The 57,671-nt window shown below is 42.1% G+C and carries 49 protein-coding genes and 3 tRNA genes (2 of these 52 cut by a window edge); 25 read left to right on the top strand and 27 right to left on the bottom strand.

Annotated elements, in window-relative coordinates; genetic code table 11:
* Both DC487_RS15725 and DC487_RS15720 read left to right on the top strand, forming a co-directional pair.
* Positions 1 to 224, top strand: the final stretch of a protein-coding gene (locus tag DC487_RS15725; protein WP_116776927.1) for a thioredoxin family protein. It extends 328 nt beyond the left edge of the window; the window shows 224 of its 552 coding nt (coding positions 329-552); its start codon lies beyond the left edge, outside the window; it ends in the stop codon at positions 222 to 224.
* 47 nt (positions 225 to 271) lie between these two features.
* Positions 272 to 637, top strand: a complete 366-nt coding sequence (locus tag DC487_RS15720) for an MmcQ/YjbR family DNA-binding protein (RefSeq protein ID WP_116776926.1) — start codon at positions 272 to 274, stop codon at positions 635 to 637.
* A 47-nt stretch (positions 638 to 684) separates the two neighbouring features.
* Here the strand turns inward: DC487_RS15720 and DC487_RS15715 are convergent, their stop codons facing one another.
* On the bottom strand, positions 685 to 1,647 hold the full coding sequence (locus DC487_RS15715; RefSeq protein ID WP_116776925.1) for an isopenicillin N synthase family dioxygenase: 963 nt from the start codon (positions 1,645 to 1,647) through the stop codon (positions 685 to 687).
* 149 nt (positions 1,648 to 1,796) lie between these two features.
* Between DC487_RS15715 and DC487_RS15710 the strand changes: the two genes are divergently transcribed.
* The 9 genes from DC487_RS15710 (at position 1,797) to DC487_RS15670 (ending at position 12,938) form a co-directional block, all read left to right on the top strand.
* A complete protein-coding gene (locus DC487_RS15710) occupies positions 1,797 to 2,252 on the top strand; it encodes a MarR family winged helix-turn-helix transcriptional regulator (RefSeq protein ID WP_116776924.1) in 456 nt (151 codons plus the stop codon).
* Positions 2,253 to 2,306: 54 nt separating this feature from the next.
* Positions 2,307 to 4,733: a 3-hydroxyacyl-CoA dehydrogenase/enoyl-CoA hydratase family protein gene (locus DC487_RS15705; protein ID WP_116776923.1), complete on the top strand. Its 2,427-nt coding sequence runs from the start codon at positions 2,307 to 2,309 to the stop codon at positions 4,731 to 4,733.
* Positions 4,734 to 4,860: 127 nt separating this feature from the next.
* On the top strand, positions 4,861 to 5,220 hold the full coding sequence (locus DC487_RS15700) for a four helix bundle protein (RefSeq protein WP_116776922.1): 360 nt from the start codon (positions 4,861 to 4,863) through the stop codon (positions 5,218 to 5,220).
* Between the two features lie 230 nt (positions 5,221 to 5,450).
* Positions 5,451 to 6,623: an acetyl-CoA C-acyltransferase gene (locus tag DC487_RS15695; protein ID WP_116776921.1), complete on the top strand. Its 1,173-nt coding sequence runs from the start codon at positions 5,451 to 5,453 to the stop codon at positions 6,621 to 6,623.
* Positions 6,624 to 6,653: 30 nt separating this feature from the next.
* Positions 6,654 to 8,435, top strand: a complete 1,782-nt coding sequence (locus tag DC487_RS15690) for an acyl-CoA dehydrogenase family protein (protein WP_116776920.1) — start codon at positions 6,654 to 6,656, stop codon at positions 8,433 to 8,435.
* A gap of 203 nt (positions 8,436 to 8,638) precedes the next feature.
* A complete protein-coding gene (locus DC487_RS15685) occupies positions 8,639 to 9,259 on the top strand; it encodes a hypothetical protein (protein ID WP_116776919.1) in 621 nt (206 codons plus the stop codon).
* Positions 9,256 to 9,555 (top strand): winged helix-turn-helix domain-containing protein, encoded by a 300-nt coding sequence (locus DC487_RS15680; RefSeq protein WP_116776918.1) that lies wholly within the window; start codon positions 9,256 to 9,258, stop codon positions 9,553 to 9,555. The genes DC487_RS15685 and DC487_RS15680 overlap by 4 nt, the downstream gene beginning before the upstream one ends.
* A 51-nt stretch (positions 9,556 to 9,606) precedes the next feature.
* A complete protein-coding gene (creD, locus tag DC487_RS15675) occupies positions 9,607 to 11,124 on the top strand; it encodes a cell envelope integrity protein CreD (RefSeq protein ID WP_116776917.1) in 1,518 nt (505 codons plus the stop codon).
* Positions 11,125 to 11,345: 221 nt separating this feature from the next.
* Positions 11,346 to 12,938: an ABC-F family ATP-binding cassette domain-containing protein gene (locus DC487_RS15670; RefSeq protein ID WP_116776916.1), complete on the top strand. Its 1,593-nt coding sequence runs from the start codon at positions 11,346 to 11,348 to the stop codon at positions 12,936 to 12,938.
* 12 nt (positions 12,939 to 12,950) lie between these two features.
* Here the strand turns inward: DC487_RS15670 and DC487_RS15665 are convergent, their stop codons facing one another.
* Together DC487_RS15665 and prfB are read right to left on the bottom strand one after the other, a co-directional pair.
* Positions 12,951 to 13,628: a TIGR02117 family protein gene (locus DC487_RS15665; protein WP_116776915.1), complete on the bottom strand. Its 678-nt coding sequence runs from the start codon at positions 13,626 to 13,628 to the stop codon at positions 12,951 to 12,953.
* A gap of 138 nt (positions 13,629 to 13,766) precedes the next feature.
* Positions 13,767 to 14,850 (bottom strand): peptide chain release factor 2 gene (gene prfB, locus DC487_RS15660; protein ID WP_116776914.1). Its coding sequence is split into 2 segments (ribosomal slippage): positions 13,767 to 14,789 and positions 14,791 to 14,850, totalling 1,083 coding nucleotides; the frame shifts between segments, so codons are not numbered across the junction.
* Between the two features lie 147 nt (positions 14,851 to 14,997).
* Between prfB and pgi the strand changes: the two genes are divergently transcribed.
* The 3 genes from pgi to DC487_RS15645 all read left to right on the top strand — a co-directional run bounded on the left by pgi (position 14,998) and on the right by DC487_RS15645 (position 20,777).
* Positions 14,998 to 16,644 carry a glucose-6-phosphate isomerase gene (gene pgi / locus DC487_RS15655; RefSeq protein ID WP_116776913.1) on the top strand — a complete coding sequence of 549 codons (1,647 nt, stop codon included), beginning with the start codon at positions 14,998 to 15,000 and terminating at the stop codon, positions 16,642 to 16,644.
* 122 nt (positions 16,645 to 16,766) lie between these two features.
* On the top strand, positions 16,767 to 18,374 hold the full coding sequence (locus DC487_RS15650; protein ID WP_116776912.1) for a M20/M25/M40 family metallo-hydrolase: 1,608 nt from the start codon (positions 16,767 to 16,769) through the stop codon (positions 18,372 to 18,374).
* A 282-nt stretch (positions 18,375 to 18,656) separates the two neighbouring features.
* A complete protein-coding gene (locus DC487_RS15645; RefSeq protein WP_116776911.1) occupies positions 18,657 to 20,777 on the top strand; it encodes a carboxy terminal-processing peptidase in 2,121 nt (706 codons plus the stop codon).
* Between the two features lie 302 nt (positions 20,778 to 21,079).
* On the opposite strand, the gene DC487_RS15640 is transcribed toward DC487_RS15645, so the two are convergent.
* Positions 21,080 to 22,168 carry a tetratricopeptide repeat protein gene (locus DC487_RS15640; RefSeq protein WP_116776910.1) on the bottom strand — a complete coding sequence of 363 codons (1,089 nt, stop codon included), beginning with the start codon at positions 22,166 to 22,168 and terminating at the stop codon, positions 21,080 to 21,082.
* A gap of 121 nt (positions 22,169 to 22,289) precedes the next feature.
* On the opposite strand from DC487_RS15640, the gene DC487_RS15635 reads away from it, so the two are divergent.
* A complete protein-coding gene (locus DC487_RS15635) occupies positions 22,290 to 23,570 on the top strand; it encodes a replication-associated recombination protein A (RefSeq protein WP_116776909.1) in 1,281 nt (426 codons plus the stop codon).
* A gap of 5 nt (positions 23,571 to 23,575) precedes the next feature.
* Here DC487_RS15635 and DC487_RS15630 read toward each other — a convergent pair whose 3' ends face one another.
* Entirely contained in the window at positions 23,576 to 24,490 is a 915-nt protein-coding gene (locus tag DC487_RS15630; protein ID WP_116776908.1) for a nucleotidyltransferase family protein, read from the bottom strand.
* A gap of 239 nt (positions 24,491 to 24,729) precedes the next feature.
* On the opposite strand from DC487_RS15630, the gene DC487_RS15625 reads away from it, so the two are divergent.
* Entirely contained in the window at positions 24,730 to 25,377 is a 648-nt protein-coding gene (locus DC487_RS15625) for a carbonic anhydrase (RefSeq protein WP_116776907.1), read from the top strand.
* A 57-nt stretch (positions 25,378 to 25,434) separates the two neighbouring features.
* On the opposite strand, the gene DC487_RS15620 is transcribed toward DC487_RS15625, so the two are convergent.
* From DC487_RS15620 to DC487_RS15605, 4 genes are all read right to left on the bottom strand, one after another.
* Positions 25,435 to 28,086 carry a carboxypeptidase-like regulatory domain-containing protein gene (locus DC487_RS15620; RefSeq protein WP_116776906.1) on the bottom strand — a complete coding sequence of 884 codons (2,652 nt, stop codon included), beginning with the start codon at positions 28,084 to 28,086 and terminating at the stop codon, positions 25,435 to 25,437.
* A gap of 8 nt (positions 28,087 to 28,094) precedes the next feature.
* Positions 28,095 to 28,823, bottom strand: coding sequence for a GLPGLI family protein (locus DC487_RS15615; RefSeq protein ID WP_116776905.1), 729 nt, complete (start codon positions 28,821 to 28,823; stop codon positions 28,095 to 28,097).
* A gap of 169 nt (positions 28,824 to 28,992) precedes the next feature.
* Positions 28,993 to 29,274 carry a hypothetical protein gene (locus tag DC487_RS15610; protein ID WP_116776904.1) on the bottom strand — a complete coding sequence of 94 codons (282 nt, stop codon included), beginning with the start codon at positions 29,272 to 29,274 and terminating at the stop codon, positions 28,993 to 28,995.
* Positions 29,275 to 29,579: 305 nt separating this feature from the next.
* A complete protein-coding gene (locus DC487_RS15605) occupies positions 29,580 to 30,836 on the bottom strand; it encodes a hypothetical protein (RefSeq protein ID WP_116776903.1) in 1,257 nt (418 codons plus the stop codon).
* 141 nt (positions 30,837 to 30,977) lie between these two features.
* Here DC487_RS15605 and DC487_RS15600 point away from each other — a divergent pair, with 141 nt between their 5' ends.
* Positions 30,978 to 32,648 carry a glutamine--tRNA ligase/YqeY domain fusion protein gene (locus DC487_RS15600; RefSeq protein WP_116776902.1) on the top strand — a complete coding sequence of 557 codons (1,671 nt, stop codon included), beginning with the start codon at positions 30,978 to 30,980 and terminating at the stop codon, positions 32,646 to 32,648.
* Positions 32,649 to 32,687: 39 nt separating this feature from the next.
* Here DC487_RS15600 and DC487_RS15595 read toward each other — a convergent pair whose 3' ends face one another.
* Positions 32,688 to 35,696 carry a glycosyltransferase family 117 protein gene (locus DC487_RS15595; protein ID WP_116776901.1) on the bottom strand — a complete coding sequence of 1,003 codons (3,009 nt, stop codon included), beginning with the start codon at positions 35,694 to 35,696 and terminating at the stop codon, positions 32,688 to 32,690.
* 113 nt (positions 35,697 to 35,809) lie between these two features.
* Here DC487_RS15595 and proB point away from each other — a divergent pair, with 113 nt between their 5' ends.
* Together proB and DC487_RS15585 are read left to right on the top strand one after the other, a co-directional pair.
* Positions 35,810 to 36,844 (top strand): glutamate 5-kinase, encoded by a 1,035-nt coding sequence (proB, locus tag DC487_RS15590; RefSeq protein ID WP_116776900.1) that lies wholly within the window; start codon positions 35,810 to 35,812, stop codon positions 36,842 to 36,844.
* A 169-nt stretch (positions 36,845 to 37,013) separates the two neighbouring features.
* A complete protein-coding gene (locus DC487_RS15585; RefSeq protein ID WP_116776899.1) occupies positions 37,014 to 37,415 on the top strand; it encodes a hypothetical protein in 402 nt (133 codons plus the stop codon).
* Between the two features lie 45 nt (positions 37,416 to 37,460).
* Here the strand turns inward: DC487_RS15585 and DC487_RS15580 are convergent, their stop codons facing one another.
* The gene (locus DC487_RS15580; protein WP_116776898.1) at positions 37,461 to 38,597 is read right to left on the bottom strand and encodes an acyl-CoA dehydrogenase; all 1,137 of its coding nucleotides are present in this window, start codon (positions 38,595 to 38,597) and stop codon (positions 37,461 to 37,463) included.
* 139 nt (positions 38,598 to 38,736) lie between these two features.
* Here DC487_RS15580 and DC487_RS15575 point away from each other — a divergent pair, with 139 nt between their 5' ends.
* From DC487_RS15575 to DC487_RS15565, 3 genes are all read left to right on the top strand, one after another.
* A complete protein-coding gene (locus tag DC487_RS15575; protein WP_116776897.1) occupies positions 38,737 to 39,285 on the top strand; it encodes a PH domain-containing protein in 549 nt (182 codons plus the stop codon).
* The gene (locus DC487_RS15570; protein ID WP_165799112.1) at positions 39,278 to 40,771 is read left to right on the top strand and encodes a PH domain-containing protein; all 1,494 of its coding nucleotides are present in this window, start codon (positions 39,278 to 39,280) and stop codon (positions 40,769 to 40,771) included. Before DC487_RS15575 ends, DC487_RS15570 begins: the two co-directional genes overlap by 8 nt.
* A 97-nt stretch (positions 40,772 to 40,868) precedes the next feature.
* Entirely contained in the window at positions 40,869 to 41,504 is a 636-nt protein-coding gene (locus DC487_RS15565) for a peroxiredoxin (protein ID WP_116776895.1), read from the top strand.
* 80 nt (positions 41,505 to 41,584) lie between these two features.
* On the opposite strand, the gene DC487_RS15560 is transcribed toward DC487_RS15565, so the two are convergent.
* The 7 genes from DC487_RS15560 to DC487_RS15530 form a co-directional block, all read right to left on the bottom strand.
* A complete protein-coding gene (locus DC487_RS15560; protein WP_116776894.1) occupies positions 41,585 to 42,664 on the bottom strand; it encodes a S1C family serine protease in 1,080 nt (359 codons plus the stop codon).
* A gap of 72 nt (positions 42,665 to 42,736) precedes the next feature.
* Positions 42,737 to 43,330 (bottom strand): RNA polymerase sigma factor, encoded by a 594-nt coding sequence (locus DC487_RS15555; RefSeq protein WP_239016404.1) that lies wholly within the window; start codon positions 43,328 to 43,330, stop codon positions 42,737 to 42,739.
* Between the two features lie 384 nt (positions 43,331 to 43,714).
* Positions 43,715 to 43,791 (bottom strand) — tRNA-Asp (locus tag DC487_RS15550).
* Positions 43,792 to 43,816: 25 nt separating this feature from the next.
* Positions 43,817 to 43,893 (bottom strand) — tRNA-Asp (locus DC487_RS15545).
* 65 nt (positions 43,894 to 43,958) lie between these two features.
* Positions 43,959 to 44,032 (bottom strand) — tRNA-Asp (locus DC487_RS15540).
* A 73-nt stretch (positions 44,033 to 44,105) separates the two neighbouring features.
* Positions 44,106 to 45,179: a peptide chain release factor 1 gene (gene prfA, locus DC487_RS15535; RefSeq protein ID WP_116776893.1), complete on the bottom strand. Its 1,074-nt coding sequence runs from the start codon at positions 45,177 to 45,179 to the stop codon at positions 44,106 to 44,108.
* Positions 45,180 to 45,344: 165 nt separating this feature from the next.
* Positions 45,345 to 46,097, bottom strand: a complete 753-nt coding sequence (locus DC487_RS15530; protein WP_116776892.1) for a UDP-2,3-diacylglucosamine diphosphatase — start codon at positions 46,095 to 46,097, stop codon at positions 45,345 to 45,347.
* Positions 46,098 to 46,164: 67 nt separating this feature from the next.
* On the opposite strand from DC487_RS15530, the gene DC487_RS15525 reads away from it, so the two are divergent.
* On the top strand, positions 46,165 to 48,318 hold the full coding sequence (locus DC487_RS15525) for a prolyl oligopeptidase family serine peptidase (RefSeq protein ID WP_116776891.1): 2,154 nt from the start codon (positions 46,165 to 46,167) through the stop codon (positions 48,316 to 48,318).
* Between the two features lie 61 nt (positions 48,319 to 48,379).
* Here DC487_RS15525 and DC487_RS15520 read toward each other — a convergent pair whose 3' ends face one another.
* Positions 48,380 to 48,706 carry a winged helix-turn-helix transcriptional regulator gene (locus DC487_RS15520; RefSeq protein WP_116776890.1) on the bottom strand — a complete coding sequence of 109 codons (327 nt, stop codon included), beginning with the start codon at positions 48,704 to 48,706 and terminating at the stop codon, positions 48,380 to 48,382.
* A 148-nt stretch (positions 48,707 to 48,854) separates the two neighbouring features.
* Here DC487_RS15520 and DC487_RS15515 point away from each other — a divergent pair, with 148 nt between their 5' ends.
* Both DC487_RS15515 and DC487_RS15510 read left to right on the top strand, forming a co-directional pair.
* The gene (locus tag DC487_RS15515; RefSeq protein ID WP_133228664.1) at positions 48,855 to 49,097 is read left to right on the top strand and encodes a hypothetical protein; all 243 of its coding nucleotides are present in this window, start codon (positions 48,855 to 48,857) and stop codon (positions 49,095 to 49,097) included.
* 32 nt (positions 49,098 to 49,129) lie between these two features.
* Positions 49,130 to 49,822: a CPBP family intramembrane glutamic endopeptidase gene (locus tag DC487_RS15510; protein WP_116776888.1), complete on the top strand. Its 693-nt coding sequence runs from the start codon at positions 49,130 to 49,132 to the stop codon at positions 49,820 to 49,822.
* Between the two features lie 23 nt (positions 49,823 to 49,845).
* On the opposite strand, the gene DC487_RS15505 is transcribed toward DC487_RS15510, so the two are convergent.
* The 8 genes from DC487_RS15505 to DC487_RS15470 form a co-directional block, all read right to left on the bottom strand.
* Positions 49,846 to 50,751, bottom strand: a complete 906-nt coding sequence (locus DC487_RS15505; protein ID WP_133228660.1) for a hypothetical protein — start codon at positions 50,749 to 50,751, stop codon at positions 49,846 to 49,848.
* A gap of 249 nt (positions 50,752 to 51,000) precedes the next feature.
* The gene (locus DC487_RS15500; RefSeq protein ID WP_116776886.1) at positions 51,001 to 52,185 is read right to left on the bottom strand and encodes a C1 family peptidase; all 1,185 of its coding nucleotides are present in this window, start codon (positions 52,183 to 52,185) and stop codon (positions 51,001 to 51,003) included.
* Positions 52,186 to 52,248: 63 nt separating this feature from the next.
* Entirely contained in the window at positions 52,249 to 53,313 is a 1,065-nt protein-coding gene (locus DC487_RS15495; protein ID WP_116776885.1) for a TerC/Alx family metal homeostasis membrane protein, read from the bottom strand.
* Positions 53,314 to 53,315: 2 nt separating this feature from the next.
* On the bottom strand, positions 53,316 to 54,287 hold the full coding sequence (locus tag DC487_RS15490) for a polyprenyl synthetase family protein (protein WP_116776884.1): 972 nt from the start codon (positions 54,285 to 54,287) through the stop codon (positions 53,316 to 53,318).
* Between the two features lie 66 nt (positions 54,288 to 54,353).
* The gene (locus DC487_RS15485; protein ID WP_116776883.1) at positions 54,354 to 54,920 is read right to left on the bottom strand and encodes a DUF3109 family protein; all 567 of its coding nucleotides are present in this window, start codon (positions 54,918 to 54,920) and stop codon (positions 54,354 to 54,356) included.
* A gap of 7 nt (positions 54,921 to 54,927) precedes the next feature.
* Positions 54,928 to 55,716, bottom strand: coding sequence for a DUF3108 domain-containing protein (locus tag DC487_RS15480; RefSeq protein WP_116776882.1), 789 nt, complete (start codon positions 55,714 to 55,716; stop codon positions 54,928 to 54,930).
* 30 nt (positions 55,717 to 55,746) lie between these two features.
* The gene (locus DC487_RS15475; protein ID WP_116776881.1) at positions 55,747 to 56,262 is read right to left on the bottom strand and encodes a DUF2480 family protein; all 516 of its coding nucleotides are present in this window, start codon (positions 56,260 to 56,262) and stop codon (positions 55,747 to 55,749) included.
* A gap of 67 nt (positions 56,263 to 56,329) precedes the next feature.
* Positions 56,330 to 57,671, bottom strand: the 3' portion of a protein-coding gene (locus DC487_RS15470; protein WP_239016403.1) for a peptidylprolyl isomerase. The gene runs 752 nt beyond the window's last position; only the last 1,342 of its 2,094 coding nucleotides appear in the window; its start codon lies off the right edge, out of view; the stop codon is at positions 56,330 to 56,332.

The following is a 57,671-nucleotide window of genomic DNA, read 5'->3' as shown; positions in this document are numbered from 1 at the left end:
ATCTGACTAATGGGGGTAAATCTATTCCCAAATTAATTATCCGCAATGATGTTGGTCATGATAAAGCCGTTTGGGGCCCGCGTCCAGAACCTTTGCAAGCAATCTTTGATGCTATGAAGGCGGATAATAAACCATTTGAAGAAATAAAAGAAGTGCTTCAAAAATGGTACAACGAAGATAAAGGTGTGGCTATTCAAAATGAATTATTGGCTATGCTTGCCTAATATAAATCTACATATTCAATCACTCAACCTAGAGATCTCCTCATCTTATGGATATAGAAAGCTTACGTCTGTACTGCCTGCAAAAGCAAGGTGTGTCTGAAGAGTTACCTTTCGGGCCAGATACGTTGGTATTTAAGGTAGGGCCGAAGATTTTCTTGCTCATTGGTTTAGATCAGATAGATGTCTTAAGTTTTAATGTGAAGTGTGATCCTGAGCTAGCGGTAGAATTGCGAGAATCCTATCCGCAAACGGTGTTTCCGGGTTTTCATATGAATAAGAAGCATTGGAATACGGTATTTACGAATAGAGAAGCCAATGATCATTTATTGCAAGAGTGGATCGATCATTCGTATGAATTGGTCTTTCGCGGACTGTCTAAGAATCAACAAGACGAAATAAAAGAAATGGAGTAGGTGTTAGACTACTCCATTTCTTTTATAATACAGTCTATATATACAGCTTACATTTTTAAGCCAATTTCGCGAAGGCGCTCATCCAAATATTGTCCTGCGGTATAATCTTCATACAATTTCGGATATTCTTCCGAAATGGTAGCATCTAAACTCGCCAAACTCATGCTCGATTTAGGATGTAAGAAAAATGGCACGGAATAGCGGGAAGTTTTCATTAACTCTCGCGGTGGATTTACGACACGGTGGGTTGTCGATTTCAATTTATTATTAGTCAACCGTTGCAACATATCTCCGACATTGACCACGATATCTTCACCCTTTGCTTTGATGGGAAACCACTCATTGTCTTTTGTGAGTACTTCCAAGCCATCAGCGCTAGCGCCAATTAATAAGGTGATCAGATTGATATCTTCATGCGCTCCTGCACGAACCGCATCTGGAGAAATAGCATCTGGATTCTCAATCGGGAAGTAATGAATGGCACGTAGAATGGAATTCCCATTAATCACAAAAGACTCAAAGTAATCTTCATCCAGATTAAGGTACACAGCAATAGCTTGTAGGATATTCCGGCCGGCATCTTCTAATCGTTTGTACACTTCTGCCGTGACCTCGTTGAAGCGTGGCAATTCCGATACGATAATATTATCTGGAAAGTCGGCCTTAGAATATTCCTCACCGACAATAGTTTGTCCGCGTTGCCAGAATTCCTTTAGATCCGGCGTGTTCGCGTCTTTGGCCTTTTCTTTGCCTTTGGAAGTGTAACCGCGCTGTCCGGCCAATTCTGGAAATTGATAGGCATTTTTGACCTCTTCGGGTAAGTCAAAAAAATCTTTGACGACTTTATAAAGCTCATCGATCAATGACTGACTCAGCCCATGATTCGCGATGGTCACGAATCCGGTTTCGTTAAATGCTTTACCAATATCTTGTGAAAACTGTTTGCGCTGCTCGTCATTCCCTTCGGTATACTGCAACAAATCTAGTCTAGGTATGTTTATATCTGCCATGCGACATGTTTTTGTGATAAACAAAGTTAAATCTTATTACCGAAATTGCGTAATGCGATTTTTTACAAATTAAGGAGATAAAAATTTTGGAATGTGATAAACATCCGTTAAATTTGATATGCTGGCATAGCAATTGTAAATAACTAATTATGAGTCAAGATAACACGATAGATTATTTTTTAAAAGCTTGTTGGCAAAATTTGGCAAATAAATACAACCAAATTGCTGCTCAAGATGGCTTTACTCAAGCTGCTGGTTATATTTTGATCAATATCCATCGAGATGGCACACCTGTATCGCATATTGCCAACTCGACTGGCGTAAAGACGACAAGTTTGTCACGTGTGCTAAACAATTTGGAGAATCTTGGCTTCATATATAGAGAAGCTAGCACGACCGATAAACGATCCGTTAAGGTATATCTTACTGAGTTGGGTATAGAGAAAAGAAACATTGCTAAGCATGTGGTTCGAGATTTTAATAACTTTCTGGATGAAGAGCTAACTGCCAAAGAGCGGACTCAGCTCATCAAAACGTTGTTAAAGATCAATGAACTGGTTTCTAAATATGATCCCAAAAGAGAAAATTCAACAGTGAAACTCTAACGCATGCCAGCACCTGCTGGTAGCACGTACATAATAAATCTAAAATAAGATGATATGAAAAAAAATATCAAAAAGGTAGCCGTGTTAGGTTCGGGCGTAATGGGCTCGCGAATCGCATGTCACTTTGCAAATATTGGCGTTGAAGTTCTTCTGCTGGATATTGTTCCCAAGGAGCTTCTTCCTCAAGAAGAGGCAAAAGGACTGAGTCTAGAAAGCAAAGCAGTGCGAAATCGAATAGTCAATACGTCTCTCGATACGGCACTCAAAACAAATCCCTCCCCCATATACAGTAAGCGCTTCGCTAACCGCATCACCACTGGAAACTTCGAAGATAATATGAAAGATATCGCTCATGCTGATTGGGTGATCGAAGTAGTCGTGGAGCGTTTAGACATCAAGAAATCAGTATTTGATCAAGTAGAAAAATACCGCAAAGAAGGCACGTTGGTAACCTCTAATACATCAGGTATCCCAATTCATCTGATGGCAGAAGGTCACAGTGAGGATTTTAAAAAGAATTTCTGTGGTACGCACTTCTTTAATCCGCCGCGGTATTTAGAGCTCTTTGAAATTATCCCAACAGAGCATACTGATCCTTCTGTGATCGATTTTCTAACTTATTTTGGTGACAAGCTGCTGGGGAAAACCGTCGTTTTGTGTAAAGATACGCCGGCCTTTATTGGTAACCGTATTGGTGTGTATTCCATGTTAGCACTTACGCATCTGATCGAACCGCTAGGACTTACGGTAGAAGAAGTAGATAAATATACTGGGCCTGCGATGGGTCACCCCAAATCTGCAACCTTCCGTACCGCAGATGTAGTCGGTTTGGATACGTTAGTCAACGTAGCCAACGGATTGACAGAAAATGCACCAAACGATGAAGCCAAAGGCGTGTTTCAGCTACCTTCTTACATCAGCCAGATGGCGGAAAAGAAATGGTTGGGCGAAAAAACAAAACAAGGTTTTTATAAAAAGGTAAAAGACGATAAAGGAAATTCTAACATCCTGTCACTAAACCTCAAAACTTTAGAGTACGGCGAGCAACAAAAGGTGAAATCGAGCACGCTGGAAGCCACGAAACCGGTAGAAGATATTCGTAAACGCATGAAGGTGTACGAACAGGGTACAGATAAAGCCGCCGAATTATTCCGCGCGATGCATTATCCTTTGTTCGAATATGTATCTAATCGCGTACCAGAGATTACAGACGATTTCTACCGCATCGACGATGCCATGCGTGCAGGCTTTGGCTGGGAATTAGGCCCGTTCGAGGTTTGGGATGCTTTAGGCGTACGCGAAACCATTGAAAAGATTAAGAGCGAAGAGAAACGTCTGCCGGGACAGTCTGGTCAAGTAGCTGCATGGGTGCACGACATGCTGGAAGCTGGTCATGAACATTTTTATAAAGTGGTTGACGGCGTCAAAAACTATTACGACATCCAGTCGAAATCCTACAAAGCAATTCCAGGGGCGGAAGATCTAATCGTATTAGATAATATTCGCGAAAAACATACCATTTGGAAAAACTCTGGTGTAACGATTACCGACTTAGGTGATGGTATTATAAACTGTGAGTTCCATACCAAGATGAATACGATTGGTGGCGATGTTATTCAAGGTGTCAACAAAGCGATTGATCTTGCAGAGCAAGAGTACCGTGGTTTGGTGATTACCAACGACGGTAAAAACTTCTCCGCTGGCGCGAATATCGGTATGATCTTCATGATGGCGGTCGAGCAAGACTATGATGAGTTGAATATGGCGATTCGTATGTTCCAAAACACGGCCATGCGTTTGCGGTATTCGTCTATCCCCGTGGTGGTTGCGCCATTTCAGCTTGCGTTAGGCGGCGGCTGTGAGTTTTCGATGCACGCTGATTTTGTGCAATTGCATGCTGAGACGTATATGGGCTTGGTAGAATTTGGAGTAGGCGTCATTCCAGGTGGTGGTGGTTCCAAAGAATTTGCTTTGCGCGCTTCGGATGAATTCAAAGAAGATCAAATCACGCAAAATACATTGAAAGAACGCTTCTTGACCGTTGGGCAAGCAAAAGTATCAACGTCAGCAGTAGAAGCATACGAACTCGGTTACTTGCAAAAAGGAAAGTTCGCCATTACCATGAATAGAAAGCGCCTTTTAGCAGACGCCAAGGCGAAAGCATTAGAGTTAGCTAATGAAGGCTATTTGCAGCCAGCGCAACGCAAGGATATTAAGGTACTCGGAAAGCAAGGTCTCGGAATAGTTTATGCCGGATCGGCGTCAATGCATGCCGGCAATTATATTTCCGAGCACGATAAGAAGATATCTGAAAAATTAGGTTGGGTGATGTGCGGCGGCGATCTGTCGGCGCCGACCGAAGTTTCTGAGCAATACTTATTAGATATCGAACGGAAAGCCTTTTTGGAACTATGTGCCGAGCGCAAAACTTTAGAACGCATTCAGCATATGTTGACGAAAGGTAAGCCGTTGAGGAATTAAGTTGAAGTAGTGAGATTGGAGTAGTGCGATCAGCGTAATGAGATATGAGATTTAGGTAGTGCGATCACCGTAACGAGATTCAGGAAGGTGGAATTCAATAACCTTATTTTATTAAAAGTAAAGAGAGATGCATAAAATACAAGACTTGAAAATATGGCAAAAGGCTTTGGATCTATGTGTTTCGATTTACGAAATATCGGCGCACTTTCCGGCGGATGAGCGATTTGGTTTGACGTCCCAAGTTCGTCGATCATGCGTCTCCATATCATCCAATATTGCCGAGGGGGCAGGACGAAATACAAAAGGAGAATTCATCCATTTTTTGGGCATCGCGAATGGTTCGGCTTATGAGTTGCAAACGCAACTTATCATCGCGAAAAGCCTTAATCTATATCCTTTAGAGGTAGAGGGAATACTAGACAAAATTGATGAGATCCAAAAAATGTGTTACAAACTTCAACAGACACTTAAAGCTAAAAACGGATAAATAAAAAATAGGTGTGCGTATTGATTCAGCGACTATACATCTCACTACTCTCTACGCACATCTCAAATCTAAAACAACAGGTGTGCGTATTGATTCAGCGACTATACATCTCACTACTCTCTACGCACATCGCAAATCTAAAAAAACAGGTGTAGCAATTGATTCAGCGAACTATACATCGCACTACTCAATACGCACTACTCAATACTCATAATGCAAATCTAAAAATCATGGAAGCATATATTATAGCAGGTTATCGTACAGCAGTGGGGAAAGCGCCTAGAGGCGTATTTCGTTTCATGCGCGCAGACGAGTTGGCTAGTGAAGTGATCCAACACATGGTGTCTACCATTCCAAATTTGAATGTAGAACAGATAGACGATGTGATCGTGGGTAATGCCACGCCTGAAGCTGAGCAAGGGCTCAACATTGCCAGAATGATTTCCCTAATGGGATTGAATACAGACAAAGTACCCGGCGTAACAGTCAACAGATACTGTGCTTCAGGACTTGACACAATCGCAACAGCAGTCGCAAAAATAAAATCAGGAATGGCTGATTGTATTATTGCTGGTGGTGTCGAAGTTATGTCAGGAATGCCCATGGGCGGCTGGAAGTTAGCACCGAATCCCAAAGTCGCCAAAGAAAATCCAGATTGGTACTGGGGTATGGGATTGACCGCAGAAGCTGTGGCCAAAGAATATAAAGTGTCACGGGAAGACCAAGATATCTTCGCGCTAGAGTCGCATAAAAAGGCCGTAGAAGCGATCAAGAATGGGAATTTGAAAGACGGTGTGGTGCCGATCAAAGTAACCGAGAACTACATCAAAGATGATAAAATCGCATCGCGAGATTACGTAGTAGATACCGATGAAGGCCCACGTGCTGATACTTCTTTAGAAGTGTTGAACAAACTAAGACCAGTATTTGCAGCAGATGGCGTAGTTACTGCCGGAAACTCTTCGCAAACCTCCGATGGCGCTGCATTCGTGTTAGTGGTTTCTGAAGCGAAATTAAAGGAGTTAAATGTAGAACCAATCGCTCGATTAGTGAGCTATGGTGTGGCAGGTGTACCACCGCGTATTATGGGTATTGGACCGATCGAAGCCATTCCAAAGGCATTGAAAATGGCCGGACTGAAAAAAGAAGATATTGATTTGACCGAGCTCAACGAAGCTTTCGCTTCGCAATCGTTGGCAGTCATTCGTGAGCTAGATCTTGATGCAAGCAAGATCAATGTCAATGGTGGTGCTATCGCTTTAGGACATCCACTGGGTTGTACAGGTGCAAAATTAACGGTGCAAGTACTGCATGAATTAAAACGCCGTCAAGGAAAATACGGTATGGTTACGATGTGTGTGGGTTCAGGACAGGGAGCTGCAGGAATTTTCGAGCTGCTGTAAGATTAATTTTCAAAAGTAAATAGTAGAGATATGAGCAATAAAGCAATAAAAGGCGGAGAATTCGTGATCCGCGAAACATCTTATCAAGATGTCTTCATCCCAGAAGAGTTTGATGAAGAAGCGAAAATGATACGTCAGACCTGCCTTGACTTTTTGGATTCGGAGGTTTTGAATAACCTAGATCGTATCGATAAACAAGAAGAAGGCATCATGCAGGGATTGCTAGACAAAGCCGGAGAATTAGGTTTGCTTGGTGTATCTATCCCAGAACAATATGGCGGTTTTGGCAAAAACTTTAACACGTCCATGCTGGTAACAGATGCCGTAGGTGGTGGCCACAGCTTTGCTGTCGCACTTTCTGCGCACACCGGTATTGGTACATTGCCAATTTTGTATTATGGAAATGATGCACAAAAGGATAAATATATTCCTAAGTTGACGACTGGCGAATGGAAAGCAGCTTATTGTCTTACCGAGCCCAACTCTGGTTCGGATGCCAACTCAGGCCGCACCTCCGCCAAATTAAATCCAGAAGGTACGCACTATATCCTGAACGGACAGAAAATGTGGATCACCAACGGTGGTTTTGCCGATATCTTCATCGTTTTCGCCAAGATTGACGATGATAAGAACTTGACGGCATTTATTGTAGAGCGTGAATTTGGAGGCATTACCATGAATCCAGAGGAACACAAACTAGGAATCAAAGGATCTTCCACGCGTCAAGTATTTTTCAATGATTGTGCCGTGCCAGTAGAGAATTTGCTTTCGGAACGCGAAAATGGATTCAAGATCGCGGTAAATATTCTGAATATCGGTCGTATCAAATTAGGAGCAGCGACCATCGGATCATCCCGTTCCGTGTTCAATGCAGCTGTTCGCTACGCGAATGAACGAGTTCAGTTCAATTTGCCTATCTCAAAATTTGGTGCGATTCGGTACAAGTTGGCGGAAATGGCTACCCGTCTATATGCCAATGAAAGCGCCGCTTATCGCGCCGGACAAAATATTGATGATGCGTATGATGCATTAATTGCAGAGGGTGTAGACGAAGCCAAAGCAAAATTAAAATCCGTAGAGCAATTCGCTATTGAATGTGCCATCATCAAAGTCTGGTGCTCGGAAATGCTGGATTACGTGGTAGACGAAGGGGTGCAAATTTACGGCGGTATGGGCTATTCGGCAGATGCGCCAATGGAAAGAGCCTATCGTGATGCACGTATCAATCGTATTTTTGAAGGAACCAACGAAGTCAATCGCCTTTTGGTTGTGGATATGCTATTAAAGCGTGCCATGAAAGGCGAAATCGATTTGATGGGTCCAGCTACGGCGGTAGCCAATGAATTGATGGCGATTCCAGATTTTGGAGCAGAAGACGATGCGCCATTCGCAACAGAAAAGAAAATTATTGCTAACTTGAAAAAAGCCGGTCTCCTAGTGGCAGGTGCCGCAGTACAAAAGTTGATGATGTCCTTGTCGAAAGAACAAGAAATTCTGATGAACATCGCCGACATTATTGGATATGTGTATGTTGCTGAATCGGTGTTGCTTCGTGTCGAAAAAGTATACCATACCCAAGGTGAAGAAGCAGCTGCATTACCAACGGATATGGCGCGTGTATATCTTCACTCGGTGCTAGACAAAGTACAAGTTGCCGGTAAAGAAGCGTTAAATTCATTCGGAGAAGGCGATGAATTGCGGATGATGTTAGTCGGATTGAAGCGTTTTACCAAAGCCGAACCGTTTAATGTCAAAGAAGCACGTCAACGTATCGCGCGCAAACTAATCGACGACAATAAATACAGCTTTTAGCTTTATACCATATTAAACAGCACACACTAATAATTAGAATACCCAATGGTGAGCTCCCTGTTTCAGGGAGCTTTTTATTTTTTAAATTTACTTGATGAAGTCTAAACACCGCACTAAATAAGTATTCAGGTAAGCACAGAAAAACGAACAAAAATTTTAAAATACAAAATCTTTTATTTTACTTTGAATATCAAAGTACTTTTATGAAAGACAATCATTTGATAGAAGAACTCGGAAATATCCGAAAGCTGATGGAGAAATCATCCAAGTTCGTCTCCATTAGCGGGCTTTCTGGGGTATTGGTCGGGATCTATGCGCTAATAGGAGCCGCGTATGGCTATATCACAGTTTATGGTTTTAAAAGCCAATTCGGATACCGCGATTTTTACGTCACAGATGAAGCGGTTATTGTCAAATTAGTGATTGCCGCTATCGTTGTCCTGTTTGCAGCACTGCTTACGGGCTATGTGATGGCTCAACGCAAAGCTAAAATCAATAAACAGTCGATTTGGAATATTACAAGTAAGAATCTGTTGTTTGCTGTTGCTGTGCCATTATTAGCGGGCGGCATTGTTTCTATTGTATTGATCAACAGAGGGGCTTATAGCATGATCGCATCCATGTTATTGATTTTTTATGGTCTTGCGCTCACTTCTGGTAGTGTATACACATTCAAAGAAGTGCGTTATCTGGGAATACTGGAAGTCATCTTAGGTATATTTGCGCTAGCGATTCCTGGTTATGGAGTTTGGTTTTGGACGATAGGATTTGGAGTATTGCATATCATTTATGGCTTGATCGTTCACTATAAATACGAGAAGTGAGTTTAGATTTATCATTATATGACAAGATTTTTGAGAACCGTGTTCGCCTGCAAATCATGAGTGTGCTTATGGCTAATGAGGAATACGATTTCAGTTCGCTCAAAGATTTACTGGACGTGACGGATGGCAATCTGGCGTCCAATCTGAAAGCATTGGAGAAGGAGCAATACATTGAAGTCTACAAATCTTTTGTAGATCGCAAGCCCAATACCCGTTACAAAAAAACAATGAAGGGCAAATCTGCTTTTGAAAAGCACTTATCTGCCTTGGAAAAATTGATTAATCACGTAAAATAATTTTTTTTATACATCAACTTTGAAAAACAAAGTACTTTTAAATAATTTAAAATGGAAACAAATCATCAACAACCGATTCAGGCAAACACGCCTTCCTTTTTTAAACAATTCATTAATTCCATGGTATTCAAGATGTTCACGATCTTGGTGTTGGTTTTATTTTTATTAATCCCGTTGAATTGGATAGACGATTTGATTCGCGAACGCAAATATCGGGAGAATGCAGTTACCGAAGATATCGTCGCCAAATGGGGGAATGAACAAGTGGTCTCTGGGCCAATCATCGCTATACCGCTAGATTATCGGGCGGAAAGTACTGTTTTTGATAAGGATAATAAACCTTTAAAAACATTCTCGACAGAAAGAGAGTGGATATTTCTACTCCCAAATCGGGTGCATATCGATGGTTCGGTACAACCCGAAGAGCTAAAACGAGGCATTTACAAATCCGTGGTATACAATACGACATTGAACATGAAAGGAGACTTCGACTCCCTCAATATGGAGGAAGTTGATGCGAAAGGTGGCGTTATCCAATGGGACGAAGCCAAATTAGTAGTCGGGATAACCGATTTTAAAGGACTGCTGTCCTATCCGGCGTTGTCTTGGAATGGGGTCAAATCTCCAATGGCCAATTCCGATAACTCCTTTAACCTGTTTGCCGGAAATCTGGTTGCTGATCTTGGATTAACTTCAGGAGAAGATACGAAGCAAAATTTTGATATTGAACTGCAATTGCGAGGGGCGAAGTCGTTGAACTTTTTTCCATTGGCTAATCAGACCGATATCCAAGTTTCGGGTGATTGGGCAGATCCAAGCTTTAACGGCGGCTTTTTGCCAGAAGATCGCGAGGTGACGGATAATGGATTTAAAGCCAGTTGGCGCATTCCCAACTTTAGTAGGAAGTTTCCACAGCAATGGCAAGGTGCTAATGGAAATCGAATGTATATCTATTCTGGGATGAATAACAACGGCGATGAGTATTACGATACCGCTACGAATGTGGAATATGCCGCTTCTGCGACATCCAATCAAGGCACGAACATAGAGCCGGCAACCGACAATGACTTGGTTCAGATTCAGTTTTTACGCAAAGTCAACGAGTATCAGAAGATTACACGCGTGGCCAAGTATGGCGCCTTGGTGATTTTCTTGACATTTGCCGCGTTGGTGCTTACAGAGATTATTAAAAAGCAGCGCATTCATATCATTCAGTACGTCTTAATTGGTGTTGCAGTAGTTTTATTCTACTCCCTGTTGTTGGCTGTTAGTGAGCATTTGGGATTCAATTTGGCTTACCTAGTTGCCGCGGTAGCTACGGTGTTACTGATAGCATCGTTTGTACATCTACTGACCAAAAGATGGGGAATAGCGCTTGGGTTTGGTGCAATATTATCCAGCTTCTATGCATTTATCTATTTCTTGATGCAGTTGCAGGATCATTCATTGATCGTCGGTACCATCGGAGTGTTCCTGATTTTGGCGGTGTTGATGCGGTTTTCGGCGCGTATCAACTGGTATAGTTTGGACAATACGAATGCCGAGAACAATTCGAATTCTGACAAATAGTTTTGCAATATTACCATCAGTCGTTTGCAAAAAGGCTGATGGTAATTTGCTTAGGCAGACGCCATTTTTCTGGTGAAATTTGGTTCATTCAAAATATTTTTGCTACTCTTGTACTTTAACCACAAAATAGGGGCTCTATGTAATTCATAATTTCTGCGAAAACTGATGTATTAAAAGGCGCGATTTATCGTCGCATTGGCTTATCCAGTAAACAAGAAATTATGCTAGAGTTACAGAATATCACTTATATCCTGCCGAATGGCAGTATGCTGCTTTCCGCAGCGAATCTTACCTTACCTTCTCGACAAAAAATAGGCATTGTTGGCAAAAACGGAGTCGGCAAGTCCACACTATTTCGATTAATTGCCGGAGAAATCACGCCACAGGAAGGGCAGATTATCCGCACGGCTACTAGGGTGTACGTCGTTCCTCAACATTTTGTACAATTCGATCAACTAACGGTAGCTCAGGCATTAGGCGTAGATGGCAAGATCAGCGCATTGCACGCCATACTCGCTGGTGATTCGGATGAGAAACATTATGAGGTCTTGCAAGATGACTGGACAATTGAAGAACAATGCGCACAAGCATTAGCACGATGGAAATTAACGTCGGAAATCCTGAATGTCCATATGCATCGGTTGAGTGGTGGTGAGAAAACCAAAATCTTTCTAGCAGGAATAGCGATTTCGGAACCTGATTTGGTATTGCTGGATGAGCCCACCAATCACCTCGATCAATGGGCCCGCGAACAGTTGTATGCCGAAGTGCAACGCTCCAACAGCTGCTGGGCAATTATTAGTCATGATCGCGTATTACTAGACAAAATGGAGCGCATTGTTGAACTGGAAGCTGGCACATTAACCAATTATACGGGTAACTATACGCATTATCGAGCGCAGCGTGATGCGCAAGCGGAAATACTGCAGCAGAACATCGAGCAACAGCAAAAGGAATTGCGTAAAGCAAAGCTGGTGCAACGGAAAACGCTTGAACGGCAACAGCGAAGCGATGCCCGCGGACAGCAAAAGCAGGAGCGAGCAGGGGTAGCCCGCATCATGATGAATACGCTTAGAAACAAAGCGGAACAGAGCACTTCGAAAACGAAAGAAGTACATGCTGATAAGATCGATCGCTTGCAGGGTTCACTACGCGAATTACGTGCTGATCGGGTGGATAATTCAGCCATCAAAGTAGCGTTTGACCCCGCAAATATGCATACGGGTAAGTTACTTTTCGAAGGAAAGCAGCTGCAAGTGCGGTACAATAATATGCCGCTGTGGGCTGAGCAAGGCATCGACCTTCGTATCGTAAGTGGCGATCGACTGCATATTCATGGTATGAATGGATCGGGAAAATCGACTTTGTTGAAGCTGTTTTTAGGCAAATTGGAGCCCGATAGCGGACAGGTTTTTCGAGCGGAAAGTCGTATCCTGTACTTGGATCAAGATTATAGTGCAATTAATCCAACAGAGAGCGTATTAGAACAGGCGCAATCTTGCAATGTGCATGGTTTAGAAGAACATGAGGTGAAGACCTTATTGGCACGACACTTATTTCATACGGATGATTGGGCGAAGCCCGGAAGTGTTTTAAGCGGTGGTGAGTGCATGCGGCTGTTGCTTTGCCAGATGGCCATTCGACAAGAAGCTCCCGATATGCTCGTTCTGGATGAGCCCACGAACAACCTCGATCTATTTAGTTTAGAAATTCTGACCAACGCCATCCGCGATTATCAAGGGACGTTGGTTGTCGTGTCACACGATGCATCCTTCGTCGACGAATTGGGAATAACGCAGACGCTAGCACTTTAAGCGTATTAAATGCTACTTAGAGTAATGGTAAAAAATTCCCCTGTCAAATGGCGTCCATAAACTGGCTCGTTGATCACAAACTTTTAAGGCATTGTTTGTCCAAGTATTGCAGGTGTAGAATAGATTGTAGCGGCCTTTCGCTTCGTAGAATGCATCATTGCTGCCGTACTGTGCATCGGTGTCGATCCGTACGAAATTGCCCTGCTGGTCTTGTTGAAAACTCGCTTGGATATAGTCGACCAGCTTTTTGTATTCCGTTTTGCTGATCTGTATTCTTTTGCAACTTTCGCTTTCGGTGAGTGGATGCAGAAAGGTCACATGCATGGCGGATGATCCGCGTGCAAATGCGGCATTGAAAGCAACGCTAAATTTAAGATCCGACCAGTTGGGTGTTGCCAAGTAAAAACCCTTGTCGCCCCAGCCAAAACCCACCAATTGTGCCGTGGTATCGTTGCCCTTGGTGTCTTCATATTTTACGTGTTTGCTCCAATCCATTTCTTCGGATTTCACCGGAACGACAATGTCGGTATGCACCCCGTTGGATAGAATATAAATGGTGACTTCCTCTTTTGAGACTGCTTTTTTGTTGACCGCGATGATTGAAAGACAAAAAGCGACTAAAAGGTATAGAAGCACTATTCCAATCAATATGGCTAAGATAAGACCGATTATTTTGATGATGCGTGTCATTGTTGGTAATCCAGAAGTTTAAACCATGCTGGTTTGCACAAGATAAGTCAAAGTGATGAATCCTTCATGGTTGACATAAAATAAATGCCCGAGCAAATCGCTCGGGCATTTATTAATCATTGTCATTGCGTGAGCAATCTATCCGCCAAACTCCATCAAGTAAGCTTTCAGGAAGGCATCCAAGTCACCATCTAATACGGCTTGCGTATTAGAAGTTTCTACGCTGGTGCGCAGATCTTTGATCAATTTATAAGGATGCAATACATAATTGCGGATCTGCGAACCCCATTCGATTTTCTTCTTCGATCCTTCGATTGCTGCGGTGGCTTCTTCGCGTTTACGCATTTCGATCTCGTACAATTGCGATTTCAATAAACGAAGCGCATTTTCTTTATTCTGTAACTGCGAGCGTGTTTCTTGGTTTTTGATAATGATACCCGTCGGTTTGTGGTGCAAACGGACCGCCGTCTCGACTTTGTTCACATTCTGTCCACCAGCACCACCAGCGCGAAATGTATCCCATTCGATTTCGGAATCTTTCACGTCGATCTCAATATTATCATCCACCAAAGGATATACATAGACAGACGCGAAGGAAGTATGTCGTTTGGCATTGGAGTCAAATGGCGATATACGCACTAAGCGATGCACGCCATTTTCGCCTTTTAAATAACCGTACGAGAAATTACCGGAAAACTGTAACGTGACCGATTTAATGCCTGCTACGTCACCTGCTTGATAATCTTGCTCGGTGACTTTGCAACCATGTTTTTCGCCCCACATGATGTACATGCGCATCAGCATCGCTGCCCAGTCGCAACTTTCCGTACCGCCAGCTCCGGCGGTAATCTGCAAAATCGCATCCAGCTGATCTTCCTCAGCGCTTAGCATGTTTTTGAATTCCAGTTCTTCTACGCTTTCCAGCGCCATTTGGTATTGCTCATCCAGCTCTTGGTCGCTGGCATCGCCGCTTTGAAAAAAGTCGTACATCACAGCCGTATCATCTACAGCTGCTGTCATTTCATCAAATTGATCCGTCCACACTTTGGTGTTTTTGATCGACAAAAGCACCTTTTCGGCCGCTTTGCTATCGTCCCAGAAGTCGGGACGCAAGGTAATTTCGGTTTCTTCTTCTACTGATTTTTTTCGGACATCAATGTCAAAGATGCCTCCTCAGGGACGTCACACGATCCCTCAAGTCTTGAATTTGTTCTTTCGTCATGCTAATGCGTTTCTTTACAAGTTACAAAGATGTTCATTTTACGAGCTAAAATCAAAAGATGCTGATTTTCTCGAGTTGAACTATCCCTAAATCCTCCCATAATTGCCCATTTTTATGTAAGTTTGAATAACATAAATATTATCATATATGCTACCCAAAATTGATTTTACCACAACCAATGCGTATAAATATCTAGTAGATCACTATATCGATCTCAACAAACATTCTCTTAAAGATCTTTTTGCTCAAGATGCTGATCGCTTCGAGAAATTCTCGGTTCAATTCGCAGATATCTTGGTGGATTATTCTAAAAACCGAATCAATGACGAAACGAAAGCTTTGCTAATCCAGTTGGCGCGCGAGTGCCAATTGGACGAAGCTATCAAAGCGATGTTTTCCGGCGACGCGATCAACGAGACCGAAGGTCGTCCGGTATTGCATACCGCATTGCGGAATCGTCGCAATAAACCTGTGTTAGTCGATGGTCAGGATGTGATGCCACAGATCAATGAAGTTTTGGCTCAGATGAAAGCTTTCTGTGAACAAATCCATTCGGGCAGTTGGAAAGGATTTACAGGCAAGGCCATCACCGACGTTGTCAACATCGGTATTGGCGGTTCAGATCTGGGACCTGTTATGGTGACCGAAGCATTGAAGCCTTATAAAACACATTTGAATTCGCACTTCGTATCTAATGTGGATGGAACGCATATCGCGGAAGTGCTGAAAAAAGTAGATCCTGAAACGACCTTGTTTCTGATTGCTTCCAAGACTTTCACTACGCAAGAAACAATGGCTAATGCCAATTCTGCGAAAGACTGGTTCTTAGCCGCTGGCGCAACGCAAGCCGATGTGGCTAAACATTTTGCTGCGTTGAGCACCAACGCGAGCTCCGTAGCAGAATTCGGTATCGATACCAATAATATGTTTGCCTTTTGGGACTGGGTTGGCGGTCGCTATTCCCTATGGTCTGCTATCGGCTTATCCATCGCGTTAAGTATCGGTTTTGATCATTTCGAAGAATTATTAGCTGGTGCACACGAAACGGATGTGCATTTCCAAGAAACAGATTTTGAGGAAAATATCCCTGTTATCCTAGCTTTGCTCGGCGTGTGGTACAATAACTTTTTCCAGTCAGAAAGCCACGCTATTCTACCTTACGACCAGTATCTGCATCGCTTCGCCGCTTATTTTCAGCAAGGCGATATGGAGAGCAACGGGAAATATGTGGATCGCAATGGTAACCGTGTGGATTATGAAACCGGTCCGATTATTTGGGGTGAGCCAGGTACGAACGGTCAACACGCTTTTTATCAGCTCATTCATCAGGGTACAAAATTAATTCCTTGTGATTTTATTGCGCCAGCGGTATCGCATAATCCGATCGGAAATCATCATACATTGCTCTTGTCTAACTTTTTTGCACAAACAGAAGCGTTGATGAATGGTAAAGAAGAAGACGTGGTGGTAGCAGAATTGCAGAAAGCTGGAAAATCAGAAGCGGAGATTGAGAAGTTGAAAGCCTTCAAAGTCTTTGAAGGAAATCGTCCAAGCAACTCATTCCTGATTAAGAAAATCACACCACATACCTTGGGCGCGTTGATCGCGTTGTACGAGCACAAGATTTTCGTACAAGGTGTGATCTGGAATATATTCTCCTTCGATCAATGGGGTGTGGAACTGGGTAAACAGTTAGCAAATCAAATTTTGCCCGAGTTAAATACAGAGGAAAACGTCACTTCGCACGATAGCTCTACCAATGGATTGATTAATCAGTATAAAAACTGGCGCTAAGCATAGAAATATTGTAATAATTAGGACACAATGATCTAATTGTGGCTAGTATTTCCGATTTTTAGAACGAACTCATGATAAAAACATGAGTTCGTTGCTTTTTAACCTTTAACATCACTATTATGAAGATCCTTTTGAGGTCAAAATTTAGAAAAAACACCAACTATCTATTTCTTGGTGCGATATGTCTTGCCAGTATTCCTGCAAGTTATGCTCAGCGTGGTCGCGTACAAGCAGAATCGCCCATTGCGGATCCCATTATCCAGCAAATAGTTGATGAGGCTAACAATAATTCCCAGTTAGAAGATTTAGCTTTCGAGCTATTGGATGTGGTGGGGCCACGGTTGGTCGGTACACCACAAATGGCGAAGGCAAATGACTGGACGGTCGAAAAATTTCAAAGCTGGGGAATCAAAGCGGAGAAACAACAATTTGGTGAGTGGCATGGTTGGGAGCGCGGCATTTCGCATATCGATATGGTGCATCCCCGCGTCAAAACCTTAGCTGGAACGCAATTAGCGTGGAGTCCTAGCACGAATGGTAAAGCGGTAGAAGCAGAGGTGATTACGTTGCCACAATGGAAAGATTCATTAGATTTTCGGAAATGGTTGCCTGCGGTGAAAGGCAAATATGTGATGATTTCGCAGCCACAATTAACCGGTCGTCCAGATCATAACTGGAAGGAATATGGCACCCCAGAATCCATTGCACGGATGAATGAGCAGCGTACAGGCTTAATCAAAGCATGGGAAGCAAACATTGCTAAAACAGGTTTTTCTGCCAATTCACTGCCGGCTATTTTGGAAGAAGCCGGTGCGGTGGGTATTCTGACTAGTTTTTGGTCTTGGGAATTTGGTGCGAATAAGATCTTTGGCTCACGTTCCAAAATAGTGCCTTCTGTAGATATTTCATTAGAAGATTACGGAATTCTGCACCGCCTGGCAGAGCGCGGACACAAACCAAGAATTCAGATCGAGACGTCGTCTAAATCGTTAGGTGTAGTTCCTTCTTTCAATACCATTGCAGAAATCAAGGGCACCGAGTTTCCAGATGAATATGTCATCCTTTCTGCGCATTTGGATTCTTGGGAAGGAGGTTCTGGCGCCACAGATAATGGTACAGGTACGGTGACGATGATGGAAGTGGCGCGCGTGCTCAAAAAGATTTTGCCCAATCCAAAACGTACAATTTTGATCGGATTGTGGGGTAGCGAAGAACAAGGGTTGAATGGATCTCGTGCATTTGTGATTGATAATCCAGAGATTGTTGAAAAAACGCAAGCGGTATTTAATTTAGACAATGGTACCGGACGCGTGGTGAATATCGATGGATCTGGCTTTGTGCATTCGTACGACTACCTTGGTCGTTGGCTGTCGGCTGTGCCGAATAATATTACCAAAGAGATAAAAACTACTTTTCCGGGTAATCCTGGTGGCGGTGGTTCAGATCATGCTTCCTTTGTGGCAGCGGGAATTCCGGCTTTCATGCTGAGTTCGCTTTCTTGGGGTTATTTTAGTATTACGTGGCATACGAATTTGGATACCTATGATAAGTTGGTATTTGATGATTTGCGGAGCAATGTCATTCTGACGGCAACGATGGCCTATAAAGCGTCGGAAGAACCAGAATTGGTGAACCGCGAACAGCGTGTAATGCCTGAAGGACGTAATGGACAATCAAATCCGTGGCCGGCCATTCGCCAACCGAGACGTACAGGAGTAGGTTATTAATGTAGCAAGCAACAGCCAAACATTTTGCCAGAGAGGCTGTTCAGCATAAGGAACAGCCTTTTTGGTAAATGGTGACATCGGTCGCGGTTGAAAATGTAGCATAAAGCGGGTTTCCATTCGTTAATAAATCTTAAAAAGGAATTACTTGGTCGATAATTCTTTAAATTTACAGGCTAATCTATCTACACATCGCAAAATGTTTCCTATATTGGTGAAGCGGAAAGCATGCAATAGATCCGGATTTTAATTCTTAGAATGATACATTTAAATCAGACAATATATATGTTTAAACAGTTGTTAGTTTCGTTGGTGTTAGTGTCGGTGTTGGCCTGTGGATCGAAACCTAGAGTAAGTCTGAATCAAGAAGAAACCTTAAAGCCTTCGGCACAGCATGAGGTGATTGCCAAGGAAGTGGCTAATATTTTAGAAAACATCAGTTACAAGAAAGTAGCGATGGGTGATTCGTTGTCCAATATCGTATACAACAATTTGTTGAAAAGTGTCGACATGGGCAAAGTCTACTTATTGCAATCCGACATTGATGATTTTGAACAATTTCGTACGACTATCAGCCAAGATTTCAAAGAAGGAGATTTATCTGCTCCTTTTTATATGTTTAACCAGTATGCAAAACGCTACATCGAGAGCATGGAATATGCACTATCTCAAGTAGATGCTGACCATGATTTTACCATAGAAGAGGAATACATCAATAACCGCGAGAAATTAGGTTGGTTCAAGACACAGGATGAAGTAAATGATCAGTGGCGCAAACGTGTCAAGTACGATTTATTGAACTTGAAGCTGATTGGTAGTGATACCACCAGCATGGAAAAGCATAAAGAAGTATTACGTTCTCGCTACAAAAACTTAATCTCGCAAGCGAAGAAAATTGATTCCAACGAAGTGTTTCAAGTGGTGATGGGTTCGCTTACCGATGCAGTAGATCCACACACTACGTACTACAATCCTTTCTTTGCGCAGGCATTCAACGAAAGTATGTCCAACACGCTGGAAGGTATTGGCGCACAGCTGATGATGGAAAACGAAACGGTTAAGATTACAGACATTATCGCTGGTGGACCAGCATTTAAAGATAAGCGTCTAAAAATTAACGATCGTATTATTGGCGTAGCACAAGGTAATGGTGAATTTGAGGATATCATTGGTTGGCGATTGGATGCTGCGGTATCCAAGATCAAAGGTCCGAAAGGAACGGTTGTAAGACTGCGCGTGATTCCAGCAGGACAAGATTTAACGGCACAACCTAAAATTGTGGAGCTAACGCGTGATAAAATCGTATTGGCTGAAGGTTCTGCCAAATATGAGATCAAAGACGTGAAAGGCGATGATGGTGCCAATTATAAAGTAGGCGTTATTAGCTTGCCGAAATTCTATATCGATTTTGAAGCATTACGCCGTCGCGATCCAAACTATAAGAGTGCAACACGCGATATCCGCTATATCTTAGATACATTGAAGCAAAAAGATGTGCAAGCTGTCGTGTTGGATTTGAGAAACAATGGTGGTGGTTCATTACAAGAAGCCATTGAGTTGACCGGTTTATTTATTGATCAAGGGCCAGTAGTACAAGTAAAAGATGTGCGTAATCGTGTCGAGATCAACAGCGACCGCGAGCCAGGCGTTTCTTGGGATGGTCCATTGGGTGTGATGGTCAATAGATTCTCGGCTTCTGCGTCAGAGATCTTTGCTGGAGCAATTCAAGATTATGGCCGCGGTGTGATCTTAGGTTCTACCACGTTCGGAAAAGGTACCGTGCAGTCTGCTTTGGATATGTCACGTTTTATCAGCACAACAAGTCGTTTGTTGCTCAAAGCTTCTGATGCAAGCGAAACTAAAAAGAATGAGAACATTCCGGCGGGTGCGCCAGAGTTTGGCCAGATCAATGTGACGATGGGTATGTACTACCGCGTGAGTGGCAGTAGCACGCAACACCGTGGTGTAGAAGCGGATGTATCATTCCCTTCTCAGTTCTCTGCTGATAAATTTGGTGAAAGCTCAGAGCCAGCAGCATTGCCATGGGATTCCATTAAAGCAGCTCCATTTAAAGCGGTGGCTGATTTGAATACCATCAATAAATCATTGAATGAAAAGCACCAAAAGCGTATTGAGAAATCGCCTGCTTATGGATTCTTATTAGAAGACATCAAAAAGTTCAATGAAGAGGATTCTATTCCGAAAGTAAGTTTGAATGAAACTAAGTTGAAAGCGGAGCGCGATCAGTTCAAAAAAGATAATCGCACACGTGTCAACCAGCAGCTAAAATACATGGGTCTGCCACTTTGGGAAGAAGGTAAGCCGCAGCCGCAGCATGAGTTCGACTTCATCTTAGATGAGAGTTTGACCGTGATGACGGATTATATCCGGTTGAACAAGAAATAATCGCTGATCCTGAATAGGGATTTTAGATAAGTAAAAAAGGTAGTAAGCTGTGGCTTGCTACCTTTTTTATTGCGTCATCGCGAGTGCACGAAGCGATCTCACTTTTTGTCAATAGCGTTGATAAGGTTTTATAAAGTTATAGCGCTAGATGGCCGACTATCGTTACTCTAGTTAGCAATGACGCGATTTAAAAGATTGCCGCAGCCTCATACTTCGGCTTCGCAATAACGCGATTCACTACGTCCTCGCAAGGAGGTGCGACAATCGCCGAAGGCAGCTCCGAAGGAAACCGATCTAAAAACCTAAAACAGTTGTTCGCGCAATTTCCAGTATTGCGTCAACTCCTCTTTGGCTTCTTTAAACTGAGATAAGGCAAGATGCGCTTCCCCTTTTTTGTCGTGGATAGCCAACTGAAGCAAAGGATCCTTTTCCTCCACGGCCAATTCCTCCGCTCTAGCGAATTCTAACAAAGCAACTTTATAATTTTTTTGTTCAAGCTTTGATGATGCGAGCATATATTCGATCGTACCCAACTCCCGGCGGAAGTTGCTAGCAGCGGCTAAATCACGCGCCTGAATCAAAAACCACTGTGCTTCTGTATGCTTATCGTGCATCTGGTAGATAGAAGCTAGTAGCTGCCAAGCCAGCACTTTGCTTTGCCGATCTTTGGCGCGATTGTACAATGGAATCGCCTTGCGAATGATCGAATTTTCGGCCAGTTTATAATCTTTAAGATAGGCTTGTACCAAGGCCATCCTCGTATAGGCATGTGCTTGTTCCACGATCGAACTATGTCTGTCTAACTTTGCCAATAAGCGTTCTTGCAAAGCGGCTGCTTCACGATAATTGCGGTTGTATAGGTATACATCCGCCAGGTTGCGTTGTAAGGCCGTAAAGTCGTCTTCTAGTACGTTTCCACTTTCTAAATCCACTGCACCGATGAGCAAGCCAACGGTTTGAGGTAAAAAATGTTTATTAAGAGAAAGCCAAGCATATTCATTCATCAACGCTGCAGCAAAAGCAGTATTACCCAACGAAGTTTCCTGATTGATCGCTTTGTTCCATTCTTCGCTAGTAGCTGGAAGTTGCTGATAGTACTGCTGTACTAAGTGTCTTTTGCTAGTAAAACGAAATTCAGTAAGCAGGTCTTGAAATTGCATAGCACGCGCGATAGAGTCATGAAACACCCTTTTCTCTGCGTAATCATCGATTAAGACTTCATTTTCCGTACGAGGTGGAGGTAGAAAATAGACCTTTGGCCCAATTCCGTCAAATGTGGGATTGTACTTTGGAGTAGATTCTACCGTCGGCTTCGCCGACTGAGCCTGTGTGGTGCCGCATAGGACGCAAAGCGAACCTACCGTGACAAATATCTTCTGTATGTGCTTCATCGTTCTAAGCTAAGATACAAAAGTATTGAGTAAGTTAATGTTCTTTTCGTGAGAAACAGAATCCGGATGAAATCTGTTAACTTAGGCAGGCATAAATGAGACGGTAAATACGAGTAGACAGATGGCAACTAAGATACCTTTAGCAGAGCGAATGCGCCCCAAGAACCTTTCCGAATACATTGGACAGAGTCATATTGTCGGAGAGGGAGCGGTATTGTACAACGCAATTCAGCAAAAAAATATTCCTTCCATGATTCTGTGGGGGCCTCCGGGCGTGGGCAAAACTACTTTAGCGCTATTGTTTGCCAAAGAAATTGACCGACCATTTTTCAGTCTGAGTGCCATCCAATCTGGCGTGAAGGAAGTGCGCGAAGTAATCGAGAAAGCACGTCAGCTTTTTGAGTTCAACCAAGAGCAACCGATCCTATTTATCGATGAGATCCACCGTTTCTCCAAATCACAGCAAGACTCTTTGTTAGGCGCTGTGGAGAAGGGTTTAGTTACCTTGATTGGCGCGACTACTGAAAATCCTTCTTTTGAAGTCATCAGCGCGCTATTATCCCGCTGTCAGGTGTACGTTTTAGAATCCCTTTCGGAGGAGCAGCTGGTGTCTATCATTCAGCATGCGCTACAGAACGACGAGACATTGCGCGAGCAACAGTTGGAGATCAAAGAATATGAAGCGCTACTTCGTTTGTCGGGTGGAGATGCACGGAGGTTGCTCAATGTGTTGGAACTCGTTGCGCAGGCGGCGCATCAGCAAAAAACAGTCATTGACAATGATTTTGTGTTGAAACAGGTGCAGCAAAATATGGCTCGCTATGATAAAACGGGCGAGCAGCACTACGATATCATTTCTGCTTTTATCAAATCGATTCGAGGTAGCGATCCCAATGCGGCAGTGTATTGGCTGGCGCGAATGATTGCCGGAGGCGAAGACCCTAAATTTATTGCTCGACGCTTGTTGATTTTGGCTTCCGAAGATATTGGCAATGCCAATCCGAATGCCCTGTTGTTGGCGAATAATTGTTTTCAAGCCGTCAATGTGATTGGCTGGCCAGAGTCGAGAATCATTTTGTCCCAAACGGTGACCTATCTGGCTAGCTCTGCGAAGAGCAATGCGGCGTACGAAGCGATTAATCAGGCGCAAGCCTTAGTAAAACGTACGGGTGATTTATCAGTGCCTTTGCATTTGCGCAATGCGCCCACCAAACTGATGAAAGAGCTAGATTATGGAACAGAATACCAGTATGCGCACGCATTTCCAGGCAATTTTGTAGATCAGGAATTTATGCCAAATGAGTTGTCGGGAACCAAATTATATGACCCCGGCCACAATGCGGCCGAGGATAAAATAAGGCATTCGCTGCGCGAAAAATGGAAAAGTAAATATAAGTACTAATCCGATTAGAATAACTTAGCAGGATAAGTGCCGTTTTTGATTAATTCAGAAATACTTTCCTGTACGATGGGTTTATCTTCTTTGTACGTTACGCCAAACCATTTGGACGAAGTCGGAATCACTTTAAAATCGGCCTGATTATTTTTTACCATATAATCTGGGATCGTCGGGATAAAAAACTCCGCTTTTGGATTGTCAGCATTTTGCGCGACAAAATCTGGGAATAAGTCCTGAAGCACGGTGAAGATATGTGGCGTGAAACCCCAGAAATTCATCGATACACGCGTATCAAAAGGAAGTTCATGCTGTACGCCATCTTCTTCGAATACGATCTTTGTCGAGCCATCTTCGCCCTTCACATAAAAAATATTGGTACGCTCGGTGACCGACTGCATATTGCCTTCGGCATCCACTTCACATACGCCACGTGAAACGTAACCATAATCAGACATCGTGTTGCCTAGTTGGAAACCCATCAAGGCCATATTGCTGTCCGAAACATCTTTGGTAAGGAATTGAGCCATCTTGTCAAATGCATCAAAACCATAAAAATCATCCGCATTGATTACGCAGAAGTTTTCTTGGACTTGATCCTTGGCCGACATCACCGCGTGTGCTGTACCCCAAGGTTTTGCGCGTTCAATATCGCGATCAATGCCAAAACGACGAAGATCAAAATTCTGAAATGCATAAGCCACTTCGATTTTGCCACGCAATTTTTCATCGAAGGTATTGCGCATCACTTCCTCAAACTCCTCGCGGATGACGAATACAACTTTTCCAAAACCTGCCCGAACGGCATCATAGATAGAATAATCTATGATCGTTTCTTTATGCGGTCCAAAGCCGTCGACCTGTTTTAGCGACCCGTATCGGCTAGCCATTCCTGCTGCAAGTACTACTAGTGTAGGTTTGTTCATGAGGTACTTCAATTTATTTTGATATCATCACCTTCAAGTGAAGTGCCAAAGATAAAACATTATCCCGTGGGATATAAATTTTGTTAATTTTGTTTAAGACAGTCATCTACTCTTTTACTTACGCCATCTTTGGCGACAATTTTGCTAGATAATGTGCTGTGGAGCGACAGATGAATCTGTCTCGTGAAGCGGGATGAGGTAATCAACATAAATTAGAGATATCAATAAAATCAAATATTATGGGAAATCAAGCTTTAGAGAAAAGCTTCAATGAAATTTTGGAAGGAAATAAGGATTGGGTAGATTTCGTAAGCAAAGATGAATCAGGTCGATTCCAGCAATTAGCGAAGGGACAAAGTCCAGAGATTCTATGGATCGGTTGCGCGGATAGCCGTGTACCTGCCAATGAAATCACGGGTCGCAAACCAGGTGAAGTATTTGTACACCGCAACATTGCTAATATGTGTGTGCACTCCGATATGAGTATGCTTTCGGTATTAGACTATGCTGTAAATGTATTGAAGATCAAGCATATTATCGTGGCTGGGCACTATGGTTGTGGTGGTGTAGCAGCTTCATTGAGTCGGAAACAATTTGGTATTATCGACAACTGGTTGTGCCATATCAAAGATGTATACCGTTTGCATTCACAAGAGATCGATAGCATTAAGGACGAAGAAAAACGAGTGGATCGTCTGGTAGAGCTGAATGTAAAAGAGCAAGTTTTCAATTTGTGTACTACATCCATCGTGCAAAACGCATGGAAAAATGGACAAGATTTGGCAGTACACGGCATGGTTATCAACATCGGAACAGGTGAATTGGTTGACCAAAACTGCACATTCGATTCTAATAATGATTTGGATAACGTATTTGCTTATCAATAGCAGTTTAGAATCATAGAATATAAGAGAAGCGGCCGCTAGGCCGCTTTTCTTGTTTAGTTATAGCTCATAAGACACCCCAAGTCCGGCGTATCCGGCTAATCTTCTGATGATATCAGTTGAGAAAATGTTGTTGCTCGAAGCAATCTTAATGATTTCAGGATTGTTGATGTTCAGTATGTTGACGCCCTGCAACCAGTATTTAACCTTCGCAGATTTTTTATCATACATTATTTTGGCGCCTAAATTGTAAAAATTGCGAGTTACTGCGTTAGATTTATAACTCTCAAAAATATTATCGATGAAATAGCGAATATTTTGAGATTCCCATCTACCATTAATATTAAGAAACGGGGAGATCGTTTGTATTGTATTTCTGTTATCAAATAAACTAAAATCAAAAGTTTGATAGGAATATTTGACCCCTGATTCATAATTAATGTAAGACTGATCAAAATTGCTCTGGAATGAAGGTCTTATCGAATAGATATTGTTAGCGTTCTGATTAGGAACGCCATTAATGAAACCAATAGTTTCTGTATTAAAATAACTTAAATTGATCTTGACTTTGTTTTTGAGCAATTTAACGCGTTGTTCAAAACTTAAGTTAGCGCTCCAAGATTTGTTCATGGGCGATACGATATAGCTGACATCATTAAATGTTATTTCATTGATGGTATTCGTTGACCGTACTTGATTACCATAAGTTCTGGAAATATTTACTATCATCACTCTTCCGTCATAAAGGTTTATGTTAAGGTAATTCAGGGAGTAGGTGTTTTGAGTGAAGATTTCATCATAATAAATGCTGGAGGGAGATATTAGGGTTCTGAAATCTCTGATATATGATACTTCATTTAAGTTTTCGATTTGTGCGAAGTCAAATGTTCTATTGTATCCAGCAGAAAGATGATGAATAGGAGAGAATGCGATTTTTAGTTCTGCTGCAGGCAAAAACTGAAATACAGACTGATCAATATTTTCATTTCTAGACCTTATGGTGGAGTTTCTAAATTCAACTTTCGCTTGATACTGGAGTAAACCTTCTTTTTTTACGATTGCTCCATCCACAAATCCGTAACTCAGCCCTAAGTTTGTAGTCGTTTTTTCTTCAGTATTCAGTAAATTTTCGATCGCAAAAGATTGTCGAGTCGTCACAAAGCCGGTATTCACTCGTGCTATGTGTTGGTTTAGTTTCTGGGTGTATTTCACGAAAAATCCCACTTCATTCTTTTTGATACGATTTTGTTGAAAAAGATCATTTTCATCGCCTCTAAATAAAACTCTATTGCTACTTAAGTCAAAATTTTCGCGATTATCTTTGATGTCTTGAAAGGCATTAACTGAAAGCAACTTTGTGCGATCTAGTCTTAGAATATAGCTGAATTGATGTCCAAACGAGTAGTTTCTTTGATTTCTATTTTCATCAAAATAGGTGGTTTCATTACGTAATTCGTTATCGACGAATTGGTCTTGTATAATCCTGTTAGGATCGTAAGCAATTGTATAGTTGAATAGGCTCTTATCATTGGGTTTATAGTCTAGATTTAATTTCGTTTGATTGAAGAAGAATCCATTCTGTTTCGATAGCCGATCTAAAGTTTGAAATGACGCATCGTCGGTAAAAATAATTTTTTCAGATAATACCGATTCAGATGTTTTAGAAAAGTTAAAGATCGAAAAACCGTTAATCGTTATTTTATTCGTTGGCTGATGTATAAAATCAAATGATGCGAATTGTGAATTCCTTGATGCAACCTCATTATTTTGCAGCAAAAACTCAGGAATATCTCTTGTATTCCTGGCATTGGATAACGAAAGATCATTGTTTTTCATGTCCTGCTTAATACTTTTGTTCATATCAAGGTAGTTCTGCAACGATAGGGGTTGTTCACCCGTATTGTTGAGGTCTACTATTGCAGCGATGTTTGATTTGTTGTGAAAGCGAAACAGATTGGCGTGTGTATTGTACCTATTTTGATAAGCACCATAAGCTTCAAGATTGCCGGTAATCTTGCCTAGATACTCTTTTTTGATTTTAATGTTAAGTGCGGTTTTATCACTACCTTCAATATCTTTGATGGCAGCGAATGTTTCGTGATTATTTAATAAATCAATACCATCTAGCATTTCTGCACTTATATTTTCGGTCGCAAGCTGATGGTTATCTCCAAACATCTTTTTCCCGTTTACCATTAGATCGTTGATCACTTTTCCATGAGCCATTATCTTTCCATTGTCATTAATTTCAAGCCCAGGCAGTCTAGTAATTACATCCTTTAATTTCTGTTCGTTTCCTGTCGTCAACAAACTTAAATTATAACTAATGGTGTCGCCACTCATGGTGGCAGGCACACTTTTTTGGAGCACTATTTCATCTAATAATTTAGACGATTCGCTCAATGTAATTGTTAAGCTAATGGTCTTTGGATCGTCTGAAACAGTTAATTCTTCGTCATATGGATGGTAAGTGAGGTGGTTTATTTCCAATCTATATTGGCCAGGTTTTATATTTTTGAATTCGAAATAACCATCTGCGTTGGAACTACTATAGGAAATGATTTTCAACGTGTTCACGTCTTTGAGTTGAACTGTGGCACCAAAAATACTTGTTTGAGATCGTTCGCTAGTGATAGTTCCCTTAAGAGATATTTGTGAATGACAGATGCTTAAGTTAAGAAGTAATAATAAGGATAGACATGTGTATTTCATTATATCAATCAATTTCCAAGCATGGATCTTGCATTCTTTCTTACTTCGTTTATTTTTTCATCCCTGATCTCATTATACTCTTTAAATGTTACAACTTTACCTTTTGATGGTTTTGTAATTTCAAGCTTATTATCATTTGGTTTTATGCTTACAGCTTGATAAGTGTTATTTTCTTCAACTAATTCTAAAATAAGCCCTGGTAACCCATAGTAATGTTTCGGCCCATCTTGGACTGGAATATCTTTAGCATACCAAGCAACTATATCTAGATTATTTATTTTAGCTGTGGCTTTGCCTACCCTGTGTTCGCCAATGTTTTTCTCCTCATCTTCCAGTTTCCATTCGTATGGTTCTAGCTTATCTTTCACTAAGAAACTTTTACCTAATATGTCGACCCCATGGAGATATTCTTTTGTTTTGAAATTCTTATAAATACCACTATCATCGCTTGATAAAGTAATTGTTTTGAATTTCACAGACTGATCTATATTTAAATCCTCTGCAACAGTTTCCTTGGGTGTTTTTAGGTACAAGGATATGCCGTTTTCATAATTCAAGATATAATTAGAAGGTTTGGATAGCATATAGGATACCTGTTTTTTAATTTCAGGATCAGCTATTTCTCGTAGTTGTTTTTCCGTGTTGACACGTTGTTCATAGTGCACAGTTAAGGACTGAGCGCCTGACTTTAAGTGAAATAGTGTAAGTGTACACAGAAGAATTACATGGATTCGCATATTTTTAAAATTTAATGAAAATAAGGATACGATCTTTCACTAAGTATGTGGCACATATTTGATGTGCTATGCCTCAGTCGTTTTCTGATAATTGATGATGTTTTAATTTTACGGATAGGGCAATTATTGTACATCATAATTGCCCTACGTATTGTGGTGATCGATTTTTCTAATAGAAAATAATCCAAATTTCGCCGTCGTCCCAAATGATAATTAGAATGTCGTTAGCAGCTTGTTTTACGGCAACATTCTTTCCATTAAATTGTGAACTCGCTATTATTCGATTAGCTTCTTCGGGAGTTAGTTTTAATAATTTGACGTTTTCTGTGTTAGTTAACGTTTCGATAACCGAAGAATTTAAAGGTTTCGTTTCGTTACTGAGAGGTTTTGCTTCTGCTTTAGCAAAAGCGAATGCACCTACTAATACTAGTGTAAAAAATAATTTTTTCATAATTTTAATATTTAATTAATAATGTTTTTTAAACTTAATAATAATTATTTAAATTAAAATTTTTTATAAAAAATTTTACATTTTAATTTCAGTGATTTTTTATTTCTAATATTCAATTCTATTTAACAGTGTGTCATTTTGAAACAGAGCGGTGCACGGCATGGTTATCAATATCGGAACAGGTGAATTGGTTGACCAAACTGCACATTCGATTCTAATATTGATTTGGATAACGTATTTGCTTATCAATAGCAGTTTAGAATCATAGAATATAAGAGAAGCGGGCGATAGGCCGCTTCTCTTGTTTATCGCCTAACTTCTCCTGCGTGCGTTACCGTTACACCGTAAGGATTGGCAAATTGGTCTAATATCACCGAAAACTCTCCTCGAGTAATTGGGCGGTCAAGATCGTAAACCGTGTCGAATTGAAGTTTGTTATTCCACTCTGTGGCTATTTGTCTATTTACTTCTTGTCCACGTGTGCCCAAAAATTTGACTAATTCTATCGCGTCTTTCCATAGAAGTTCCTCGCCATCATGATCCAAAAACCAAAGTTGACTACGGGAATATAATTCTTGGAGTATCGGTCTGATCTCCGAGTAAGTAACTTCTTTTTCAGATGAAAATCTATTGTTTTCTACTGGAAATAATCCTGTCAAATAGATTTTCTGCCAACTGCCGAAGTGAGGATGTTCGCTAGCCGCATCGATCGCAGGTAGCAACCGACTTTTGTAAGTCAACAGTTCAGATTGTAATTTGCGTACATCGATCTGAGCTGCATCCACCTCAAAAAAAGCCGTGTAACCTGCGGCTGCACCAATCGCCTGAGCATAGTGCATGCGTAATGGAATATTTTCGACAGATGGTTCGAAAGAGCTTAGCGACTGCAAGGAAAAGAAATTATTCTTTACTGAGCGGAGTAATTCAGAAGTAGTAAGTGTGCGTATCGAGTTGCGATCTGTACCAATGGCTAAGGTGGTGCGAGCGCGTTGCAAATCGGATAAGGAGCTTTGCGTATTGGCTTCGGGTTTCCAGCGATCCTGTTCTGGCACTACGCTGGCTAGCCCTTGATCGGTCGACGCATCAATCACCGACCGGAAGGTATATCGTTTTCCATTGCTCAATTGCGCCTGCCAGCCTTTTCTGCCCCATGCTATTTTCTTTATTGAAGTGCTTTCAACGATGGTTAAGGGAGGAAGTTTTTGTACAAGTTGATTCGTCGCAATCAATAGTCGTTCAATAGTGATATCCTGTTTGATTATAGTGGCCACACTATCGTTAGGGCTTTTATAATCGGCCATTTCCATCAAGAGCTTCATCCAGATGCCACCGTCCAAGCTATGATTGATAGTAAGTTGCGAAGGTTTTTCCGTAATCATCAAGTCTTGCAAATTACCATTCATCACCCAAAGCGTGGGTACATTAGATAGTGCACCTTGCACCGCTGCTGCATAAGCTTCTAAACCATTTCCATATACCAGCAATGTCGGTTTGGGCTTTCGTTGACCAAATAGGATAATGGGTAATAAAAGACACGCAAACACGAGAAAGGGATACTTCATTTTAATTTTTATGGATGAATGATAAAGATCCCGATTAATCGGCGTTTATTCAAAATTTACTGTTATCTAACCGATATTTCTCGTGCTGATTTCGTTGCTACAGTATAGCGATTATACCGTGGAAATCCCTAAATTTGCAACATGTTAGAGGAAGAAAAATCACTGAATTTTATTGAAGAAATCGTCGCAAAAGATTTGAGCGAAGGCAAAAACGATGGCCGTGTATTAACACGGTTTCCGCCGGAGCCAAACGGTTATCTTCATATTGGCCACGCTAAATCGATCTGTTTAAACTTTTCTATAGCCAACAGATTCGATGGACAGACCAATTTGCGTTTTGATGATACCAATCCCGTTACCGAGGATGTAGAATACGTAAATAGTATCAAGCAAGATATTCAGTGGTTGGGTTTCCAGTGGGCAAATGAATTGTACACTTCCGATTATTTCGATCAATTGTATGAATTTGCTGTGGAGTTGATCCGTCAGGGATTGGCTTACGTGGATGATAGCACGGCCGAAGAAATTGCGGCTGGGAAAGGTACGCCTACAGAACCTGGGGTACCGACACCGTACCGCGATCGTTCGGTTGAGGAGAATTTGCAATTGTTTCAAGAGATGCGTGATGGCGTATATCCTGATGGCGCGAAGGTTTTGCGCGCTAAAATAGATTTGGCCAACCCAAACATGCACTTGCGCGATCCATTGTTATATAGAATCAAGCACGCGAACCACCACCGTACCGGTGATAAATGGAAAATCTATCCGATGTACGATTTCGCGCATGGTCAATCGGATGCGATTGAGAAAATCACGCATTCGATCTGTACGTTGGAGTTTATTCCACATCGTCCATTATACGATTGGTTGATCAATAAATTGGAAATCTTCCCGTCTAAACAATACGAGTTTTCACGCCTGAATCTGAATTATACGGTGATGAGCAAGCGCAAGCTGCTACAACTGGTCAACGAAGGTTTGGTAGAAAGTTGGGATGATCCGCGCATGCCAACTATTTCGGGATTGCGCCGTCGTGGTTATACACCAGCGAGTATTCGCAACTTCTGTGAGCGCATCGGTGTACAGAAGCGCGAGAATATGATCGATGTCGGTTTGTTGGAATTCTGTATCCGCGAGGATCTCAATAAAACTGCTTGGAGACGTATGGCTGTGATCGATCCGATCAAATTAGTCGTTACCAACTATCCAGAGGGAAAAGAAGAAATCTTAGTTGGTGAGAATAATCCAGAAGTAGAAGGTGGAGAAGGCTCACGTGAGATTCCATTCTCCCGTGAATTGTGGATCGAGCGTGAAGATTTTATGGAAGATGCTCCGAAGAAATTCTTCCGTTTAGGCCCTGGTTTATCGGTTCGCCTAAAACATGCATACATTGTAGAATGCCACGATTTCGTCAAAGACGAATCTGGAAAAGTTACTGAAGTACATGTTAACTATTTGCCGAATTCCAAATCTGGAGAAGATACCTCTGGTTTGAAAGTGAAAGGAACGATACATTGGGTATCGGTACCACATGCTAAAACGGTGGAAGTACGTTTGTACGATCGCTTGTTCCAAGATGAAAATCCTGCTGCGGCAGAAGATTTCCGCGCATCGATCAACCCAGAAAGTTTACAAATCGTCGAGCAAGCCTATGTAGAGCCAGATTTGGCAAATGCTGAACTGGGCAGAGGATATCAGTTTATCCGGATGGGATATTATACCTTGGATACCAAATCTACGCCAGAGCACTTGGTTTTCAACCGCACGGTAACGTTGCGAGATTCCTGGGCGAAGGAAGTGAAAAAAGGATAAAAGTTATAAGAGCGGATCATCACGATCCGCTCTTTCTATTTATTGTCCAAAAATCTGATGATATTTCCGGTCTAATGCTTGCACCTCGGCAAGCAAAGCTGGATGTTCTTCTTCTTGCAGCATCTCGGTGTACATCGCCAAGGTTGTCATTCCTAAACGAATATTGCGCACATCTAATTCTTGCTTGCTGGCATATACAGAAGCTTTATAATCCATATCTGCGGCCAAGTAGGCAAGGTTCTGCTGCAACATCGTATTTGCTTCGTTGGATTGTTTCGTTTTGTACAAGGTATCGATCACCAAGGTATTTTGATATACTTGAGTGATATTGTTTACCTGTTTAGGTCGTTCTTGATAAGCAATAGCCGCAACGCGCCCCGCTTTATCCAGCTCATCTTGCTGCCGCAATTCCTGTAATGCTAAATGCAGTACATCGGGATATAAGTAATTCTCATAGATAAAACGCGAATCGGTGTCCAAGTGCGCCAATTGATTCAGATTTCCCCATTGCAGTTTCTGCGTGATGTTCTCATACAATGTGTCCATATTCACCAAAGTCGGTTGCTCTGTGGGCTGACCGCGTTCTACCGGCATCAGCCGATGCACCAATCCTTCTGATACCAGATATTTGTTTAGTCCCATCGTATGCTCTTCGGGCATTCTCGAGAAGAAATAAACCGGACGTTCCCAATTATTATTCACCAACAAAGACATTAATCCCAACTCAGCGCGTGATACATAATTTTTGTTGTAAGTCCATTCCAACTTTTCGGGAATGCTATCTTCCCATGTTTTAGGAACCACCTGATGGGCGATCACTGCATCTTTATCAATGGGGAGCTGGAAGTTTTTAGTGGGTAATATGTTAGCATATTTTCCATTTTGCAGCTGTAGCTGATTGCTCTGACTGTCTGACAGCATAATGTCGAGCAAAGTACTGACATCCACATTTCCATCGATCTGCATATCAACAAAATGCAATACTTCACGTACGCCTTTCGCGATTTTCTGCGGCTCAATGTGGATCGGCAATGCTTTCAAATCGGCCTGATCCTTCATCAGTTGTTCCAAATACCAATCCGATTGCAGATAACCAATATTAACGACGCGCACATCGCGACGCACCTGTTCTACTTCTTGCAGATACCATAAAGGAAAAGTATCATTATCGGTGTACGTGAATAGAATGGCATTCGGGGCACAAGATTCTAAATAATTGTACGCCATATGCTTCGCCATCGTGCGATCGGATCGGTCATGATCGTCCCAATTCTGGACAATCAACAGTGTTGGCGCGGCCAACAAAGCGATCGTGACGGCGGAGCCCGTAGCCCAACGCAGCGCCATCCGCTTACGCAAAAGTTCTGTAATGGCCAAAACGCCCATCCCAATCCAGATGGAAAACATATAAAATGAACCCGCATACGCATAATCGCGTTCGCGAGGTTGCAATGGCGATTGATTTAGATACAATACAATGGCGATTCCCGTAAAGAAGAATAGCAAGCTGATGACTAGTGCGTCGCGTTTACTTTTTCGGAAATGCCAGATCAGCCCTGCTATACCAATCAACAACGGTAAAAAGAAATAGGTGTTGCGGGACGGATCTTTAGTGAAAATCGGATCGAGAGTCTGTTGTCCGCCTAAGCGCACCTCATCAATGGCTTTGATACCCGACAACCAGTTTCCATTAAAGGAAGAAACCATCGGGTTCGGCGTATCATTTTGCCTACCAACAAAATTCCACATAAAATAGCGCCAATACATATGGTTCAGTTGATATTCTAAGAAGAAACTCAAGTTGTCTGCTTGCGTCGGCGTTTGCCCATCGTTTAAGCCCAAGTAGTTTTGGTAGTACGCAGCATGCCGCTCACTCCACACCCGTGGGAATAGCATTTCTTGATCATATACATACGATTTGCTAGATGAAATTTCGGTGTATTTCGAAGGATCTTTTCTATAAAAGGATTGTTCATTGACATCAATAGGATTCGCATTGAAAGTTGGTCCTTTCAATAATGGTTCCGACGGATATTGCTCTCGTGTAATATACCCATATAGAGAAAACACGTCGTTAGGATTGTTATTATTCAGCGCAATTTCTGTTTGCGCCCGTACGGGCAAAAAGGTGTAGGAACTGTATCCAAAAAGTACAAAACAGGTCGCTAATAGCGCAATATTCCAGATCGGTTTGTTACGCTGATTGGTAATAACCAGTCCGTAGATCAAGCCAGCGATCAAGAGAATGACAAAAAAAGCAATCCCACTACCAAAAGGCAGGTGAAAGCTATTCACAAAAGCAAGATCAACATAGGCAGCCATCTTTACTGTATATTGAATAATGCCCCACAAAATAAATCCAAGCACGCCCACGCCGATCAACAAGGTTTTTAAAATGCCTTTCCAATGTACACTTGGCGATAGCTGGTAATAAATTAATAAAGCAATCGCCGGTATGGTGAGCAGATTAAGCAAATGCACACCGATGGATAATCCCATCACGTAAGCGATGAGCAGCAACCATCTGTTGGCATCGGGTTGATCCGAGCGATGCATCCATTTCACAGCCAACCACAATACGACTGCGGTACATAACGACGACATAGCATATACTTCGGACTCAACCGCAGAATACCAAAAGGTATCGGTAAATGCATAAGCTAATGCGCCAATAGCGCCCGCGCTGATGATCTGCAAAAGCTGTGTGTTGTTTGGTTCGAGGCCACGCTTAACTAACACTTTGCGCACTAGTGCGGTAATAGTCCAACACAGGAAAACAATGGTAAAACCGCTGCAGACGGCCGAACCGATGTTCATCCAAAATGCCACACGTGTCACATCGCCACCGGCAAGATTGCTAAAGATATTTTGAATCATGAGGAAGAGTGGCGCACCAGGCTGATGTACAATCTGCAACTTATAAGCCGAAGCAATAAATTCGCCTGTATCCCACCAGCTGGTGGTACGGTCAGCGGTGAGGATATATACTAGGGTTGCCAGTATGCCACATAGCCATCCCGTGAGGTTATTCCATTTGTTGTAATTCATAATAAGGCAGTTTATTAGCGTTAAAAATAGGGATTAATTACTCTCGAATTAGATGATTAACAAATCTTAACAGACTTGCGCGAACAAGAAATTAATTCTAATTTACTTCCGTTATGAAGAAGCCTATTTTGGTTGTTAAGTTTGGCTCTGCTGCGGTGACCGATCAGCAGGGTGAAGTAGATGAACGCGTTATTTTAGAGATCGCGCGACAAGTGAGTAAACTCCAAGAAAAATATAATATCGTATTGGTGTCGTCGGGAGCGGTAGCTGCTGGCAAGCGATTTTTGCCGCATTATCGCGGCTCGCTTTCCGAGCGTAAAGCTGCAGCGGCCATTGGCAATCCACGCTTGTTGCAGACCTATGCCACGTATTTTAAACCGTTTAAAATTGCGCTGGCGCAAAGTCTTTGTGAGCGGCAACATTTTGCCAATCGGGATCAGTTTTTACAGTTGAAGAGCACGTACGAAACGCTGTGGCGCAATCAAATTATTCCAATTGCGAATGAAAATGATGTAGTCAGCAGTCAAGAGCTGAAATTTTCGGACAATGATGAGTTGGCCACCTTAATTGCGGTAGGTTTTGGTGCGGAGAAATTGCTTTTTAGTACCTCGGTACCCGGCGTGTTAGATGCGGAAGGTGAGGTTGTGCCAGAAATTGCGCAGATTGATAGCTCGGTACTTGGTTTGGCGCGCAAGGATAAATCTTCAGTGGGATTAGGCGGAATGACTTCTAAGCTAAATTTTGCGCGATTAGCCAGTCAGATGGGTATCGAATCGGTAATCTTTAGCATGAAAACAGAAGATGGATTGCTGAAAGCCATGCTAGGCGAAACCGGAACGGTTTGCCGTGCACAAGGTAAACGCATCTCTTCACGGCATAAATGGATGGCTTCTGGCAGTTTGATTTCCGGAAAACTGAAAGTTGATGCCGGCGCTATCGAAGCGCTGAAAGCCAGAAAGAGTTTATTGGCAGTGGGTGTGCAAGAGATTATTGGAGATTTTGTGGCAGGAGAGATTTTCCAGCTGGTCGATGAACAGCAGGTCGTTTATGCCGTGGCCAAAGCACGCATCGACTCTTCAGAGTTGCGCGCTCATGCAGGGCAGAAAAATCTGGAAGTCGCACACGCGGATGATATTGTATTGCTGTAGATCGCAACGGTCATTTTGAAGTATGCAATCCGTGATTTGGTAGGAAGAATAATACTATATTTACCAATATTACTAACAAGATAAAGGCTGGTTAAGAGGTAAGTAGAAAGTTGGTAAATATAGGGTAAGAAGACCTTTGTGGTCGCAATAGAAAAGTAGAAAACACAAAATGGGAATACGAGTAGAGAAAGATACGATCCTGAATTGGATCAATGAAATGGGAAAGTTTCTACGCTTGATCGTAGAAAAATGGGAGAGTGGTCTTTCGACTTCTGGTGAAGACGAAGAAGTGGCTGCAGGATACCAAGCTTATTTTGGCAAAGACCGCGAATATTTCCAATCGCTGGATCTGGCCGCATTGAAAGCATATGCCGACGAGAACTTGCAAGTCGAACAAGTGCGACCATTGGCTTTGTTGCATATGTACGATGGTTTCATCAGTGGCGACAGATCCTTGTTGGAAAAAGCAAAAGGTCTGTTAGAGCATCATGCTGCCAGCACGGGTAGCTTCTCATTCGAAGATTTCGATCATCTGGCGAAGATCGATGCAGCGCTAAAGCAAAGCTTATAACATTCGGATATTTTAGGCGAGAATACCTCGCCTAAAATATCGACATTACTTCAAAATTTCTCGAGCGATCACTAATCGCTGGATCTCCGAAGTACCTTCGTAGATTTGCGTAATCTTCGCGTCGCGCATCAATCTTTCTACATGGTATTCTTTCACATAACCATATCCACCGTGGATTTGTATGGCTTCTATCGTGTGCTTCATAGCCACTTCAGACGTGTGTAATTTCGCCATAGCCGCTTCTTTACCATAAGGAAGCCCTTGATCTTTCGTCCAAGCAGCTTTGTAAGTCAGCAAACGTGCCGCTTCAATTTCTACTTCCATGTCTGCCAGTTTGAACTGTATTGCTTGATGATTGCTGATGGGTTTTCCAAAAGTCTTGCGCTCTTGAGAATAGGCACGAGCCAAGTCGTAAGCGCCAGCCGCAATACCTAACGCTTGCGCAGCAATACCAATACGGCCGCCATCCAAGGTTTTCATTGCAAACTTAAATCCGAAGCCATCTTCGCCAATGCGATTCTCTTTTGGCACTTTTGCATCAGAGAACATCAGCGAATGCGTATCCGAGCTACGAATACCCAATTTATTTTCCTTTGGACCAATGGTAAATCCCGGAGTATCTTTCTCAACGATCAATACATTGATACCGCGGTGGCCTGCGCTGGCATCCGTTTGAGCGATTACGAGATAAATATCGGCATTTCCACCATTGGTAATCCAGTTTTTGGTACCATTCACCAGATAATGATCGCCCTTGTCTTCTGCTGTGGTGTGCTGCGACGAAGCATCAGAGCCCGCTTCAGGTTCTGATAGTGCAAAAGCACCTAGTTTCTCGCCAGCCGCTAAAGGGCGTAGGTATTTTTGTTTCTGTTCTTCGTTGCCGTACTCATTCAGTCCCCAAAGTACCAATGAATTATGGGCAGATAAGATAACGGCAGTCGAAGCATCGATTTTAGCAATTTCTTCTAATACCAATACATACGCCAAGGTATCCAATCCTGCACCGCCATAAGCTTCCGGAATCATGAGCCCCATAAAACCGAGATCGGCCATTTTCTTTACGAATTCGTGGGGGAAGAGTGCTTTTTCGTCGCGTTCGATGACGCCTGCTTTCAACTCGTGAGCAAATTCACGCGCTGCTTGCTGAATCATGCTATGCTCTTCGGATAACTTAAAGTTCATCATATCTACTGCATTGGTTACCCAAATATAAATTAATTTATTATGTCAGCATAATAAATTAATTGCTTTTTATTTCTAAATGTAGCGGATTTACTTATTTTTAGATTTCAGTATTCCCTAAGATCGATCAGATACCTATATGGCTAGCTTTGAAAACAATCCTGTAAATTTAGATGCCATTCCACAGTGGGAGTCGGTTTCCTTTTATCCCATTTCTCCCAAATATCGATTCTTAATTATTGGCAATACGGTGCTGATTTGGTTACTTGCTCTCGCTATTCTGGCTGTAGTGGTTATTACATCAGATGAAGGAACGGGTATGGAAACTGCGGTGTGGATATCTGCTGCGGTATTAGTAACCGTACTTTCTGGTGTGTATTTAATCTTTAACTTGATTTCTTTCCGTCGCCGAGGTTATGCCGTTCGGCAGCATGATGTTTTATACCGAGCCGGCGTGTTTTCGCAGTACACTTTGGTTATTCCTATCAAACATATACAACACATCAAGGTAAAGACCTCCGTGCTTGGCAGATTATTAGGTTTGGTCACGGTGGAGCTTTTTACTGCTGGCGCGGGCAAAGACATGCATATTGCTGGGCTTGACAATCCGCATGCATTAGCATTGCAACAGCATTTAGCGGAGCGCGTATCAACTATTGATGAACAATCTCGGCTGGAACATGAATAATTCCATGGATTTTTCACAACCTCATCGCTTAGACGCAGGCGGATTTATAGTGGAAGGATTGCTTTCCTTCGGGCGAATTATCCGTTCTCTGGCTCTGCCATTAGTTTTCATTGCCATAAAAAATGGCCATCTTTTTCTGACTTGGCAATTCTGGACGATCTTGGGTGCATTGGTGCTGCTACATTTTATTTACTCCTATTTCCGGCATCGTAATTTTATCTTTTATGTGGATGAGAAATCGCAAACTTTTGTGCTGAGTAGTGGACTGCTGAGTAAGAGCAAGATTGTATTGAAGTTCGAAAATATTCTACAGGTCAATGTGCGGCAAAATGTTATCCAGCAAGCTTTGGATCTATATAGTCTGGAAATTGATTCGGCCGGAAGCAAGGAAAAGGAAGTAGATTTGTATGCATTGAGTGAGCCGACGGCATTAGCGCTACGGGATTATTTGGTCGCTAAAAATTTATCGGAAACAGATACTCTGGAAAGCATAGCACAACAACAAGCGATAGAAGATGAGCTGCTGTTCCGTATTCCAAATAGTTCGATTCTGTTGGTGAGCTTATTCACCAATTACAAACAAGGGTTGCTTTTATTCTTCACCTTTCTGATCGGTTTGATAGATGTATTTCGTGATTTTATTCCAACAATAGATTACGAAGGATATTATCAGGATTATCAAGCGCAATGGATGAATTTTATTGGGCAGCTGCTCCTTGTATTTGGTCTAGTACTTCTTATTCCTATTGGAATCAATCTGGTCAAATACTTTTTTACCTATTTCAGCTTTTCGCTCCGCAAGAATCAAAAAGGAGATTTTATGATGCACTATGGCTTGTTTCAGTTGCAGCAGGTGATATTCAATCGCAAGAAAATCCAAATGATGAGCTTTGTACAGAATCGTATTTTGAAGCTAATGGATCTCGGTATATTATCGCTGCTGCAAGTGAATACAGATCCAGAGCAAAAGGATCAAGGCATCATCCATATTCCTGGAATCAATAGCTTATCGCGAGAAGCGGTGTGGCAGTTGGTTTTTGGGAGGTCGTTGACAGACAAGGCTATAGAGATCAAGAAACCCATGATTGGCTTATTCATCAGTAGGATGGTGAAGCTGACCATCATTACGTTGGCCGTTGCATCCCTATGGTATTATAGAGATGGTGGCGTAATAGGCTTGTGGACGATCTGCTTCCTCTTTATGGTATTGAGCGTGTACAATATCATCTATTATAGAACATATCAATTACGCATTTATGGAGATTGTCTGGTTAAAGATGATGGCGTTTGGGATCAGAAGGAAATAGTGCTGCCGCTGGATCGTATTATCTCGGTAAGCGTATCTCAAACGATATGGCAGCGTATGCCTAAAACCGCCAACCTGCATATCAGCACCGCTTCTGGTGAAGTGGTATTCCGGCATTTTGATCGTAAGGAGTTGATTTCGTTATCGAATCAGCTTTTGTACACAGTTGAAAGAGTGTAAATTTTTAATCAAACAGGAAGCCGACTCCTTTGTTATAACTATAATATCTACTATATTAGTAGATAATGAATGGTATTTAAAGAAAGGAGTTTAAGATATGAGTTTAAGACTGGGCGATGATGCCCCTAATTTTCAAGCACAGACGACTGTTGGTGAAATTGATTTTTACGATTACACTAAAGATAGTTGGGTTGTTTTATATTCTCACCCTTCCGATTACACACCGGTGTGTACAACCGAATTGGGGCGTACGGCACAATTGAAGCAGGAATTTGAAGCACGCAATGTGAAAGTATTAGCGTTGAGTGTAGATTCGGTCGAAGATCACCACGAGTGGATCAAGGATATCAACGAGACGCAGAATACGACAGTAGATTTTCCAGTTATTGCGGATAAGGATCGTAAGATTGCTGAATTGTACGATATGATTCATCCGAATGCTTCGGCCACGGCTACGGTACGTTCGGTATTCGTGATTGGGCCAGATCGCAAAGTCAAATTGACGTTGACCTATCCAGCTTCTACTGGGCGAAATTTTCAAGAGATTCTACGCGTAATTGATTCTTTACAGCTAACAGCAAATTACTCCGTAGCTACGCCAGCAGATTGGAAGCATGGTGAAGATGTGATTGTTGTGCCGGCTATCAAAACAGAAGATATCCCTGCTAAATTCCCGAAAGGACACAAGGAAATCAAGCCTTACCTGCGCACTACACCACAGCCAAATATTTAGGCTTCGTCATAATTGATAAAAGAAAAGGGTCGAAATCACACATGATTTCGACCCTTTTGATATATACATCAGTTATCGGTTTAATACACCTTAACGATGTAGATAAAGTCTTGTAACTTTTTGATTTGTTCGGTGCGGCTCAGGCTGCTCATGGAGTTCTTCTCGCTAAGGTCTAGATTGCCTTTTAACACTTCTTCTGGGATATCATTGAGGGCATTCATGAGCGCTTCCGTTTTGATTGCAAAACCTGCCCCATCGATTCCTTTTTGCTTACCCGAGATAATACCGATGATATTTCCATAATGGTCAAAAACAGGACCACCACTATTTCCCGGATTTAATGGGATAGAGATCTGATAAGCTAAAGTATCACCTGCGTAACCTGTAGCAGAACTTAAATACCCTTCACCATATACGGCCTCATCGCGAGGATAACCGATCGTGAAGATATCGTCTCCTAAGTCTAAATTCTGACGACGGAAAGAGTAGGGAACATTTTTGCTTGGTATAAACTCGGCATCACTAATATGAAGAATAGCTAAATCCTTAGCCATGTCCTTATAGATAATATTAGCTTTGTACGATTGTCCGAGACGGTTCTGTAAATGCACCGAATCCGCGCCATTCACCACGTGGTAATTCGTCACTACATAACCATTTTTATTCAATAAGAATCCAGTTGCACCATAATGCATATCTGGTTGCTCGTTTTGGTTATTGTTGATGTTTTTGATGGCGGTATGTTGTGCATTCACATTACGCTTCACATTGTTCACCTCACGACGTAACGCACTATAATCAGATGTCGTTTTTTTAATAGTTGAGAAGTACCCAGTACTATACAGCGTCGCTAAAGATGATATAATAGCGACAACTGCTGCCGCTACACCATTAATACGCAATACATTCCACAGACGAGTGACAATCGCTGTTGTGCGATACTCTTGCTCGAATACCTCATCCAGTGATTGCTTAAATTCCGCGCGACGTTGGTACTGGTTTACTGCGCTGATCAGTTCTTGATGTTGCAAAAACTTCTCCTCGAAGAGGGGATTCTCGCGACGGAATTGATCGAACTCGGCACGTTCTTCCGCACTTAGCTCGTTGGTCAAGTAGCTGTCGGCTCGTTCCAGAAATTCTTGTAAAGTCCATTTTCCCATCTTCCAGTTGTTTTTGAAGGTCTATACACAGCATTCAGTCAGAATCGTCCGAATGCGAGGCTTTAATAGGAGCTATGCACCGTGCGGGTTTCCGCTGAAAAATAATTTTTTTAGCCGCTGGAGGCATTTATATTTTTGCGTTTTGGTGTTATCCGTATTGGTGTATCCAAATTTTTCGCAAATGTCCTGCATCGACTTATTACGGAGGTAAAAATCCGTCAATATACTTTGGCAAGGTTCGCCTAATACCTGCAATGCACTTTCCATTTTCTCAAACTGTCGTTCTTGATCTTCATGCATCTGTAGGTCTTCACTCAGATCGGGGCTTTCTTCGAATCCATCTTGCTCAATCGAATAGTGATTATTCGACTTTTTGCCAAGCTGTTTCAACCACAATCGGCGGCTAACGGCATAGAGAAACGTTTTGAGCTTGCTCTCGAGTACAAAACCTTGTCCAGTAACCTTATCATACAATACCATAACCGCTTCCTGAAAGACATCTTTTGCTTGGTCTTTCGATCCGTTGTTGTTCAAGATCATCCGCTCTACGTAAGGATAATGCAACTTATACAATTGTAGTATAACTCGATTGTCCCGATTGGCAATGCCTTTCAGCAGAGACAGATCGTCGATCTCTTTTGGCAATATGTTTCTAATATTACTCACCTATTAATACGTAATTAGCTACAATAGTAACCCTTTGATGTTAACTTAATTTATGAAAATAATGTCAAACGTACTGGATTTTTTGTTAAATGCATCTGCTTATATGCGTATTTTCTTTATCTAATTGACAATGAGCCCATTTTTTGATGGATAGTGCCACATTGCACTTTATGGTTAGATCTATTCCTTTGTAACTTAAAACGTTAATTTTTGCTATTTGTTTTGTCGCTTCGATTGAGGACGTCGTTGCGAAGCCGAGGTACGAAGGCTGAAGCAATCTAAGTTATCAACTTCCTAAACTCTATCAATCCCTTTCTCAACTTTCCAATAAGATCGCTAAACAAAAAAAGGTCTTCATCTTGAGAGACGAAGACCTTTTACAGTTGGCGGTCTGGACGGGACTCGAACCCGCGACCCCATGCGTGACAGGCATGTATTCTAACCAGCTGAACTACCAGACCTAAAAATAAAAGTACTTGAGAATAATGGCGGTCTGGACGGGACTCGAACCCGCGACCCCATGCGTGACAGGCATGTATTCTAACCAGCTGAACTACCAGACCAGTATTCTCAAGACTTTTTAATTGTTGTTTTTAAAAGAACGTTTCGGAATTATCTTCCTTTTTTGCGGTCTGGACGGGACTCGAACCCGCGACCCCATGCGTGACAGGCATGTATTCTAACCAGCTGAACTACCAGACCATTTCCCCTCTTTTTAGAAGGTGTGCAAATATAGTGTTTATTTCCATATCCGCTAGTACTTTTTTCAAAAAAGCTACTCTACAGTGCCTTCCTTCATCTTTTCTGCATTCTCCGCAAATTGCAATGCATCGATAATATCTTGAATAGCACCATCCATTACGGCAGGCAAGTTGTACATAGTCAGGCCGATGCGATGTTCAGTAACTCGTCCTTGCGGATAGTTGTATGTACGGATTTTGGCCGAACGGTCTCCCGTAGATACCATTGTTTTTCTTTTGGCCGCTACATCACCATGTTTCTTTTGTACTTCCAATTCGTACAATTTGTTGCGGAGCATCTCCATCGCCAGCTCACGGTTGGCCAATTGCGAACGCTCTACTTGACAAACGACCACAATGCCAGATGGTTTGTGTGTCAACTGCACTTTCGTTTCAACTTTGTTGACGTTTTGTCCACCAGCACCACCCGAACGGGAGGTTTGCATTTCAATGTCGCCGGGATTGATTTCCACATCCACCTCTTCGGCTTCTGGCAAAACCGCTACGGATGCCGCAGATGTGTGTACACGTCCTTGTGTCTCGGTATCGGGCACACGTTGTACACGATGCACACCCGATTCATATTTCAACTGTCCGTATACATCTTCGCCGATTACTTTTAGGATCACCTCTTTGTATCCGCCCGAAGTACCTTCAGTAACGTCCATTACTTCATTGCGCCAGCCTTTGGTTTCAAAATAGCGCGTGTACATACGGTACAAATCGCCAGCGAAAAGTGCTGCCTCATCGCCACCACTACCACCACGAATCTCGATGATCGCATTTTTACCATCTTCTGGATCTTTCGGGATCAACATCAGACGAATTTCTTCCTCTTTCTCTTCTTTTTGAGTTAGTAAGGTGTCCATTTCCTCCTTGGCCATCTCACGAAGCTCCTGATCTTTCTCGTTGGCCAATATATCCTTATTGGTTTCGATATTGCTAACGATGTTTTTGTAGATGTGGTATTGCTCTACGATCTTCGAAAGATCTTTGTATTCTTTATTCAACTTAGCGAAACGTTTCATGTCGCTAATTGTATCTGGATTGCTAAGTTCGGCCTCAACACTTTCCCAGCGTTCTTTTATTGCTTGTAATTTCTCTAACATAATGAATGTTTACTAAATAATGTGCTAATGTCATCCAACGAAATGTGAGCTGCACAATCCTGCCGCATTATTGTAATAAGTGCACAAAAGTACTTAAAAAACTTTGCTTTAAGGAGTGGTCATAGATATTAAAGGCCGAATAATGGAGCGACGATCTTCGCAGCCTTAATGAGCTTTCCAGTTGTGTAAAGTCAACTGCTGACCATCCCATGTGACGTAGGTTTCATAATTCACCCATTCGCCCAAATTGATGATCCGACTCTGATTTCCGATGGGTAAATCGTAAGGAAGATGACGATGGCCAAAGATGTAGTAATCATGATGATCGGTCTTTTCTAGTGAAGACGCGTATTGATATAGCCATTCTTTGTCTTCACCCAAAAATCCATCATTCTCGCCACTGGCCAATCGACTTTGCTTGGACCATAACGTCGCAATGCCGATCCCCAAGTTTGGATGCAAGCGCGCAAACAACCACTGACAAAGTGGACTGCGAAATATTTTCTTGAGGAATTTATATTTCCGGTCTCCCGGTCCTAACCCATCGCCATGATGCAAGTAAAAACGTTTTCCATCTAATTCTATCACCTGTTCATTGTCGATGATGGTTGCGTTCAATTCTTCTTTTAGGTAACCAAACATCCACATATCATGGTTGCCTTTGAAGAAGGTGATCGGGATGCCTAAGTCGGCCAATTCGGCTAGTTTGCCCAGAAAACGAATGTAACCTTTGGGAACCACGGTCTTGTATTCAAACCAGAAATCGAAGATGTCGCCCATCAAATAAAGCGCTTTTGCGTCTTGTTTGATATGGTCAAGCCAAGAGACAATGCGTTTTTCCCGAAGCTTGGATGCCGAGAGAGGATAGGCTCCTAAATGGAAGTCTGAGGCAAAATACACCGTGGTTTTCGTGGACATATCAACGAAATTACCTAATTTTTATATTATGTTAGTATATTTATTTTTTCGCACAAACAGCTAAAATATGATAGTAAATAAAAGATTTGGTTATGTTGTCGTTTCCTTGGCATTCGTAGCTTGTAATGAATCCAAAGAAATTGAGCCAGCAGAAAGCATTGCTTTGAAGCCCTATCCACAAACGGAGAAAGTGGGTCAGCAAGATGTATACTTTGGTACGACGGTAGAAGATCCGTATCGTTGGTTAGAGGATGATTTGTCGGACAAGACGAAAGCTTGGGTGATCGCCGAAAATGAAGTGACCAATGATTACTTGAGTCAGATTCCATTTCGCGAAGCCATGCGCGAGCGTTTGCAGAAATTGTGGGATTTTGAAAAGGTAACGGCGCCTTTTGAAGAAGGAGATTTTACGTATTTCTATAAAAACGACGGATTGCAAAATCAGTACGTACTGTACCGCAAAAAAGGCGAGAAGGACAAGGAAGAAGTGTTTTTGGATCCGAACAAATTCTCGGAAGATGGCACGACTTCATTGGCGGGCGTGAGCTTTAGCAAAGATGGTTCTTTGGTCGCTTACCAAATCTCGGAAGGTGGATCGGATTGGCGTAAAGTGATTGTATTGAATGCATCCGATAAATCGGTAGTAGGCGATACCTTAATCAATGTCAAATTCTCAGGCTTATCTTGGCGTGGCAATGAAGGATTCTACTACAGCAGCTACGACAAACCAAAAGATGGATCAGCGCTTTCTGCGATGACGGATCAACACAAGTTGTTCTTCCATAAATTGAATACGCCGCAGGCGGATGATGAGCTGATCTTGGGTGGATCGACCTTTCCTCGTCGCTATATTTCTGGCGGTGTGTCGGAAGACGATCGTTTCTTGATTGCCAGTGCTGCTAACACCACGTCGGGCAATGCTTTGTACATTAAAGATCTGACAGATCCAGCGGCGAAGTTTGTGCCGATCGTGGACAATATGGAAAAGAATCATTCGGTGATCGATAACGACGGCACAAAGCTCTTTCTCTACACGGAACTAGACGCACCAAATGGTCGTGTGGTGTCTGTTGACTTCGCTAATCCGGGAACAGCTGCTTGGGTAGATGTGATTCCAGAAACAGAGCAAGTGTTGCAACCGTCTACTGGTGGCGGAAAGATCTTTGCCAACTATTTGAAAGATGCAACGTCATTGGTTAAGCAGTTTGATCGCAGCGGAAAGCTGGAAAGAGAAATCGATCTACCAGGTGTAGGAACAGCAGGCGGTTTTGGAGCAAAACGGGATGACAAGACCTTGTATTATTCTTTTACATCATATGTAGATCCGGGAACGATCTTCAAGTACGATATCGAAGCAGGCAAATCGGAAGAGTACAGACGCTCGGGTGTATTATTCGATGCGGATAAATATGAATCGAAGCAGGTTTTCTATACTTCGAAAGATGGCACGAAAGTGCCAATGATCATCACGCACAAAAAAGGATTGAAGCTAGATGGTACTAATCCAACCTTATTGTATGGATATGGCGGTTTCAATATTAGCCTAACGCCTTCATTCAGCACGAGCAATATTCTATTATTGGAACAAGGAGGAGTATTTGCCGTAGCTAACTTGCGCGGCGGTGGTGAATATGGGGAGAAATGGCATTTGGCCGGTACGAAATTGCAAAAGCAAAATGTGTTTGATGATTTTATTGCGGCAGCAGAATACTTGGTCAACGAGAAATTTACTTCATCAGAACGTTTAGCGATTGCAGGCGGTTCTAACGGTGGCTTGTTGGTTGGTGCGGCGATGACGCAGCGTCCAGAATTGTTCAAAGTGGCTTTCCCAGCTGTGGGCGTATTAGATATGTTGCGTTACAACAAATTCACGGCTGGTGCAGGTTGGGCCTTTGATTATGGTACAGCAGAAGATAGCGAAGAGATGTTTTCTTACTTATACAAATATTCACCTTACCACGCCTTGAAGGCGAATACGGCTTATCCGGCTACGATGGTGATGACGGCCGATCATGATGATCGTGTGGTGCCTGCGCATTCATTTAAGTTTGCCGCGCGTTTACAAGAGTACCATACAGGTGATAATCCTGTCTTAATTCGTATTGCAACTAAGGCCGGACATGGCGCCGGAAAGTCAACCGAAATGGTGATTGCTGAGCAAGTAGACAAATGGGCATTTATGTTCCAGAATATGAATTTGCCTTTCAAAGAGATGAAGTAAGGTCGTATCGTAGGTATCTTAAATATGAAAAGGTTTGAATGAGCTATCATTCAAACCTTTTTTATCTCGCCCCCTCCAACACCAAACTTTCTATCTGAGTCAGCGCTGGCGCGAGTGATTTTCCTTTGTCAGTAAGCTGATATTCCACATGCAACGGTTTTTCTTGTAAGACAATACGATCCAATAGTCCGTCGGCTTGTAAATCGCGAAGCGCGGCAGAGATTGATTGCTTGCTGGCTTGCGGAAGTTGATGCAACAAGGTGCTGAATCTTAAATTCGATGTTAGGGACAATCGAAATAGTTCAGGTTTCCATTTTCCAGACAGGGATTTGAGCAACTGACTTGCGGGGCAGGGCTTTTTGTCGACGACTTCAATAGGTGTGGTCATAAATTTCTGACTTATTGCAATGTTGATGAATAAAATAGACCTTTGTGCAAAGGTATCTATTTGCAGACATCGATTCGATGTGATCGCTAAATTTCTATCCGTCTGTTTGCTATCTGATACCAATCAAACCCTAATTAACCAGATAAGAATGAGTAAAAAATTGAAGGATTATAGCCTAGAAGAATTGATCCAGAAGAAGAAAAAAACCACAGGTGTTCTTTTAGGCTTTGCGGTGGTCATGCTAGTGGCCAGTGTAACATTAATTTATCTCGCCATAAAACAAAAGAACTATGCTTTAATCGCGGTGGCATGTGGTGGTGTGACGCAAATTGGTCTTCTAATGATTCAGGTTGGTAATCTTAACAAAGAGATCAAGTCGAGAGTGTCATAAAATCAACAAATCACATCTTAATACCTCACCTCGTGAAAAATAAAGTTAATTATCTAGCTATTATTGTCTTTTTCATGATAGCAGTTGCTTTGCGCTACCTGACTAATAAGACTGCAATCTTAGACGGCGTACACCATGATTTTCTAAAAGCGGTGCTGCAAGGAGCAGGACCTGCGGTTGGGGCTTTTTCCGTATTTGCGTTATTCGGCATCAAGATGCAACTAACTTTACAAGGGAATTATAGCAAGCTTATCTTTCCCGCTTTATTGTTTTGGGTGTTTCCCATTATTTTAATTTTAGCAGTTGAATATTATATCAAAGGCACTCTTTCGGGATATGCCGTTTTTACCATTCTAGTATATGGATTGTTGGAGGAAATAGGTTGGCGTGGATTCTTGCAACGCGAACTGAAACCACTTCCAGAGTTTGTAAATGTCCTTTTAGTAGCGCCCTTGTGGTTTTTGTGGCATCTCAACTTTGAGTTTACGAGTTCGAATCTGATGTTTTTTGGAATATTGGTACTAGGAAGCTGGGGTATAGGAAAAGTTGCCAATGCGACAAACTCCCTGCTGGCCGTTGCAGCGTTTCATTCACTCAATAATTTTTTTGGGAAACTGACCATGGCGAACTTGATCATTATTGCGGTCTTGCTGATTGTGTGGATAACATTGCTGGTTGTGAAAAAGAAGAATGGGCTGAAAAAGCATCAAAGTGTGACTTTTTAACCGATTTTTCTATAGATTTTACATTATCTTTTAACTCCAAGTCGGATAGTCGCTTCGATTTTTACTTGTAATCCACCTTTAATATCTTGATTAAGCCGTGTGCGGTCGTCGTTGATGTTTATAGCAGAAATAGCCGTCATCTTGTTGTCGTTTGCCGAATAGAGACCAAAGTCAGTGGCAGAGTAACCTGCTTTCAATCGTAGCAATAGCTTAGACTCTAACGCTGCATATTGAAAATAGGGCGTAAAACTGATTTCGTTATTCTCTACGTAGCGTTGATCTGCGTTATCGCGGCCCATAAAGAAACTTCTACGTATCGCTATGAAATCTAAGCCTACACTGGTCGTCTTTTTATTATTTAATGCATAATTAGCGTCTGCCCATAGTGGTAGTGAGGCATCAATTGTTAGCTTTTCATCTGGAGTGCGGTAGAAGATTCCTAAAATAGGTGTTCCAAAAAAACCATAGGCTTCTTGTGAGCCATAGAGACCGACTTTCCAAGTCAGATTTTCACTTCTGACCCGTTTCAACATCGCTAAGCCACCGAGCATCAAGGAAGATCCAAAATTACTGTCGTAATCTGAAGCAAATTTTGGTAAAGCAGCAATGTAACCGTTCCACTTTGGGTTGAAAACTTTTGATACTCCAAGTCTTAGCATCGCATTGTAAAAAGTGTGATCAGTGGCATTGTTGTTCAACTCCAAACTTCGGAGATTGAAATCTCCTCCCAATAATAAGTGAGCGGAGGGCGCAATCTGCAATGGCGAAAGAAACATCGCGTCGAATGCATTCATACGCGAACTAGCACTCTGTCCTTGGTAGTTAATCTGAGTAGAAGAATACGATACTTTTGCTACATCTACATAGTTTTGTGCAAACATATGCTGCAAAGCAAAAAGCAGAAAAAAAAATAAACTAATTGTTTTCATAAAATGGGTTTCTAATACAGATACTGTTTGGTAGTACATAATATTATTGGTTATTCTTCGACCCATGCTATGAATGAAAAGCGATGAGCGATTCAGGTTAGTCGTAGGTTATACGCTTGTCGTAATATAGTAAAATAGATCTTAAAAATAAAATTAATTTCTTTTAGGTGAATGGTATGTACAGAGAAAGGGCGAGGTAGTGATCCTACCTCGCCCTTTCTCTGTTGAATCTGCTGTAGTATAAAATACTTAGATACTCAGTTTCTTTTTCATCGCATTGGCAATGCCATCCTTGTGAAGCAGCAAAGAAATGGTTTTATAGCGCACAAATTCTTTGGTTACATACATATACCCTTTGTAGTCGTTAGACTCGCCCCAAGAGTTTTTCACGGTATAATATTCTTTACCATTTTGATCTTTCGCCGTACCGACGATGTGCATACCGTGATCATCTGTCGTAGAGTAATCGTCAAATGCTGCTTGCCGCTGCGCTGGAGTGATGGTTGGTTCTGCTTTAGGACCGTTAAACATTTCTGCTTGCTCCGCAGCACTCATCAACTCTACTGCTTTCTCAGGTACGTACGCCACGCCATTGCGCCAGCTAAAACTCTTTTCCGATACATCCGTTGCCCAGGCTACGGTAAAACCTTTGCTCAGCGCTTGATCGATGATATCTGTCAAATCGTTGATCTGTACATTGTGGAAACTTTCGAAAGACCAGTTGTCAGGAATCAATAACACGAAAGACTCATAGTAAGGATAAGCCTCAAAAGAAGAGATCGCCACATAATCTGCCGGTTTGATACCAATAACCTGATCGGCGAAAGTGCGAGGCGTGTAGTTTTTACCTTGGTAGCTGAAGTTTTCAGGAACTTTGCCTAAGTATGCATCCAATACGCCAGTATATGCTTGAAGCCAGTTTGGATTCGGTTTTTTAGACTTTGCCACATTCTCGGTCATGTTGTGCAAAATCGGTGTCATTTCACCAAAGTTGTTCCGTGTCTGACCTTCTTGCAAACCACTATATACTTCCTTAGGAACAGCGCCGTACTTTTTAAAAATCGTCAATACGTCATGCACTTGGCCACCTTCACCTTGGGCTTGGTCGCCATGTAGTCTTACATAGTTCTTTGCTTTCTCTATGTAAGTTTGGCGTGCAGTATAGATTTGCGAAATCTCTACGGGTGCTTTGCCCATACGGATCATTTCCGACTCCAAAAACGAATTTCCGGAGTAAGACCAGCAGGTGCCTGTAGATCCTTGGTCTCTGATTGGCGTATTCTCCAGATTAATGACATCGGTAAATTGAAAAGCAGCTTTGCTGTTATCGCTAGCGTTGCCTTTGATAGAATTGATCAGATTGTCTTGTGCCTGTACGCCTAACGTGCCTATAAATAGACCTAGCGACAGTACAATCGATTTGTTTACGTTCATGGTTTAGTCGTGTTTAGTAATCAGCACGAATTTATACATTATGAACGAAACTATAAACAGCTATTACGGCCTGCTCATCGGATCACCTTCTACCTTCTTCGGAAACATCAGCGAAGCTATGATGCTGATAGCCAATATGCCAATGATAATGATCAAGGAGTGAACCGTTTCGAATCCCCAGCTGTGCAACCAATCGTGTAGCAACATCTTTACACCAATAAATACCAGTAAGAAGGCCAATCCAACCTTGAGGTAATGAAACTTGTGAATGATATTGACCAATAGGAAGAACATGGAACGCAAACCTAATACCGCGAAGATATTGGAGAAGAATACAATGTATGGATCTTGTGTGACGGAGAAGATAGCAGGAATAGAATCTACGGCGAAGATCAAATCGGTGAACTCGATAACCAATAAGACCAAAAATAATGGTGTCATGTAGCGCACCCCATTTTTGATGTCGAAGAAGTTGCCACTTTCTGTTTCGTGCGTTACCTTGAAGTATTTGGAGGCAAACTTTACGACGGGATGTCCTTTAGGGTCTACTTCCTCTTCCTCATTGCGCTTGATGTACATCATCACGCCCGTGTAGACTAAAAATGCCCCGAACAGATAAAGAATCCAGCCGAACTTAGCGATCAATGCTGCACCAATAAAAATGAAGATACAACGCAATAAGATCGCCCCAATAATGCCCCACACTAAGATTTTGTGGTAATATTTTTCAGGAATGCCAAAGGAGGAGAACAGCAATACCATCACAAAGATATTATCAACCGAGAGCGCATACTCTACTACATATCCAGTGAGGTATTCTAAGCTTAGGTTGCGATTGTATATCGCAATACTGGCATCAAAGCTATTTTCTATGATTTCGATATTGTGCGAATGCCGATGAACCACGTCTTTCAGTGTCGCCATATCGACGATGCTATGCAGTTCGTGCCCCCAGAAATAGAGAATGAGACCAAAACCTAATGCGAAAGAGATCCACACCAAGCTCATGATGGTGGCAGATTTTAAGCTGATTGGTTTGTTGCCTTTGGCAAACAAACCTAGATCAATAGCTAACATGAGGATGATAAAAAGTATAAATCCTCCAAAAAACAGCAATTCGTGGCTCATAGTTATTTATTACGTTCTGTCGTGTATCGCACTAATTGCTCCAGCCCAGTTTTGTAGACACTATCTGGAAATTCTGCTAAGATATCAAAGGCTTCTTGTTGATACTGTAGCATTCGCTCTGTGGCCATCTCCAAACCATTGCTGCTGCGTACAAATTCAAGCACCTCGGCAATCTTTGCACGATCTTCATTGTGGTTTTTCACCAAGTTGATAATCCTTCTTTTCTCCTTAGAATCCGTTTCTTGCAAAGCCAATATCAAAGGAAGCGTCATTTTCTTCTCCTTCACATCATTGCCAACCGGTTTGCCCACATCGTCTACCCCAAAATCAAAGAGATCGTCTTTAATTTGAAATGCGATTCCGACCTTTTCGCCAAATAGATGCAATCTTTTAATTGTTTCTTCAGAAGCACCAGCAGAAGAGGCACCGCAGGCACAACAAGATGCAATCAGCGAAGCTGTTTTCTTGCGTATAATCTCAAAATAGATCGGCTCTTTGATGTCCAGCTTGCGCGCTTTCTCAATTTGTAGCAACTCACCTTCGCTCATTTCCTCTACGGCATCCGACATGATCTTGAGCAGATTGAGTTCATCATGTTTTACCGATAATGACATACCTTTTGACAACAAGAAATCGCCCACTAAAACGGCTACTTTGTTTTTCCATAAGGCATTTACTGAGAAGAATCCGCGTCGTTCGTAGGCATCATCGACCACATCATCGTGTACCAAAGATGCGGTGTGTAATAACTCTACTAAGGATGCTCCTCGATACGTGGATTCTGTGATATTTCCTGTGAGTCCTGCAGATAGGAAAACGAACATAGGTCGCATTTGTTTTCCTTTTCTTTTGAGGATATATTGAGTAACCCGATTCAATAATGGTACTGAACTTTGCATCGATGCTTTGAATGTTTTTTCAAAGCGTTTTAAATGTTCAGCAATGGGTTCTTGTATTACGTCAAGTGTTAGCATGAATAGGTTATAAAACCGAATAATTATTGTTCAACGGTTACAGTTCTACGGTAAAAATACTAAAAATTATACGTTAGGCTTCACCGCATTTTCCAACTCTTCGTACCATGCTTCACCATATACTCTGATGAGTGGATCTTTCAGAAATTTGTATACCGGCACACCCAGTTCCTGACCGAAGGTGCAAGCATCGCTACAGATGGACCATCGGTCGTAATTTAAGACATCAAATGATGGATAATGGGTGGTGCGAATAGGATATAAGTGGCAAGAAACGGGTTTTTTCCAATCGACGATACCTTCTTCGTGGGCTTTCTCAATGGCACATTTGGTCATACCATTTTCCCACATCACATAAGCACATTCTTTATTGCCGTCTACGCAGGTTGTAGTAAGATCACCATCCATGTCCACGACATGTGTGCCTTGCTGTTCTACGGCTTCAATGCCTTTTTCGGTCATGTACGGCCGTACTTTTGGGTATATTTCTTTTAGAATGTCTACTTCACGGGCGAGCAGGGGCGCACCCGAATCACCTTCTACACAACAGATTCCTTTGCACTTGTTAAGGTTGCAAACGAAGTCGTTATTGATCACATCTTCATTTACGAGGACATTACCTACTTCAATCATGGTCTTATTATTTTGAATAGCTGGCGCGCTGTCCCAATTTGTATTTTAAACCCTCGGCACTTACCAATTCTAACGTCACAGATCCGATCAGAATCTCTACATGGGCTTTCACCGGGATTCTGTTTCCATCATTTGTGACCCAAAGATACAGTTTACTATCCTTTTTGAAAATACGACCAGGGGATATCTCTGGACTTAACTTGATACATTCTAACGTACCGAGTGAAGTTTTTATCTTCTCGACGCCAATGTATTCTACGCTCAGCTCGGAAATACCGCTACTCAAGAAATAGTTTAAAGCAAATTTATCTCCTTTCTTGAGCTTTGAAAAGTCAAGATTACGTGCAAAGTAATAGGCCGATACTAAGTCAAAAAACTGCGGTTCATTACTTTTAAAAGTGCCTTTTTTGCCTGTGACGGTATGGTTTTTATGATCGAAGGATGCGTACTCTTCTCTGCTGTAACTACCTTCTTGAATATTTTCAACATACAAATAGGGTAGATAGGTTCGCTTGTTGATATACGACTCGTATTTGTTTTTGACGGTGTATAAAGAGAAAGCACCCGACGTCGCTCCACTAGCAAACAAGCGAAAGGTAGGATCTGGACCAAATTTTAAGTTTGAATCGCTCACCTGCAGATATGCGGAAGCTGCGCTTAGAATGCCATACTTCAATTTATATCGCAATTTTTCGCCACCTTGAAATGTTGATTCAGGTAGATACGGCAATTGCTGCGCTATTGACAGCGAAGCTATCAAGCAGGTTAAAACAAATGTGGCTAACGTCTTTCTCATAGCTTTTAGACCTGCTGATAACAGTATGGTTTAAGATTTTCGTTTGAAGACTGGGACGGTAGAACACGGCTCACCATACATCACACTTTTAGCAATCTGCGTCAATTTTCCAGTAAACGTGACGAATGCCTCAGTTGGAATTGGAATATCGCCACACCCTTTTACTACAACACGCTGATCTTCGTATTTAGTATAATCTAGGTTGGCAAGCAAATCACGAAATAGATTGCCGCGTACCACATCGGTATCCCCAAAATTTACTGATGCCGCTATAGGCGAAAGCTTGGTGGATAAAAGCATATAGGCCCATGTAGGTACAATCGCATCGGTAGAACAGATAATACCGACGTGCTTATCTGCATAGATCGACCAATCGTTGTTTTTAATGAAATCGCGGAAATCTTTTTCTTTCAAGATTAACCCATGAAAGAGGTTGTCTTTAATATCGTAGATCACGATATCCTGTTGCGGGGCGAAGTTCGCAAGATCTACGGTCATCAAACCGCTCTGTGCGACCTTATTTACGATAGTTTCTTGTATCTCCATGTGCTTAAAAATAAAAAAAGCTGGACATATTTACTATATGCCCAGCTACAAATCTAGTTATTATATCCTAATAGAATCTAATGCGATTGTCATCAATCTTCGCATTGTCTTGTAGTGCTCTAAAGATACCACCCCAAGCGCGTTGCGTATTCGTGGTCATCATCTGACGTTGTTGCTTGTTCAAGTCATCTCCCGACAATGCTTTTGGATTTACGAAGCCAATTACTTGTACTGCGTATACGCCTTGGTTACCTTCGATTGCTGCCGAGGGTTTGTTAGGTTGCAAGCCGAATACGGTACCAACTACAGCATTCTCCAATGCAATACCAGGAATTACTGGATTAGCAAATACGACGTTTTCTACTGTTTGTACGTTTTTACTGACTTTTTGTGCAATCTGATCGATAGATGACGAACCGCTAATAGCATTGTTCATTTTCTCTTTGAGCATTCTAGCTTTTACCATGTTGCGAACTGCAGGTTCAATTTCGCTTTTTACGGCTTCTAGTGGCTGAATACCTTTTTCTTGAATACCAGTTACACGAGCAACAATGTAGTGGCTATCAGATTCGTATACTTTATCCGAAATTTCATCTTTATTAGCGCCGAATGCCCAACGCAACAACTCGCGCGGTACTTCAGTTCCGTTTAATGAACCATCCATTGCAAGTGTGCGCGGAGAAGTTTCTACAGTCAAGCCGTGCTTGCTCGCTACTTCCTTAAAATTTTTCTTATCCGCTTCGGAGTAGAAGGCATTAGCTTTTGCATAAGCAGCATCTTGTGTGGCACGACCTGCTACAATTGCTTTATCAATAATCGCTGTTTTTGCGATCTTAGAATTACCAACTTGGCGCTCGATTTTGATAACGTGTACACCAAAGTCTGATTCGACGACAACTACATCACCTGCTTTGCCACTAAATGCTGCTTCTTCAAAAGCAGGCACCATACGGCCACGTGTGAATGTACCTAGACTTCCGCCATTTACTTTACTGCCTTCGTCCACACTAAATTCAACGGCTAAACCAGCAATGCTCTCGCCACGCTGAATCAATTGCTTGATAGAGTCTGCTTTTACTTTTGCTTTTTCTACGCCACCTTCAGCTACTGGATTTAACAAGATGTGACTTGCTTCTACCGAATCAGGGCTAAATTTAGTATCCAATACTTTAGCGATTTCGTAAACATTTCCACTCAAGAATGGACCAACTACAGTACCACTAGCAGCGTTGAACACAACTGAATCTAATGCAGGATTTAGCTGGTTGCGGCTGTAATAACGAACTGGATATTTAGTCTCAGAAGTGCTTGCTACAAATTGCTCTTCTGTAGTGGAGTTTTGCAAATCTGATTTTAACTGATTGATTTCAGAAATGATCATCGCTGTATCCGCTGCTGTTGGTCTAGCA

The sequence above is a fragment of the Sphingobacterium corticibacter genome (assembly GCF_003076635.1).
GTDB classification, from domain to species: domain Bacteria; phylum Bacteroidota; class Bacteroidia; order Sphingobacteriales; family Sphingobacteriaceae; genus Sphingobacterium; species Sphingobacterium corticibacter.
Note: the sequence above shows the minus strand (reverse complement) of the source record. Positions and strands in the feature narration are given on the sequence as shown.

What these genes read in the sequence shown, in the direction of transcription:
- DC487_RS15720 (WP_116776926.1), top strand. Translation starts at nt 272, where the DNA reads ATGGATATAGAAAGCTTACGTCTGTACTGCCTGCAAAAGCAAGGTGTG.
- DC487_RS15715 (WP_116776925.1), bottom strand. Translation starts at nt 1,647, where the DNA reads ATGGCAGATATAAACATACCTAGACTAGATTTGTTGCAGTATACCGAA.
- DC487_RS15710 (WP_116776924.1), top strand. Translation starts at nt 1,797, where the DNA reads ATGAGTCAAGATAACACGATAGATTATTTTTTAAAAGCTTGTTGGCAA.
- DC487_RS15705 (WP_116776923.1), top strand. Translation starts at nt 2,307, where the DNA reads ATGAAAAAAAATATCAAAAAGGTAGCCGTGTTAGGTTCGGGCGTAATG.
- DC487_RS15700 (WP_116776922.1), top strand. Translation starts at nt 4,861, where the DNA reads ATGCATAAAATACAAGACTTGAAAATATGGCAAAAGGCTTTGGATCTA.
- DC487_RS15695 (WP_116776921.1), top strand. Translation starts at nt 5,451, where the DNA reads ATGGAAGCATATATTATAGCAGGTTATCGTACAGCAGTGGGGAAAGCG.
- DC487_RS15690 (WP_116776920.1), top strand. Translation starts at nt 6,654, where the DNA reads ATGAGCAATAAAGCAATAAAAGGCGGAGAATTCGTGATCCGCGAAACA.
- DC487_RS15685 (WP_116776919.1), top strand. Translation starts at nt 8,639, where the DNA reads ATGAAAGACAATCATTTGATAGAAGAACTCGGAAATATCCGAAAGCTG.
- creD (WP_116776917.1), top strand. Translation starts at nt 9,607, where the DNA reads ATGGAAACAAATCATCAACAACCGATTCAGGCAAACACGCCTTCCTTT.
- DC487_RS15670 (WP_116776916.1), top strand. Translation starts at nt 11,346, where the DNA reads ATGCTAGAGTTACAGAATATCACTTATATCCTGCCGAATGGCAGTATG.
- DC487_RS15665 (WP_116776915.1), bottom strand. Translation starts at nt 13,628, where the DNA reads ATGACACGCATCATCAAAATAATCGGTCTTATCTTAGCCATATTGATT.
- pgi (WP_116776913.1), top strand. Translation starts at nt 14,998, where the DNA reads ATGCTACCCAAAATTGATTTTACCACAACCAATGCGTATAAATATCTA.
- DC487_RS15650 (WP_116776912.1), top strand. Translation starts at nt 16,767, where the DNA reads ATGAAGATCCTTTTGAGGTCAAAATTTAGAAAAAACACCAACTATCTA.
- DC487_RS15645 (WP_116776911.1), top strand. Translation starts at nt 18,657, where the DNA reads ATGTTTAAACAGTTGTTAGTTTCGTTGGTGTTAGTGTCGGTGTTGGCC.
- DC487_RS15640 (WP_116776910.1), bottom strand. Translation starts at nt 22,168, where the DNA reads ATGAAGCACATACAGAAGATATTTGTCACGGTAGGTTCGCTTTGCGTC.
- DC487_RS15635 (WP_116776909.1), top strand. Translation starts at nt 22,290, where the DNA reads ATGGCAACTAAGATACCTTTAGCAGAGCGAATGCGCCCCAAGAACCTT.
- DC487_RS15630 (WP_116776908.1), bottom strand. Translation starts at nt 24,490, where the DNA reads ATGAACAAACCTACACTAGTAGTACTTGCAGCAGGAATGGCTAGCCGA.
- DC487_RS15625 (WP_116776907.1), top strand. Translation starts at nt 24,730, where the DNA reads ATGGGAAATCAAGCTTTAGAGAAAAGCTTCAATGAAATTTTGGAAGGA.
- DC487_RS15620 (WP_116776906.1), bottom strand. Translation starts at nt 28,086, where the DNA reads ATGAAATACACATGTCTATCCTTATTATTACTTCTTAACTTAAGCATC.
- DC487_RS15615 (WP_116776905.1), bottom strand. Translation starts at nt 28,823, where the DNA reads ATGCGAATCCATGTAATTCTTCTGTGTACACTTACACTATTTCACTTA.
- DC487_RS15610 (WP_116776904.1), bottom strand. Translation starts at nt 29,274, where the DNA reads ATGAAAAAATTATTTTTTACACTAGTATTAGTAGGTGCATTCGCTTTT.
- DC487_RS15605 (WP_116776903.1), bottom strand. Translation starts at nt 30,836, where the DNA reads ATGAAGTATCCCTTTCTCGTGTTTGCGTGTCTTTTATTACCCATTATC.
- DC487_RS15600 (WP_116776902.1), top strand. Translation starts at nt 30,978, where the DNA reads ATGTTAGAGGAAGAAAAATCACTGAATTTTATTGAAGAAATCGTCGCA.
- DC487_RS15595 (WP_116776901.1), bottom strand. Translation starts at nt 35,696, where the DNA reads ATGAATTACAACAAATGGAATAACCTCACGGGATGGCTATGTGGCATA.
- proB (WP_116776900.1), top strand. Translation starts at nt 35,810, where the DNA reads ATGAAGAAGCCTATTTTGGTTGTTAAGTTTGGCTCTGCTGCGGTGACC.
- DC487_RS15585 (WP_116776899.1), top strand. Translation starts at nt 37,014, where the DNA reads ATGGGAATACGAGTAGAGAAAGATACGATCCTGAATTGGATCAATGAA.
- DC487_RS15580 (WP_116776898.1), bottom strand. Translation starts at nt 38,597, where the DNA reads ATGAACTTTAAGTTATCCGAAGAGCATAGCATGATTCAGCAAGCAGCG.
- DC487_RS15575 (WP_116776897.1), top strand. Translation starts at nt 38,737, where the DNA reads ATGGCTAGCTTTGAAAACAATCCTGTAAATTTAGATGCCATTCCACAG.
- DC487_RS15570 (WP_165799112.1), top strand. Translation starts at nt 39,278, where the DNA reads ATGAATAATTCCATGGATTTTTCACAACCTCATCGCTTAGACGCAGGC.
- DC487_RS15565 (WP_116776895.1), top strand. Translation starts at nt 40,869, where the DNA reads ATGAGTTTAAGACTGGGCGATGATGCCCCTAATTTTCAAGCACAGACG.
- DC487_RS15560 (WP_116776894.1), bottom strand. Translation starts at nt 42,664, where the DNA reads ATGGGAAAATGGACTTTACAAGAATTTCTGGAACGAGCCGACAGCTAC.
- prfA (WP_116776893.1), bottom strand. Translation starts at nt 45,179, where the DNA reads ATGTTAGAGAAATTACAAGCAATAAAAGAACGCTGGGAAAGTGTTGAG.
- DC487_RS15530 (WP_116776892.1), bottom strand. Translation starts at nt 46,097, where the DNA reads ATGTCCACGAAAACCACGGTGTATTTTGCCTCAGACTTCCATTTAGGA.
- DC487_RS15525 (WP_116776891.1), top strand. Translation starts at nt 46,165, where the DNA reads ATGATAGTAAATAAAAGATTTGGTTATGTTGTCGTTTCCTTGGCATTC.
- DC487_RS15520 (WP_116776890.1), bottom strand. Translation starts at nt 48,706, where the DNA reads ATGACCACACCTATTGAAGTCGTCGACAAAAAGCCCTGCCCCGCAAGT.
- DC487_RS15515 (WP_133228664.1), top strand. Translation starts at nt 48,855, where the DNA reads ATGAGTAAAAAATTGAAGGATTATAGCCTAGAAGAATTGATCCAGAAG.
- DC487_RS15505 (WP_133228660.1), bottom strand. Translation starts at nt 50,751, where the DNA reads ATGAAAACAATTAGTTTATTTTTTTTTCTGCTTTTTGCTTTGCAGCAT.
- DC487_RS15500 (WP_116776886.1), bottom strand. Translation starts at nt 52,185, where the DNA reads ATGAACGTAAACAAATCGATTGTACTGTCGCTAGGTCTATTTATAGGC.
- DC487_RS15495 (WP_116776885.1), bottom strand. Translation starts at nt 53,313, where the DNA reads ATGAGCCACGAATTGCTGTTTTTTGGAGGATTTATACTTTTTATCATC.
- DC487_RS15490 (WP_116776884.1), bottom strand. Translation starts at nt 54,287, where the DNA reads ATGCTAACACTTGACGTAATACAAGAACCCATTGCTGAACATTTAAAA.
- DC487_RS15485 (WP_116776883.1), bottom strand. Translation starts at nt 54,920, where the DNA reads ATGATTGAAGTAGGTAATGTCCTCGTAAATGAAGATGTGATCAATAAC.
- DC487_RS15480 (WP_116776882.1), bottom strand. Translation starts at nt 55,716, where the DNA reads ATGAGAAAGACGTTAGCCACATTTGTTTTAACCTGCTTGATAGCTTCG.
- DC487_RS15475 (WP_116776881.1), bottom strand. Translation starts at nt 56,262, where the DNA reads ATGGAGATACAAGAAACTATCGTAAATAAGGTCGCACAGAGCGGTTTG.